Source organism: Dokdonella sp., from assembly GCF_044227025.1.
Classification (GTDB): domain Bacteria; phylum Pseudomonadota; class Gammaproteobacteria; order Xanthomonadales; family Rhodanobacteraceae; genus Dokdonella_A.
The window spans coordinates 114,009-169,515 of record NZ_JBGAFX010000004.1; the positions used below are offsets into that span (position 1 = coordinate 114,009).

The 55,507-nt window shown below is 68.5% G+C and carries 55 protein-coding genes (1 of these 55 running past the window's edge); 32 read left to right on the forward strand and 23 right to left on the reverse strand.

Annotated features, from left to right (window positions below; translation table 11 throughout):
- Positions 1-44 precede the first annotated feature (44 nt).
- Positions 45-983 carry a helix-turn-helix domain-containing protein gene (locus ACILRJ_RS10860; protein ID WP_395683205.1) on the reverse strand — a complete coding sequence of 313 codons (939 nt, stop codon included), beginning with the start codon at positions 981-983 and terminating at the stop codon, positions 45-47.
- A gap of 85 nt (positions 984-1,068) precedes the next feature.
- Complete coding sequence (locus tag ACILRJ_RS10865; RefSeq protein ID WP_395683206.1) at positions 1,069-1,926, reverse strand: carbon-nitrogen hydrolase family protein; 858 nt, start codon at positions 1,924-1,926, stop codon at positions 1,069-1,071.
- 62 nt (positions 1,927-1,988) lie between these two features.
- On the opposite strand from ACILRJ_RS10865, the gene ACILRJ_RS10870 reads away from it, so the two are divergent.
- Positions 1,989-3,191 (forward strand): GlxA family transcriptional regulator, encoded by a 1,203-nt coding sequence (locus ACILRJ_RS10870; protein WP_395683207.1) that lies wholly within the window; start codon positions 1,989-1,991, stop codon positions 3,189-3,191.
- A 72-nt stretch (positions 3,192-3,263) separates the two neighbouring features.
- Here the strand turns inward: ACILRJ_RS10870 and ACILRJ_RS10875 are convergent, their stop codons facing one another.
- From ACILRJ_RS10875 to nudE, 4 genes are all read right to left on the reverse strand, one after another.
- Positions 3,264-3,794 (reverse strand): hypothetical protein, encoded by a 531-nt coding sequence (locus ACILRJ_RS10875; RefSeq protein ID WP_395683208.1) that lies wholly within the window; start codon positions 3,792-3,794, stop codon positions 3,264-3,266.
- 211 nt (positions 3,795-4,005) lie between these two features.
- Positions 4,006-4,806 carry a nucleoside triphosphate pyrophosphohydrolase gene (gene mazG, locus ACILRJ_RS10880; RefSeq protein ID WP_395683209.1) on the reverse strand — a complete coding sequence of 267 codons (801 nt, stop codon included), beginning with the start codon at positions 4,804-4,806 and terminating at the stop codon, positions 4,006-4,008.
- 517 nt (positions 4,807-5,323) lie between these two features.
- Positions 5,324-6,127: a 3'(2'),5'-bisphosphate nucleotidase CysQ gene (cysQ, locus tag ACILRJ_RS10885; RefSeq protein WP_395683210.1), complete on the reverse strand. Its 804-nt coding sequence runs from the start codon at positions 6,125-6,127 to the stop codon at positions 5,324-5,326.
- Entirely contained in the window at positions 6,124-6,684 is a 561-nt protein-coding gene (gene nudE, locus ACILRJ_RS10890; protein ID WP_395683211.1) for an ADP compounds hydrolase NudE, read from the reverse strand. Before nudE ends, cysQ begins: the two co-directional genes overlap by 4 nt.
- Before the next feature lie 166 nt (positions 6,685-6,850).
- Between nudE and ACILRJ_RS10895 the strand changes: the two genes are divergently transcribed.
- The 3 genes from ACILRJ_RS10895 to ACILRJ_RS10905 all read left to right on the forward strand — a co-directional run bounded on the left by ACILRJ_RS10895 (position 6,851) and on the right by ACILRJ_RS10905 (position 10,531).
- Positions 6,851-7,810: an acetyl-CoA carboxylase carboxyltransferase subunit alpha gene (locus ACILRJ_RS10895; protein ID WP_395683212.1), complete on the forward strand. Its 960-nt coding sequence runs from the start codon at positions 6,851-6,853 to the stop codon at positions 7,808-7,810.
- A 17-nt stretch (positions 7,811-7,827) separates the two neighbouring features.
- Positions 7,828-9,027, forward strand: a complete 1,200-nt coding sequence (locus tag ACILRJ_RS10900) for an acyltransferase family protein (RefSeq protein WP_395683213.1) — start codon at positions 7,828-7,830, stop codon at positions 9,025-9,027.
- Between the two features lie 73 nt (positions 9,028-9,100).
- A complete protein-coding gene (locus tag ACILRJ_RS10905) occupies positions 9,101-10,531 on the forward strand; it encodes a hypothetical protein (RefSeq protein WP_395683214.1) in 1,431 nt (476 codons plus the stop codon).
- A 54-nt stretch (positions 10,532-10,585) separates the two neighbouring features.
- Here the strand turns inward: ACILRJ_RS10905 and ACILRJ_RS10910 are convergent, their stop codons facing one another.
- Positions 10,586-10,888, reverse strand: a complete 303-nt coding sequence (locus ACILRJ_RS10910) for a hypothetical protein (RefSeq protein ID WP_395683215.1) — start codon at positions 10,886-10,888, stop codon at positions 10,586-10,588.
- Between the two features lie 186 nt (positions 10,889-11,074).
- On the opposite strand from ACILRJ_RS10910, the gene kbl reads away from it, so the two are divergent.
- Together kbl and ACILRJ_RS10920 are read left to right on the forward strand one after the other, a co-directional pair.
- On the forward strand, positions 11,075-12,271 hold the full coding sequence (kbl, locus tag ACILRJ_RS10915; RefSeq protein ID WP_395683216.1) for a glycine C-acetyltransferase: 1,197 nt from the start codon (positions 11,075-11,077) through the stop codon (positions 12,269-12,271).
- A 124-nt stretch (positions 12,272-12,395) separates the two neighbouring features.
- Positions 12,396-12,866 carry a hypothetical protein gene (locus ACILRJ_RS10920; protein WP_395683217.1) on the forward strand — a complete coding sequence of 157 codons (471 nt, stop codon included), beginning with the start codon at positions 12,396-12,398 and terminating at the stop codon, positions 12,864-12,866.
- 97 nt (positions 12,867-12,963) lie between these two features.
- Here the strand turns inward: ACILRJ_RS10920 and ACILRJ_RS10925 are convergent, their stop codons facing one another.
- Genes ACILRJ_RS10925 through ACILRJ_RS10940 form a run of 4 tightly spaced genes read right to left on the reverse strand, consistent with a single transcriptional unit; the run spans position 12,964 to position 15,800 of the window.
- Entirely contained in the window at positions 12,964-13,746 is a 783-nt protein-coding gene (locus tag ACILRJ_RS10925) for a pseudouridine synthase (RefSeq protein ID WP_395683218.1), read from the reverse strand.
- Positions 13,746-14,012, reverse strand: a complete 267-nt coding sequence (locus tag ACILRJ_RS10930; RefSeq protein ID WP_395683219.1) for an acylphosphatase — start codon at positions 14,010-14,012, stop codon at positions 13,746-13,748. Before ACILRJ_RS10930 ends, ACILRJ_RS10925 begins: the two co-directional genes overlap by 1 nt.
- Positions 14,013-14,016: 4 nt before the next feature.
- A complete protein-coding gene (locus tag ACILRJ_RS10935; protein WP_395683220.1) occupies positions 14,017-14,493 on the reverse strand; it encodes a TlpA family protein disulfide reductase in 477 nt (158 codons plus the stop codon).
- Positions 14,490-15,800, reverse strand: coding sequence for a virulence factor BrkB family protein (locus tag ACILRJ_RS10940; RefSeq protein ID WP_395683221.1), 1,311 nt, complete (start codon positions 15,798-15,800; stop codon positions 14,490-14,492). Before ACILRJ_RS10940 ends, ACILRJ_RS10935 begins: the two co-directional genes overlap by 4 nt.
- Positions 15,801-15,933: 133 nt before the next feature.
- Between ACILRJ_RS10940 and wrbA the strand changes: the two genes are divergently transcribed.
- On the forward strand, positions 15,934-16,533 hold the full coding sequence (wrbA, locus tag ACILRJ_RS10945) for an NAD(P)H:quinone oxidoreductase (RefSeq protein WP_395683222.1): 600 nt from the start codon (positions 15,934-15,936) through the stop codon (positions 16,531-16,533).
- Positions 16,530-16,910, forward strand: coding sequence for a DUF2069 domain-containing protein (locus tag ACILRJ_RS10950; protein WP_395683223.1), 381 nt, complete (start codon positions 16,530-16,532; stop codon positions 16,908-16,910). Before wrbA ends, ACILRJ_RS10950 begins: the two co-directional genes overlap by 4 nt.
- Positions 16,911-17,003: 93 nt before the next feature.
- Here the strand turns inward: ACILRJ_RS10950 and ACILRJ_RS10955 are convergent, their stop codons facing one another.
- Positions 17,004-17,963, reverse strand: a complete 960-nt coding sequence (locus ACILRJ_RS10955; protein WP_395683224.1) for a LysR substrate-binding domain-containing protein — start codon at positions 17,961-17,963, stop codon at positions 17,004-17,006.
- Positions 17,964-18,079: 116 nt separating this feature from the next.
- On the opposite strand from ACILRJ_RS10955, the gene ACILRJ_RS10960 reads away from it, so the two are divergent.
- The 7 genes from ACILRJ_RS10960 to ACILRJ_RS10990 all read left to right on the forward strand — a co-directional run bounded on the left by ACILRJ_RS10960 (position 18,080) and on the right by ACILRJ_RS10990 (position 28,012).
- Positions 18,080-18,661, forward strand: a complete 582-nt coding sequence (locus ACILRJ_RS10960) for an FMN-dependent NADH-azoreductase (protein WP_395683225.1) — start codon at positions 18,080-18,082, stop codon at positions 18,659-18,661.
- Between the two features lie 62 nt (positions 18,662-18,723).
- The gene (hemN, locus tag ACILRJ_RS10965) at positions 18,724-20,118 is read left to right on the forward strand and encodes an oxygen-independent coproporphyrinogen III oxidase (protein WP_395683226.1); all 1,395 of its coding nucleotides are present in this window, start codon (positions 18,724-18,726) and stop codon (positions 20,116-20,118) included.
- Between the two features lie 27 nt (positions 20,119-20,145).
- Positions 20,146-20,907 (forward strand): helix-turn-helix domain-containing protein, encoded by a 762-nt coding sequence (locus ACILRJ_RS10970; RefSeq protein WP_395683227.1) that lies wholly within the window; start codon positions 20,146-20,148, stop codon positions 20,905-20,907.
- Between the two features lie 193 nt (positions 20,908-21,100).
- A complete protein-coding gene (locus ACILRJ_RS10975) occupies positions 21,101-23,374 on the forward strand; it encodes a nitric-oxide reductase large subunit (protein WP_395683228.1) in 2,274 nt (757 codons plus the stop codon).
- A gap of 143 nt (positions 23,375-23,517) precedes the next feature.
- Entirely contained in the window at positions 23,518-25,446 is a 1,929-nt protein-coding gene (locus ACILRJ_RS10980) for a pyridoxal phosphate-dependent decarboxylase family protein (RefSeq protein WP_395683229.1), read from the forward strand.
- Positions 25,443-26,522, forward strand: coding sequence for a PLP-dependent cysteine synthase family protein (locus ACILRJ_RS10985; protein WP_395683230.1), 1,080 nt, complete (start codon positions 25,443-25,445; stop codon positions 26,520-26,522). The genes ACILRJ_RS10980 and ACILRJ_RS10985 overlap by 4 nt, the downstream gene beginning before the upstream one ends.
- Positions 26,519-28,012 (forward strand): UbiD family decarboxylase, encoded by a 1,494-nt coding sequence (locus ACILRJ_RS10990; RefSeq protein WP_395683231.1) that lies wholly within the window; start codon positions 26,519-26,521, stop codon positions 28,010-28,012. Before ACILRJ_RS10985 ends, ACILRJ_RS10990 begins: the two co-directional genes overlap by 4 nt.
- Positions 28,013-28,025: 13 nt before the next feature.
- Here the strand turns inward: ACILRJ_RS10990 and ACILRJ_RS10995 are convergent, their stop codons facing one another.
- The 3 genes from ACILRJ_RS10995 to ACILRJ_RS11005 form a co-directional block, all read right to left on the reverse strand.
- A complete protein-coding gene (locus ACILRJ_RS10995) occupies positions 28,026-28,313 on the reverse strand; it encodes a hypothetical protein (RefSeq protein WP_395683232.1) in 288 nt (95 codons plus the stop codon).
- 22 nt (positions 28,314-28,335) lie between these two features.
- Positions 28,336-28,818 (reverse strand): DnrO protein, encoded by a 483-nt coding sequence (locus ACILRJ_RS11000; protein WP_395683233.1) that lies wholly within the window; start codon positions 28,816-28,818, stop codon positions 28,336-28,338.
- 80 nt (positions 28,819-28,898) lie between these two features.
- Positions 28,899-29,336, reverse strand: coding sequence for a universal stress protein (locus tag ACILRJ_RS11005; RefSeq protein WP_395683234.1), 438 nt, complete (start codon positions 29,334-29,336; stop codon positions 28,899-28,901).
- 111 nt (positions 29,337-29,447) lie between these two features.
- Between ACILRJ_RS11005 and ACILRJ_RS11010 the strand changes: the two genes are divergently transcribed.
- Genes ACILRJ_RS11010 through ACILRJ_RS11020 form a run of 3 tightly spaced genes read left to right on the forward strand, consistent with a single transcriptional unit; the run spans position 29,448 to position 33,941 of the window.
- Positions 29,448-30,518, forward strand: coding sequence for a peptidase U32 family protein (locus tag ACILRJ_RS11010; protein WP_395683235.1), 1,071 nt, complete (start codon positions 29,448-29,450; stop codon positions 30,516-30,518).
- A 5-nt stretch (positions 30,519-30,523) separates the two neighbouring features.
- Complete coding sequence (locus ACILRJ_RS11015) at positions 30,524-31,396, forward strand: U32 family peptidase (RefSeq protein WP_395683236.1); 873 nt, start codon at positions 30,524-30,526, stop codon at positions 31,394-31,396.
- 34 nt (positions 31,397-31,430) lie between these two features.
- The gene (locus ACILRJ_RS11020; protein WP_395683237.1) at positions 31,431-33,941 is read left to right on the forward strand and encodes a cation-translocating P-type ATPase; all 2,511 of its coding nucleotides are present in this window, start codon (positions 31,431-31,433) and stop codon (positions 33,939-33,941) included.
- A gap of 93 nt (positions 33,942-34,034) precedes the next feature.
- On the opposite strand, the gene ACILRJ_RS11025 is transcribed toward ACILRJ_RS11020, so the two are convergent.
- From ACILRJ_RS11025 to ACILRJ_RS11050, 6 genes are all read right to left on the reverse strand, one after another.
- Entirely contained in the window at positions 34,035-34,580 is a 546-nt protein-coding gene (locus tag ACILRJ_RS11025; protein WP_395683238.1) for a cytochrome b, read from the reverse strand.
- Between the two features lie 42 nt (positions 34,581-34,622).
- Complete coding sequence (locus tag ACILRJ_RS11030) at positions 34,623-35,831, reverse strand: beta-ketoacyl synthase N-terminal-like domain-containing protein (protein ID WP_395683239.1); 1,209 nt, start codon at positions 35,829-35,831, stop codon at positions 34,623-34,625.
- Complete coding sequence (gene fabA / locus ACILRJ_RS11035; protein WP_395683240.1) at positions 35,831-36,346, reverse strand: 3-hydroxyacyl-[acyl-carrier-protein] dehydratase FabA; 516 nt, start codon at positions 36,344-36,346, stop codon at positions 35,831-35,833. Before fabA ends, ACILRJ_RS11030 begins: the two co-directional genes overlap by 1 nt.
- A 123-nt stretch (positions 36,347-36,469) precedes the next feature.
- Positions 36,470-37,372 (reverse strand): SCP2 sterol-binding domain-containing protein, encoded by a 903-nt coding sequence (locus ACILRJ_RS11040; protein WP_395683241.1) that lies wholly within the window; start codon positions 37,370-37,372, stop codon positions 36,470-36,472.
- Positions 37,369-38,619: a hypothetical protein gene (locus ACILRJ_RS11045; protein WP_395683242.1), complete on the reverse strand. Its 1,251-nt coding sequence runs from the start codon at positions 38,617-38,619 to the stop codon at positions 37,369-37,371. Before ACILRJ_RS11045 ends, ACILRJ_RS11040 begins: the two co-directional genes overlap by 4 nt.
- The gene (locus ACILRJ_RS11050; RefSeq protein WP_395683243.1) at positions 38,616-38,858 is read right to left on the reverse strand and encodes a DUF2249 domain-containing protein; all 243 of its coding nucleotides are present in this window, start codon (positions 38,856-38,858) and stop codon (positions 38,616-38,618) included. Before ACILRJ_RS11050 ends, ACILRJ_RS11045 begins: the two co-directional genes overlap by 4 nt.
- Between ACILRJ_RS11050 and ACILRJ_RS11055 the strand changes: the two genes are divergently transcribed.
- The 14 genes from ACILRJ_RS11055 to ACILRJ_RS11120 all read left to right on the forward strand — a co-directional run bounded on the left by ACILRJ_RS11055 (position 38,857) and on the right by ACILRJ_RS11120 (position 52,276).
- Complete coding sequence (locus tag ACILRJ_RS11055) at positions 38,857-40,251, forward strand: NnrS family protein (RefSeq protein WP_395683244.1); 1,395 nt, start codon at positions 38,857-38,859, stop codon at positions 40,249-40,251. The genes ACILRJ_RS11050 and ACILRJ_RS11055 overlap by 2 nt on opposite strands.
- Positions 40,252-40,380: 129 nt before the next feature.
- Positions 40,381-40,782, forward strand: coding sequence for a SirB2 family protein (locus ACILRJ_RS11060; protein WP_395683245.1), 402 nt, complete (start codon positions 40,381-40,383; stop codon positions 40,780-40,782).
- A gap of 9 nt (positions 40,783-40,791) precedes the next feature.
- Complete coding sequence (locus ACILRJ_RS11065; protein WP_395683246.1) at positions 40,792-42,033, forward strand: MgtC/SapB family protein; 1,242 nt, start codon at positions 40,792-40,794, stop codon at positions 42,031-42,033.
- Between the two features lie 243 nt (positions 42,034-42,276).
- Positions 42,277-43,794, forward strand: coding sequence for a copper-containing nitrite reductase (gene nirK / locus ACILRJ_RS11070; protein WP_395683247.1), 1,518 nt, complete (start codon positions 42,277-42,279; stop codon positions 43,792-43,794).
- A 17-nt stretch (positions 43,795-43,811) separates the two neighbouring features.
- Positions 43,812-44,600, forward strand: coding sequence for a formylglycine-generating enzyme family protein (locus ACILRJ_RS11075; protein ID WP_395683248.1), 789 nt, complete (start codon positions 43,812-43,814; stop codon positions 44,598-44,600).
- Positions 44,597-45,289 carry an SCO family protein gene (locus tag ACILRJ_RS11080; RefSeq protein WP_395683249.1) on the forward strand — a complete coding sequence of 231 codons (693 nt, stop codon included), beginning with the start codon at positions 44,597-44,599 and terminating at the stop codon, positions 45,287-45,289. Before ACILRJ_RS11075 ends, ACILRJ_RS11080 begins: the two co-directional genes overlap by 4 nt.
- Positions 45,290-45,397: 108 nt before the next feature.
- Positions 45,398-46,864 (forward strand): cytochrome-c oxidase, cbb3-type subunit I, encoded by a 1,467-nt coding sequence (gene ccoN, locus ACILRJ_RS11085; RefSeq protein ID WP_395683250.1) that lies wholly within the window; start codon positions 45,398-45,400, stop codon positions 46,862-46,864.
- A gap of 10 nt (positions 46,865-46,874) precedes the next feature.
- Positions 46,875-47,537 (forward strand): cytochrome-c oxidase, cbb3-type subunit II, encoded by a 663-nt coding sequence (gene ccoO / locus ACILRJ_RS11090; protein ID WP_395683251.1) that lies wholly within the window; start codon positions 46,875-46,877, stop codon positions 47,535-47,537.
- Complete coding sequence (locus ACILRJ_RS11095; RefSeq protein ID WP_395683252.1) at positions 47,534-47,692, forward strand: cbb3-type cytochrome oxidase subunit 3; 159 nt, start codon at positions 47,534-47,536, stop codon at positions 47,690-47,692. Before ccoO ends, ACILRJ_RS11095 begins: the two co-directional genes overlap by 4 nt.
- Positions 47,689-48,594 (forward strand): cytochrome-c oxidase, cbb3-type subunit III, encoded by a 906-nt coding sequence (ccoP, locus tag ACILRJ_RS11100; RefSeq protein WP_395683253.1) that lies wholly within the window; start codon positions 47,689-47,691, stop codon positions 48,592-48,594. The genes ACILRJ_RS11095 and ccoP overlap by 4 nt, the downstream gene beginning before the upstream one ends.
- Positions 48,563-48,796, forward strand: a complete 234-nt coding sequence (locus ACILRJ_RS11105; RefSeq protein WP_395683254.1) for a hypothetical protein — start codon at positions 48,563-48,565, stop codon at positions 48,794-48,796. Before ccoP ends, ACILRJ_RS11105 begins: the two co-directional genes overlap by 32 nt.
- Entirely contained in the window at positions 48,793-51,279 is a 2,487-nt protein-coding gene (locus tag ACILRJ_RS11110) for a heavy metal translocating P-type ATPase (protein ID WP_395683255.1), read from the forward strand. Before ACILRJ_RS11105 ends, ACILRJ_RS11110 begins: the two co-directional genes overlap by 4 nt.
- Entirely contained in the window at positions 51,276-51,551 is a 276-nt protein-coding gene (ccoS, locus tag ACILRJ_RS11115) for a cbb3-type cytochrome oxidase assembly protein CcoS (protein WP_395683256.1), read from the forward strand. Before ACILRJ_RS11110 ends, ccoS begins: the two co-directional genes overlap by 4 nt.
- On the forward strand, positions 51,548-52,276 hold the full coding sequence (locus ACILRJ_RS11120; protein ID WP_395683257.1) for a sulfite exporter TauE/SafE family protein: 729 nt from the start codon (positions 51,548-51,550) through the stop codon (positions 52,274-52,276). The genes ccoS and ACILRJ_RS11120 overlap by 4 nt, the downstream gene beginning before the upstream one ends.
- A gap of 77 nt (positions 52,277-52,353) precedes the next feature.
- On the opposite strand, the gene ACILRJ_RS11125 is transcribed toward ACILRJ_RS11120, so the two are convergent.
- Positions 52,354-55,032, reverse strand: a complete 2,679-nt coding sequence (locus tag ACILRJ_RS11125; protein WP_395683258.1) for a M1 family metallopeptidase — start codon at positions 55,030-55,032, stop codon at positions 52,354-52,356.
- Positions 55,033-55,216: 184 nt separating this feature from the next.
- Positions 55,217-55,507, reverse strand: the 3' portion of a protein-coding gene (locus ACILRJ_RS11130) for a carboxymuconolactone decarboxylase family protein (RefSeq protein ID WP_395683259.1). 270 nt of this gene lie beyond the right edge of the window; 291 of the gene's 561 nt are visible here — the last part of the coding sequence; its start codon lies beyond the right edge, outside the window; it ends in the stop codon at positions 55,217-55,219.

The following is a 55,507-nucleotide window of genomic DNA, read 5'->3' on the forward strand; positions in this document are numbered from 1 at the left end:
CCTAAGCAAAAGCACGCCGGCGGCGTGAAAAATTTGCGCGTTCGCTAGCCCGCCAGCGCATCGACCGGCTCGCCACGTCGCCGAGCGCTTCCCGGCGTCATGCCGAAGCGCTGCCGGAACGAGCGAGAAAATGCACTCGCGGTCTCGAAGCCGCTTTCCGCGGCGACCTCGTTGATGGCCAGCATGCCGACGCGCAACAGGCGGGTGGCCCGCGCGAGTCGCTGTCGCACCAGGAACGCGTGCGGCGTTTCGCCATAGACGGCACCAAACGCACGGATGAAATGGCAGGGCGAGTAGTTCGCCAGGCGCGCGAGCTCGTCGTTGTCGATCTCCAGGTGGCAGTTCGCGGTCAGGTAATTGCGCACGCGCTGCAGGCGCACGAAGACCTGGCGCCGCTGCGCATACGTTCGGCCCGCGCAACGCCCGATCGCGTCGGCGAAGCCGGCTTGCAAGGTGAGCAGGCGCTCGACCACATTGTCGGCCGCCATGTCGATGCCTTCCCCGCTGGCGATCGCACGCGCCAGGCCCAGCGTCCGGCGCCTGAGATCGATGTCGATTGCATGTCGCGCCGGAATCAGCGAGGCATCCATGAGCGGGATGCCGAACTGCCCCTGCATGACGTGGCGCCAGGCGGATGGTCGGCCGAGCAGCACGACCCACAGCGAATTGCCGCGTCCGATCGCATGCGCACCCGCGTCGGCTTCGGTGACGCGCGCTTCCCCCACGTGCAGCAGGCTGTCGCCGTCGCTGCCGATCTGGACGCGACCGCGCAACGGAATCCAGATCGCGCACACGCTCGCGTCGGTACGCAGCTGGCAGCCGCGGCCGCCACCGAGGATCGCCATGAGGCCCTTGTGCGCTATCGGCGATGCACCGCGCGTGGAGAGATCGAGGCTGGCACCATGCGCAATCCATTGGCTGGTGACGGGATAGCAGGCTTCTCCGAGCCTGCTTCGCTTGGGTATCCGCGTGGCCAAGGTCATGCTCCCCGCTGCGAATGAGCGACGCGAGGCGACTGCCGCCACGCTTCGGTGACGATCGTCGCGACGCACTTGCGATGCATCCTGGTCATTCCAAGTCTCCGATTGGTGAAGGGAGCCGCGCGTGCCCGCTCTTGCGCTTGTCGGCGATGAACGGCATGCCGATCTCGCGCACGTTGCACGGGTATCTGCGCTGCGCATTCGCGACCAGCGAAAGGTTGATGCCCATGGTGAGCAGAGGCCGGTCGGCGGAAGTCATGCCGAGAAGGTTTCCGGTCGGCGAGTAGATGAATCCCTTGCCACCGAAATGCGGGACGCGGCCGCCCGCAGGCGAAGCGCGATTGGAGCTCAGGACGTAGCAACCGGAGACGATGGCAGCCATGCGGGCGGAGGCGTGCCAATGACGCATGGACGCACCGCTTGCGCGCGGCGCGACGATGAGCTGAGCGCCCTCGCGACGGTAATGCCGCGCCCACTCGGTGAACATGAGCTCCGTGCAGAGCAGCACCCCGATGCGCATGCCGCGGTGTTCGATGACGTCGAAGCCGGGTTTCGCGGCTGCGAACCACGTGTCCTCGAAGAATCCCGCTTCCTGGGGAAAGTACTGCTTGTGATGGATGGCGGCGTAGCGCCCGTCTCCGAGCAGGAAGGCTTCGTTGGCAAGCTTGTCGGCCGCGCGGATCGGCCGCGAGCCGATCACTGCGGCCGGCAGGCGTTCGATCGCCCGCAGTGCCGTTTCGTGCAGGTCCAGGCTCGCTGTCGCCGATTCGTCGCAGAACGAATCATCGCGGGCCAGCCAGGGTCCGAACGGCAATTCGTTGAGCAGGAGGATGTCCGGTCGTTCGGCCTCGACGCGCCGAACCAGGTCCAGCCAGGCCGGGTGTTCCGGCAGCAGGCCATCCGGCAACTGGCAGACGCCGACATTCATGAGGCCGTCACGCGGCATGGCCGTGCTCCCGCGGGATGCGGCGCGTGCAGGCAATGCGGGCTTGGAACCTGAACATGGAAATGGACGTCGACGGGCGTTGCGAAAATGCTAGCCAGTCCAACGCGTCGCCACGCGACGGACGACGACCGATAAGGAGCAGATTCCGACCCGCGCGCAATAATCGGCTATTCAACGCTTCGAGTTGGGATAGGCTGCAATCCCGCATCTGGATGTCGTGTGCGCAAATGAAGGCACATTCCATGGTGGACTTGCTGTTCGTCATCGTGCCGCATTCGCTGCTGCTCGATATCGCCGGCCCGGCGGAGGCCTTTCGTCTCGCGAACCTGCACCTGGGCGCGCGCGGCATGCCGCCTCGCTTCAACCTGCGCTTCAGCGCCGACACGCCGGCGCTTTCCACTTCGGTAGGTTTGTGCGTCGCCGATCTCGAGCCGTTGCCGGAGATGCTGCGTGCGCCCACCTGGATCGTGCTGGTCGGCCAGCCGAGCGCGTTCGCGCGCAAGAGCTCGCCCGAAATCGAAGCGACCGCGCAATGGCTGCGCCGCACGATGCGCGCTCCGCTGGACGCACGCGACTCGCCGCATCGACTCGTCGCGATCTGCTCGGGCGCACTGCTCGCCGCCCGCGCGGGGCTGATCGGCGAGCGCCAATGCACCACTCATCACGAACTGCTCGGAGTCCTGCGTACGCTGGCACCCAAGGCGCAGGTCGTGGACAACCGCGTTTTCCTCGTCGATGGCCCGGTGGCCTCCAGTGCAGGCGTGACCGCGGGCATCGACCTCGCCTTGCACCTCATTGCAGAGGCTTGCGGCGAGGCCGTGGCGGCCGCCGTCGCGGAGGACATGGTCGTGTACCTGCGGCGCTCGGAGCTCGATCCCGGACTGTCACCCTTCCTCGCCCACCGCCGTCACATGCATGCGGCGGTGCATCGAGTACAGGACGCGGTCAGCGCCGCACCCGAGCGCGAGTGGACCCTCGCTTCGATGGCCGCTCTGGCGCATGTCACCGAGCGTCACCTGCTTCGGCTGTTCCTGCGCCACGCCGGCGTCTCGCCGCTGCACTACCTGCAAGCGATGCGACTGGAGCGAGCGCGCCAATCGCTTGAACACGGCGCGAGCGTGACGATCGCGGCAGAAGTGGCCGGCTTCCGCTCGGGGCTGCATCTGCGCCGCGCCTGGCATCGCAAGTGGGGTGGCTCGCCTCGCGACGCCCTTAGACCCGCGGCGATCCGACCGGCCTTCGAAGCTGCCGCCCACGCGGAATGAGAGCGCGCTGCACCGATCCGCCGACCACCCGCGCGCGAGAGGCGTGCGCGGCTTCGTCAGTGCGATTGTTCGTCAGCCGCCATCCACATGCTTCACGAACAGCACGTCGAACGCCTGTACCCAGGTCTTGCCGCCGTCTTTGGACAGGACCGCGGATTCACGCACACCCTTCGGGTGGGGTTTCCAGGTGATGCGCTGCATGACCGACTTGCCATCCTTGAGATGCGCTTCGCCTTCGAGGATCAGCGCACCATCCCTGACGTTGCCGACGATCACCATGATCGAACCGCGATTGGTGACCCAGGTCTGCTGCCACTGTTTGCGCACCGGGTCGTAGCTGAGGATGCTGTCGCCGATGAGTCCATCGGCCTGCTCGTAGAGTTCGTGGATGGCACAGCCCTGGGCAATCGGTTCGACCCGGGCGCGCGCCACGGATGCACCGTCCGGCGCGTCCGTCTCGAACGTGTCCCAATCGCCTATCCAGTAATCCAGTTGATGATATTCCGCGGCGCCGCAGTGGGGCGACACCGCTGTTGCAGACGCAGGACGCTCTGCGCTGGCTGAGGTGACGAGCAGGGCGAGGACAAGAAACTCCATCCGCATGAGCGATTCCTTTTGGCATTCCGTACGTCGCACGACGCGACGCAGGATTGTCACAGGAGCCGTCAGGATCGGAGCAGCCGAATCCTTCCGCATGATTGGCGGAAATTGTCGAAATCAGTGCGAAGACGCCAGTGCCACGGTCGCTGCCGCGTTGCAGATCCGTTGAACCCGCGCCAAGGCACCCATGAAGGTGCCCGATAGTCGGCGAACCTCATTCGGAGCCGCGCTCTTCCGCCTTGGCGCGATTCCAGAGGGCATCCTGCGCCGCGAGTGGACGCTCCGCAAGCGCACCGCCTTCGGCCGCCGCGAACGCTTCCATGCGGCGGAAACGCTTCTCGAACTTCGCGTTCGCGTGACGCAAGGCCTGCGAGACATCGACCTTCGCGTGACGTGCAAGATTGACGCAGACGAACAGCACGTCGCCGATCTCGTCGGTCAGGCGCGCCGCATCTGCACCTGCAGCGAACTCGGCGCGCACCTCGTCGATCTCTTCGTGCAGCTTGTCGAACACCGGATTCACGTCCGGCCAGTCGAAGCCGACGCGCGCGGCCTTCTGCTGCAACTTCAGCGCGCGCTGCCACTCGGGCATGCCGCGCGAGACGCCCGCCAGCGCGCTGCTGTCCGCGTCGCCCTGCGCGGCGCGCTCGCCGGCCTTCAGTTCCTCCCAGTTGGCGAGCTGCGCGACCGCCGACGGGGCGGCCTCGGCCTCGCCGAACACATGCGGATGACGCCGCACCATCTTGTCGCAGATCGCCGCGACCACGTCGGCGAACGCGAAGTGTCCATCCTCCTCGGCCATCCGCGCATGGAACACGACCTGCAGCAGCAGGTCGCCGAGTTCGTCGCGCAGGTGCGCGTAGTCCTTGCGGTCGATCGCGTCGGCGACCTCGTAGGCCTCCTCGATCGTGTACGGCGCGATCGTCTCGAACGTCTGCTCGACGTCCCACGGACAGCCGTTCTCGCGATTGCGCAGGCGCGCCATGATGGCGAGGAGGTCGTCGATTGAATTCATCCGGGATCCTGTTGATGGTGGAGCGGCGGGAGCCGCGATGCTTTGCTTGTCTGAGGACTGGGGGCGGCGGCACGCGCTGTGCGCGTATCGCCCTACTGGCTGAAGGGCATCGCGGCTGAAGCAATTCCTGCGGCAGCATGGCGCCTGTCGCTTTGCTTCTGCGCGCAGGAGCGCGCCGCTTCTACCGGGGTCCCCTTCGGCAACGGTGAATGGCGGACGACAAAGCCCGCAGGGGCGCGCGCACGATGCGCGCGCGTTCGCCGTCAGCGCACGGATGCGCTGTCGGCGAACCTCGGCCGACGTTCACGCACCCGCTGGGCAGGATGCCCGGCGGGCGTTGCCGTAGGGGTGCCCTTCTCTTTGGTGACTTTCTCTTGGGCAGGCAAGAGAAAGTCACCGGCCCGCAGGGATGCGGGACGAACATGCACGGACGCGGGTCGGTCATCGCGAAAATGTATCCCCGAAAAACAAACCGGCAGCGCAACGAAACAACACCATGCCATCCCACAAAAACCCTTCAGGGTTTGGCGAGAAGCGAGGACCAGTCCGCGTCGCGATCGCCGACCGCGAAGAAGTCCGGATTCAGCAGCGACTCGCGCGTGTTGTAGCGGAACGGATGGCCGTCAAAATCGAGCACCGCGCCGCCGGCTTGTTCGAGTACGCATTGCCCGGCGGCGGTGTCCCATTCCGAGGTCGGGCCGAGGCGCAGGTACAGGTCGGCTTCGGCGGCGGCGATGCGCACGAACTTCAGCGACGAGCCCAGCGGCAGCTTCGCGCACGCTCCGAGACGCGCAAGCAGCGCGGCTTCGTGTTCGGAGCCGTGCGAGCGGCTGCCGGCGACGACCAGCGGCGACGCACGCCGACGCGTGCCGATGCGCTGCGCCTTTTCGCCACGCTGCGACAACCACGCGCCGCCGCCTTCCCAGGCGCAGGCGAGCTCGCCGCTGACCGGCGTCTGCACGACGCCGAGCACCGGTCGATGATCGGCGATCAACGCGATGTTCACGGTGAACTCGCCGTTGCGCTTGACGAACTCGCGCGTGCCGTCGAGCGGGTCGACCAGCCAGTAGTGCGTCCAGCGCGCTCGCTCGACCCACGCGATGTCGGCCGATTCCTCCGACAGCACCGGCAGCTGCGGCGCCAGTGCATGCAGGCCATCGACGATCACGCGATGCGAAGCGAGGTCGGCCGCGGTCAGCGGCGAACGGTCGTCCTTGTGCTCGACCGCGAAGTCCGAACCGTACACCTCGAGGATCGCCGCCGCCGCGCGTTCGGCGAGGACGCCGGCATGGCGGGCGAGATATTCGAGATCGAGGTTCATGGCTGCGGCCGATAGCGGCCGGCAAGGAATTCGCGCGCCATGAACAGCGCGGCGATCGAGCGGCTGTCGCTGACTTCCGGGTGCTCGAGCAGCGCGTGCAGCCCGGACAGTTTCCACGGCACCACCTCGAGCGGCTCCGGCTCGTCGCCGGCAAGGCGTTCCTCGTGCAGTTCGCGCGCGATCACGACATTCGTCATCGCGGTCATGTACGCGGGCGACACCGACAGCGTGCCGAGGATGTGCAGCTCGCGTGCGCCGAAACCGATTTCTTCCTTCAGCTCGCGGTTCGCGCCCTGCTCGGCCGTCTCGTCGCGATCGAGCCGCCCCTTGGGAAGCCCGAGCTCGTAGCGGTCGACGCCGACCGCGTATTCGCGCACCAGCAGCACGGTGTCCGCGTCCTGCATCGGCACGATGATGACTGCGCCGAGGCCGGAGCTCTGCAGGCGCTCGAACGTGCGCCGCTCGCCGTTGGAGAACTCGAGGTCGACCTGCTCGGCGCGCAGGAAGTGGCTGGACGATACGGATCGTGTCGCAAGGATGGTCGGTCGTTTGTGCATGCGGCAATTGTACGAGGGCCGGGAAGCTCGATGTGGCCTGCGCCGGCCCGGCACTGGCGCAGGCCGGGGTGCCGGCTCCTTGCGGGCGGGCCGCATCCCTCGCGCGTGCGCACAAGTCGCTATACTCGCGTCTTTGCGCCGCCCCGACTGGCGCGAACAGCTGCGAATGAACCCGAACTTCCTCGATTTCGAACAACCGATCGCCGAACTGGATGCAAAGATCCAGGAGCTTCGCCATGCCAGCCGCGGCCAGTCGTTCAACATCGAGGATGAGATCGGCACGCTCCAAGGCAAGCTGAAGACGAAGACCGCGGAAATCTTCCGCAACCTCACCTCGTGGCAGATTGCCCAGCTTTCGCGCCACCCGGCGCGCCCGTACACGCTCGACTACATCGGCGTGATGTGCGAGGAATTCCACGAACTCGCCGGCGACCGCGCCTACGCCGACGACGCCGCGATCGTCGGCGGCATCGGCCGCATCAACGGCCGCGGTGTGATGATCATCGGCCACCAGAAGGGCCGCGACACCAAGAGCAAGATCCGGCGCAACTTCGGCATGCCGCGCCCGGAAGGCTATCGCAAGGCACTGCGCCTGATGCAGATGGCCGAACGCTTCGGCCTGCCGATCCTCACCTTCATCGACACGCCGGGCGCCTATCCCGGCGTCGGCGCCGAAGAGCGCGGCCAGAGCGAAGCGATCGCGCGCAACCTGCTCGAGATGGCGCGCCTGCGCGTGCCGATCGTGTGCACCGTGGTCGGCGAAGGCGGCTCCGGCGGCGCGCTCGCGATCGGCGTCGGCGATCGCACCAACATGCTCGAATACAGCACCTATTCGGTGATCACGCCGGAAGGCTGCGCCTCGATCCTGTGGAAGACCGCCGAGAAGGCGAAGGACGCGGCCGAGGCACTCGGCATGACCGCGCCGCGCCTGCTCGAACTCGGCCTGGTCGACAAGGTGATCCGCGAACCGCTGGGCGGCGCCCATCGCAATCCGAAAGCGATGGCCGTACGCCTGAAGGCGGTGCTGCTGAACCAGCTCGACGAACTCGCGCCCCTCGACAGCGGCGCCCTGCTTGACCGGCGCTACCAACGCCTGCGCGGCTACGGCGCGTTCACCGGCGGTTGAGCGCGCAGCGCCCACTCGTGTCCGACGCGCGCCTCGCGACCGCGGCCGAGTTGCCGACGCTGACCGGGCTGCGTGGTTTCGCCGCGCTGTGGGTGCTGGTCTACCACCTGTGGGCCGACGCCGGCCCGCGCCTGATGACGCTCGAAGTCGGCACCCACGTGCTCGACCTTACACCGCTGTTCTCGTGCGGCTGGGCTGGTGTCGACATCTTCTTCACGCTGTCCGCGTTCCTGCTCAGCCTGCCGTTCGCGAGCTGGCAGCTCGGTGGAGCGCCGCGGCCGTCGCTGCGCGTGTTCTGGCTGCGCCGCGTGCTGCGCATCGTGCCCGCGTACTACGCCCAGCTCGGGGTGCTGCTGGTGCTCGCCGGCGCGTTCGGCATCGGCACCTGGCCGGGCATCGGGCAACTGCTCGGCAATCTCGCGCTGTGGACGAATTTCGGTCCGTACGGTGCGGCTCCGATGAACCCGGTGACCTATACGCTGCCGATCGAGTTCTGCTTCTACCTGCTGCTGCCGCTGCTGGCCCTGCTGTTGCGGCCGCGCGCGTGGCCACTGCTGGCGCTGCTCGCGCTGGTCACGACGCAGGTCTATCGCCACCTGATGTTCGCGCCGATCGCGCACGCCGAGGTGCCGCTGCGCGTGATCGCGATGGAGCAACTGCCCGGGCGGCTCGACCAGTTCGTCGCCGGCATGCTCGCGGCCTACGCCTATACCCGCGCGGCAATCGCGCGCCGCCTGCCCGGCGCGCGCGCGAATGATGCGCTGTTCCTGTTTGGAGCCGGCGTGTTCGCCGCGATGCTATGGCTGATCCACTACAACAGCAGCGACTACTGGGACGGCAATCCGCTGCTGTTCACCTGGCACGGCATCGTCGGCGTTGCGGTCGCACTGATGCTGTTCGCCGCCGCGGCCGGCAGCCGCGTCGCCAGCGTGCTGTTCGGCAACGCACTCCTGCGCTACCTCGGCGTGATCAGCTTCGGCGTTTACTTGTGGCACTTCCCGCTGATCCACTGGCTGGATGCGGCGAACGCGTTCGCGCGCATCGACGGCTATCGCCTGCCGTGGTCCCTGCCGGTGGTGCTGCTGCTGAGTTGCGCGCTGGCCGACCTCTCGTACCGGCTGGTCGAGCGCCCGGCGCTGCGACTGGGGCGCCGCAGCCGCCATCCCGGACTCGCTACCGAGCTGGTGCCACCGCCCAACGCATCCGCTCCGGGGTGAGATGCATTCATGCGCTATTGTCGCGGCGCGCGGCATCGTGGCCGACCGTCCATCGCTACCGGCCCGCGCTCCGTTGATTACGTCGCCTCCCCAGCACCTGCGACGCATCCTCCGCGGCGCGCGCAGCCCCTGTCTGACCCTGCTGCTCGCACTCGCCACCGCGCACGCGGCGGATGAAGGCGGTGTCGCCACCGAGGAAGAACCGCTCATCGATGCCGCCTCGCTGGTGCAGCCGGCCCTGTTGTCCGGCCCCGGCTACAGCGTCGATTCGCGCGTCGAGTTGCGCGGCTACATGGCGCGCTTCCTGATCGACACGCCGCTTGGGCCGTTGCAGGCGGACAGCGTCGAGATCCTCGCGGAACGCGAAGCGGAACTGCCGGCAATCGAGGCGCTCGATCGGGTCACCCGTTCGGACGCGTTCCTGCGCGCGGCCGGCAATCGCATCGGTGCGACCGCCAAGTCGCTTGCGCAGATCGTGCTGCATCCGGTCGACAGCGTGCTCGGCATTCCGGCCGGTGTCGCGCGCTACTTCGGCCAGCGCCTCGAGCGGATCGGCAACCAGGCGCAGGCGCTGTCCGATCGCGCCGCGAAGACGCTCGGCAACAACGGCAATCCGTATCCGGCCGACGCCGGTCCGATGACCGACGCACGCGAGGAGGAAAAGTCGGAGGCGAAGCCGCGCAAGCACTGGTACTCGACGATCACGCGCGAGGCGGAGCGCGAATTCAAGCGCCAGGTGAAGTACAACCAGGTCAAGCGCGAGCTCGCCGAGCGTCTCGGCATCGATCCCTACACCGGCAACCCGTACGCACAGGAGCGCCTGTCCGCGCTGGCGTGGGTTGGCAGCGCCGGCGACTTCGGTGCCGGCAGCGCGCTCGGCACGATCGGCGGCGTCGGCGCAAACGCGCTCGCGCAGGGCGGCCGCATCAACGACCTCGTATGGAAGCTCGCACCCGATGATCTGCGCGCGCGCAATCGCGAGCGCCTGCAGGTGCATTGTCGCGACGAACTGCTGGTCCGCCAGTTCCTGCGCCGCGGCGCGTTCTCGCCGACCTTGCAGACCGCGTTCGCCGATGCGCTCGATGCACTGCAACCGGCGGATGGCTGCGACGCCCTGCTCGAACTCGGCATGACCGCAAGCTCGGACCTCGAAGCGCGCTTCATGGTCAACGCCTTGCGCCTGACCGTCGCGCACCTCGGCGCGCGCGCGCACGAGGGCAGCCTGCGTCGCATCGGTGCGGGCCTCGCCTATGTGGCGAAAGACGGGGAGTTCGTGCTGCCGCTGCCGGTCGACCGCCTCAGCTGGACCGACGAGGTGCGCAACTTTCTCGATCGCGGGGAATTGCGCGTGCACAACAGGACCGTGCTGATCGGCGGCGACGCCAGCCTCGCCGCGCGCCGCGGTCTGACCGAGCGCGGCTGGAACATACTCGTGCACGCGCAGCGCGCGGGCGCGCCTGCGTATGCGCGTGGCGGCGAACCCGCGGCCGTCGATATCGACTGAAGAGCGCTCGCGCGCGGAGCGGTGACCCGCTCCGCGCACGAACCGGGTCCGGCCTTACTCGACTTCGAGTTCCAGCCCGCCGACCCAGCCGGCAACGAGGTTGTAGATCGCCGCGCCGATGACTCCCGCGATGAAACCCATGATGCCGTACATGATCGGCATGAAGATCACCATGCCGATGCCGCCAAGGAATCCGATGCCGGCGGCGGAGCCGGAGTTTTGCGACATCGCCCCCATGAGCCCGCCGAGCATGGTGCCGAACAGCAGGAAGCACAGGCCGATGATCAGCCCGAACAGGCCCATGATGCAGGCCTGAAGAACACCCGCCTTGAGTACGCCGATACGCTTGATGACCATTGATTCCCTCCCGGAGATGAGTGCCGGCAATCGAACTGCCCCACGGCGGCGCCGACGAACCGCGGGGACACTCTTGCATAAACGTAGAAGAAGGGCATTCCCGAACGCGCCGGGTGCGATCGCTCCACGACCGCGGCCGGGACGGACCATGCGATACCATACGCTCCCCATTCCGGATGCAATGCCATGGACCACGCCGCGCAGCGCCGCCTCGCCGCCGAACTCGAATCGATCCGCGACCAGGGCCTGTACAAGAGCGAGCGCGTGATCACCACGCCGCAGTCGGCCACGATCCGCACCGACGATGGCCGCGAAGTGCTGAACTTCTGCGCCAACAACTACCTCGGCCTCGCCGACCATCCCGACATCATCGCCGCGGCCAAGCACGCGCTCGACACGCACGGTTTCGGACTCGCCAGCGTGCGTTTCATCTGCGGCACGCAGGATCTGCACAAGCAGCTCGAAGCGACGATCTCGACGTTTTTCGGCACCGACGACACGATCCTCTACACCAGTTGCTTCGACGCCAATGGCGGCTTGTTCGAAACGATCCTGTCGGACGAGGACGTGGTCATCTCCGACGCGCTCAACCACGCCTCGATCATCGATGGCATCCGCCTGTGCAAGGCCGAGCGCCGTCGCTACGCGAACAGCGACATGGCCGAACTCGAAAAGCACCTCGCCGATACGCAGGGCAAGCGCACGCGCCTGATCGCGACCGACGGCGTATTCTCGATGGACGGCTACATCGCCATGCTCGACCAGATCGTCGCGCTGAAGAAGAAGTACAACGCGCTGCTGATGGTCGACGATTCGCACGCGACCGGCTTCGTCGGCCCGACCGGGCGCGGCTCGGCCGAGTTGCACGGCGTGATGGCCGAGGTCGACGTGTTCACCTCGACGCTCGGCAAGGCGCTCGGCGGCGGCTCCGGAGGATTCACCACGGGCCGGCAGGAAATCATCGACCTGTTGCGCCAGCGCTCACGCCCGTACCTGTTCTCCAACACGTTGCCGCCACCGCTGGTCGCCGCCTCGATCAAGGTGTTCGAGATGCTTTCCTCGAGCACGAGCCTGCGCGACAAGGTCAGCGAGAACGCGCTGTATTTCAGGAAGCGAATGACCGACGCGGGCTTCGACATCCGCCCCGGCACGCATCCGATCGCTCCGGTCATGCTCGGCGACGCCAAGCTTGCGCAGGCCTTCGCGCAGGAACTGCTCGCCGAAGGCATCTACGTGATCGGTTTCTTCTACCCGGTCGTGCCGCAGGGACAGGCGCGCATCCGCACCCAGATGAGCGCGGCGCACACGCACGCGCAGATCGACCGCGCCGTGGAGGCGTTCGTGAAGATCGGGCGCAAGCTCGGGGTGCTGCCGGCCGCGTAGGACGTGTCTCGAACCGTTCGTGCCACGCAGCAAGCGCAGCGGTACGAAGTTCTTGCGAAGTCGAAACACCGCGGCGCGGTTTGCTACAGTAGCCTCGCCCAACGGCTCGTCGAGGTGATGCGACATGGCCAACGCACGTACCCAATTCGATGCCCTCGCTTCGGCGCTGCAGCAGCACAGCGAAGCGACCCAGGGCCTGCTCGCCGGACGCGCCTGCCTTTCCTTCGAAGGTGAAGCGTTCTTGGTGCTGTATCGGGAGAACGTCGCGTTCCGGCTCGCCGGCAGCGCCCTCACCCAAGCGCTCGCCCTCGCGGGTGCCAGCAGCTTCGATCCGATGAAGCCGGACGACCGCAACGCGATCGCGCCCGGATGGGTGCTGGTGCCGGTCGCGCACTGGCCGAGCTGGGAGCACTACGCGCAGGAAGCGATGCGCTGCGTGCGACTTGCACATACGCAGAACCTCTCGTGGCAGGTTCCTCCGCCCCCGCCGGACCCGGTCGACGCGGTGCCGCCTTCCAGCGCGCAGTCGCTTTCCGACCGCGCTGCAGCGGCCATGAAGTCCGGGTTCGGATTCGATCTCAAGCAGGACGTTTGAGCGCCGGGCTGGAGCCTGCGCTCCGGTCAACCCGGACCCGTTCGTGCCGAGCGAAGCTCCGCGAAACACTCGCCTTGATCCGGACCTGCGCTCAGGGTCAACAGGGATTCTCCAGCGACGCGACTTCCGCTTCGTCGAGCCCCCTCCACGCACCCTTCGCCAGCTCCCCGAGGAAGAGCGGTCCGATCGCGACACGCACGAGGCGCAGCACGCCGATGTCGAATGCGGCGAGGACGCGGCGGATCTGCCGGTTGCGGCCTTCATCGAGCACGACTTCGAGCCACGCGTTCCGGTCGCCGCGCCGCAGTTCGCGTACCGCCTTGAGCGCGAGGTGTTCGCCGCGATCGTCGATGCCGGCGTGCAGTGCCGCGAGCAGCGCGGCGTCGGGCAGGCGGTCGATCTGCACGTGGTAGGTCTTGTCCAATTGCGAGTCGGGCGCGGTGATGCGCGCAGCCCAGGCACTGTCATTGGTGAACAACAACAATCCCTCGCTCGCCTTGTCGAGCCGCCCTACCGGCGCCAGCCACGGCAGGCCAGCGCCTTCGAGCAGGCGGTACACGGTGTCGCGTCCCTGTTCGTCCGCGGCGCTCGTGACCACACCGCGCGGCTTGTTGAGCATGAGGTAGACACGCTGCTGCGCGCCGACGTGTGAACCATCGAGCGTGATGCGCTCCGCGGCCGCGTCGGTCGGGCGTTCCGGATCGCGCACGATGCGACCGTCGACGCCCACGCGCCCCTCGACGATCCAGCGCGCGGCCTGCGTGCGCGAAGCGATCCCGAACTTGGAAATCACGCGCGCCAGGCCATGGCGCGGCGCCGCCGACACGTTGCGTTCGCGCGACGGCACGCGCCGCGGCGGCGGAAGCGGGCGGCGCGCCATCAGCGTGTGCTGAAGCCGCGGTGCGCCTGTTCGGCGATGGCTTCGCGTTCGACGCCGCCGACGCGCGCGGACGGCGGCCCGTGTTGCAGCCACTGCGCGAGTTGCGCGAGTGCATCATCGCTACCGCTCGCGACGACTTCGACGCGGCCATCGGCAAGGTTCTTCGCGTAGCCGTGCAGGCCGAGTTCCTGCGCGCGGGTGCGCGTCGACGCGCGGAAGAACACGCCCTGCACGAGCCCGGAGACTAGAAAGCGCGCGCTTGGCACGCCGTCACTTCGCCTGCGAGCCGGTCCAGCGCTCGAGGTCGTCGCCGGTGATCGGACCGGTGAACTTCTTCCTGACCGTGCCGTCGGGGGCGATCACGTAGGTGATCGGCAGGCCGCGCGGGACCTCGAAATCCTTCGGCGGATGGTCGAGATCGCCCTGCGCGAGCGGATAGGAGACAGGATGGGCCTTCACGAACGCATCGATCTCGGCGCGCTCGGTGTCTTCCCAAGCGATGCCGATCGCGGCGACGTCCTTGTGCGCGGCGACGAACGCGGAGATGTCCGGCATTTCCTTGATGCACGGTGAGCACCAGGTCGCCCAGAAATTCACGATCACCCAATGGCCGCGATGCGCGGCAAGATCGAATGTCTTGCCGTCGAGCGTGGCGATGCTCAAGGTCGGCTTCGCCACCGTGTCCGCCAGCGCGGCAGTACCGGAGAACGCGAGCGCCAGCGCGAAGATCCAGGTCGGGTGTTTCATGCGTGCTCCGATGAAGGCGAGGGCGCCGCAGCGGCGCTCGACGCGGAACGTGATGGTACATCTGTCGGAAACAAGGCCGCCAACGGCAACCCGAGCGCTTCGCGCACATGCTCGCCGAGACGGTCGAGCTGCGCCGCCGCCGCTGGCGCGAGACCCGCGTGCGCGCCGAACTTTTCGAGCGGCAGGCGGTAGCTGCCTTCCTCGACCAGCTCGACCAGGCGCACCGTGGCGAGGTCGCGCACGACCACCCACTCGCCGGTTTCACCACGGCGGATCAGATCGATGCGATGCAGGTCGCCGAGGTAGCGTTGCAGCAGGTCGTCGGTCAGGAACGGCTCGGCCGCGCACAGGTCGGCGCTGTGCAGGCCGCGGCCCTCGCGATGCGCGTGGACGAAGCGCCCAAGCACGCGCAGCAGGCCGACCAGTTCGTGGCCGCGCCGCAGGCGCTGCGACGCAGGGCGATAGTCGAACGCGTTGAGGGACGCGGTGATCGACGCACCGAACAGCACGATCGCCCACGACAGGTAGATCCAGAAGATGAAGATCGGCACCATCGCGAGCGCGCCATAGACCTGCTGGTAGCTCGCATAGCTGGTCGCGTACAGCGCGAAGCCGCGCTTGGCGAGTTCGAACAACACCGCGGCGATCAGCGCACCGAGCAGCGCGTGGCGAAGGCGCACGCGGCGGTTCGGAATGACCGCGTAGGCGGCGATCAGGGCGCTCCAGACCAGCAGGAATGGCAGGATCGACAGCACGCGCGCCTTGATCGAGAACTGCGCCTCGGCCGCGCCGATGAACGGCAACGCGAATGCGTACGAGCTGATCGCGAGCGCGGCGACCAGCAACAGCGGCCCGAGCGTCAACGCGGTCCAGTAGACGATGAAGCGCGCGCCCGCGCGCCGCGCGACCTGCACGCGCCAGATGCGGTTGAACGCATCCTCGATGCTCATCATCAGCGACACCGCGCTGAACAACAGCACGAGCACGCCGACCGCGGTCGCCTGGCTGGCGTTGTCGGCGAACTGCGTGAGGTACCCTTGCACGGTATCGCCGGCGGCCGGCACGAAGTTCTGGAAAACCCAGTGCGCGAGTTGCTCGCGCCAGCCGGCGAACCCCGGAAACGCGGCGAGCACGCCGAGTACCGCCGCGGTCAACGGCACCAGCGCGAACACGGTGGTGAACGACAGCGCGCCGGCGGTTTGCAGGCAGCGGTCCTCCACGAATCGCTGCCAGGTGAACTCGAGGAACGCGACGATGCGTTCGCGATCGTGGTGCGGGCGGAGAAACCGGAGCAGTCGGTCGAGCATGCGGCAAAGACTAGCTTATGTGGGGACCGAGGGCGGCACGAAGCGAGTCGAGCGAGCCCGGCTCCGGCACGCACCGTGATGCCCGTGGCCCTCGACAGCTTATTATCGGCGCCCTGCACCCACGAGCCCGCCGATGAACGAAATCCTCGTCCTCTACTACAGCCGCACCGGCAAGGTCGCGCAGCTCGCGCGGCTGGTCGCGCGCGGGGTCGAGGAAATCGACGGCATGCGCGCACGCCTGCGCAGCGTGCCGCCGGTCGCGCCGGTGACGGAAACCGCCGCACCACCCGAGCCCGACGAGGGTGCGCCGTACGCAACGCGCGCGGACCTGCGCGAATGCGTCGGCCTCGCGCTCGGCAGCCCGACGCGCTTCGGCAACATGGCGGCGCCGCTGAAGCATTTCCTGGACACCACGTCGGCGGAATGGGCGTCGGGCTCGCTGGTCGGCAAACCGGCCGGCGTGTTCACTTCGACCAGCACCATGCACGGCGGCCAGGAAACGACCCTGCTCTCGATGATGCTGCCGCTGCTGCATCAGGGCATGCTGATCGTCGGCATTCCGTACACCGAAATCGCGTTGAACCGCACGCGCGGCGGCGGCTCGCCCTACGGCGCCAGCCATGTAGCGGGCACGTCCGGCGAAAATCCGATCGACGACGACGAACGCCTGCTCGCGCGCGCTCTCGGCCGGCGCATCGCCGAGATCGCGCGCCGGCTCGGAGCCGGCGCATGAACGCACGCTCGATCTCGTTCGCGACCTGGGCTGCGCTCGTGCTGCTGCAGCCGGCGTGGTATTTGCTGCTCGCGCCGCCGGCAGGCGGCAGCCCGTGGCTCGCGCTCGCTCTGACCGTCCCGCCGCTGCTGCTGCCGTTGACCGCACTGCGCAGTGGCCCGCGCCGCGCGCTGCTGTGGATCGGCATCGTCGCGCTGTTCTACTTCTGCCACGGCATCGTTGCCGCATGGGTCGTGCCGTCCGCGCGCCTGCCTGCGCTGATCGAAACCGCGCTGTGCGTGGTCCTGATCGCCGCGTTCGGCTACGACACGCAACTGCTCAAGCGCAAGGCAACGGCAAGCCGCTCGGAAAACGCAGCACGCCAGGCACGCCAATAAGTCGTCATCCCGGCTAAACCCGGGATCCAGTTCCCGCCTTCAATTGCACAGACCTTCCCAAGCTGTTCATGGGCATGCGCGCTCGCGCGCGCTTCACGGCGCGACGCCGCGCCTGCACTGCTGGTGCTTGTACTCGACCGCGCCGGGCAGCTTGTCGGCGAGGAAGTCGACCAGCGCACGCACGCTCGGCAGTTGCCCACGCCGGCTCGGGTAGACGAAGTGCATCACGCCCTGCGGGATGCTCCAGTCGGGCAGCGCAACCTCGAGCTCGCCGCGCGCGATCGCCGGCGCACACACGAATTCCGGCAGGCTCGCCACGCCCTGCCCGCGTCGCGCTGCCTCCAGCAGCAACGCGAAATCCCCGCACACGACGCGCGCCTGCATCTCCACGGTCGCCTTGGCGCCGGCGGTGCCGTTGAGCTCCAGCATCTGCGCGCCGTCATGCTCGAATCGCGACAACAGCGGCAGGCGCTCTAGGTCGTCCGGCTCGCGCGGCCGCCCGTGCGCATCGAGGAACGCCGGCGACGCCACCAGCAGCTCGCGCGAATGGCCGAACGTGCGCAGGATCAGCGACGAGTCGGTGTCGAGCTTCTCGCGCACGCGGATCGCGAGATCGAAACCCTCGCCGATGACGTCGACGCGCCGATTGCTCGACAACACGCGCACCTGCACCTTCGGATACGCGGCGAGAAAATCCGGCAGCACGTGCGCGACGATCGTCTGCACCAGCGATACCGGGCAGCTCACGCGCACGATCCCGCGCGGCTCCGCGCGCAGTTCGTCGACGACGTCCTGCGCCGCCTGCGCTTCTTCGAGCGCGGCGCGGCAATGCGCGTAGAAGCGCTCGCCGATTTCGGTCACCGCGAAGCGCCGCGTGGTCCGCTGCAGCAGGCGCACGCCGAGGCGTTCCTCGAGCTGCGCGATGCGCTTGCTGAGGCGCGACTTCGGCGTGCCGAGCGCGCGTCCCGCCGCCGAAAAACCCCGATGGTCGACCACGGCCACGAAGAAGCGCAGGTCGTTGAGATCGTGCAAGGCGCCGTCATTGCTGGCCATCATCGTTTCCACAGGAGAACGAACAGTCGCATATTGCCGTACTTATCAAGAGATTGTCCACCGCGTATCGTTACTGGCGTCCGGAGATCCCTTTTCCGCCGTTTCAGGAGCCTGTCATGAACATCCTGCATGTCGATTCCAGCGCACTTGGTGGCCATTCGGTCTCGCGCGAACTCAGCCACGCCGTCATGGCGACGCTGACGCGCAACCATCCTGCCGCCCTCGTCACGTATCGCGACCTCGCCGCGAATCCGCTGCCGCACTGGGCGCCCGCCGCCGACGCCAGCGATCCCGCCGTGCGTACCGGCAGCGAGGCACTCGACGAATTTCTCGCCGCCGACATCGTCGTGATCGGCGCACCGATGTACAACTTCTCGATCCCCAGCACGCTGAAGGCCTGGATCGACCGCATCGCCGTCGCCGGCAGGACGTTCCGCTACGGCGCGAGCGGGCCCGAAGGACTCGCCGGCGGCAAGCGCGTGGTGATCGTCTCCTCGCGCGGCGGCATCTACAGCGAAGGCGCGATGCAGGCACTCGACTTCCAGGAAGCCTACCTGCGCAAGCTGTTCGGCTTCCTCGGCGTCACCGACATCGAGGTCGTGCGCGCGGAAGGCGTGAACTTCTCACCCGAGAGCAAGCAGCGCGCAATCGCCTCGGCGCATGCAACGATCGATGCCGGCGAACGCATCGCGGCGTGAGGCACGCTCACGCTTGACGCCGATCAAGGCAGGCGGATGGCACCTCGCGCAGCATGCATGCCATGAACGCACCATTTGCCGCCACCGCCTTCGACCGCGAGCTCGTCGCCCGTTACGACGTCGACGCGCCGCGCTACACCTCGTATCCAACCGCGCCGCACTTCCGCGACAGCTTCGGCGAAGCGGACCTGCTGCGCGCGATCCGCGCCTCCAACGGCGATCCCATCCCGCGCGACCTTTCGGTCTACGTGCACGTTCCGTTCTGCCTGTCGCCGTGCTTCTACTGCGGCTGTGCGCGCATCATCACGCATGACAAATCCAAGGCAGCGAGCTACCTGACGCGCCTGTACCGCGAGATCGAACGGATCGCCCCGACGTTCGATCGCGACCGGCCGCTCGCGCAACTGCATTTCGGCGGCGGCACGCCGAACTTCCTCGACGTCGAGCAGATGCTGGAGCTGATCGAGTCGATAGGCCGCCACTTCTCCTTCAGCCGCGACGCGGGGCGCGAGTTCGGCATCGAGATCGACCCGCGTTTCTGCAGCGAGGACTACGCGCGACAGGTCGCGGCGGCGGGCATCAACCGCGTCTCGCTCGGCGTGCAGGACTTCGACCCGGCGGTGCAGCGCGCGATCAACCGCGTACAGAGCGTCGAAGAGACCGCCGCAGTCATGGCCGGCGCGCGTGCCGGCGGCGTGCGCTCGGTCAACATCGATCTCATCTACGGCCTGCCGTTGCAGACGCCGGCGTCGTTCGCGGCGACGCTGGAGCAGGTGATTGCGCTGCGGCCGGAGCGCGTCGCCGCGTACGGTTACGCCCACCTGCCCGAGCGTTTCGCGGCGCAGAAGCAGATTGCCAAGCACGACCTGCCGGATGCGGCGACACGCCTGACCCTGCTGCAGCAGACGGTCGAGATGCTGACCGCGGCCGGTTACGTGCACATCGGCGTCGATCATTTCGCGCTGCCCGGCGACGACCTCGCCCGGGCATTCGCGGACGGCACGCTGCACCGCAATTTCCAGGGCTATTCGACCCATGCAACCTGCGACCTGATCGGTTTCGGCATGAGCGCGATCAGCCATGTCGGCGACACCTTCAGCCAGAACGCGAAGGATCTGGTCGGCTACTATGCCGCGCTCGACAACGGCCGCCTGCCGGTCGCGCGCGGCCTGCGCCTCGACGACGACGACGGCATTCGCGCGGACCTGATCCAGCAGCTGATGTGCGCGGGCGAAATCGACGTCGCCGCGTTCGAGGCGCGCCACATGGTCGACTTCCCGCGCTACTTCCACGGCGCACTGGGGCAGCTCGGCGCACTGGAACAGGACGGCCTCGTCACGCGCACCGCAGGCCGCATCATGGTCACGCCGCGCGGCCGCTACCTCCTGCGTGTCATCGCCCGTTGCTTCGACGCCTATGCCGACCACCCGAGAATCCGGTACTCTCGCGCGATGTGACGGCACGCGCCGGAGGCGGCGTCGACGATGGGGCACGACGAAACGATCACGGGCCGCATCGCGGCACCGAATCCGATTGCGAACGACGGCAGCGAGGAGCGCTTCTGCTCGACGTGCGCGTTCGGCTCGGTCTGCATCGGGCGAGGCGTCGACAAAATCGCCCTGCACGAACTGCACTGCCTGGTCGAACACGTCGGCCCCTACCAGGCCGGCGACGTGGTGTTCCGCCACGGCGAGCGTTTCGACGCGATCTACGCGGTGCGCGCCGGCACCGTCAAGACACGCCTGCTCGATCTGGAAGGCCGCGAGCTCGTGCTGGGTTTCCACCTGCCGGGCGAACTGATCGGGCTCGACGCGATCCACGCGGAGGAGTATCCGTGCGATGCGGTCGCGCTCGACACGGTCGAGGTCTGCCGCTTCTCGTTCCCGGCGCTGTCCACCCTCGCGACGCGCCTGCCCGGCGTGCAGCAGGAGCTGTTCCGGCGCATGAGCAAGGACATCGGCGGCAACGTGCTGCTGGTCGGCGACTACTCCGCCGACGAACGGCTCGCCGCATTCCTCGTGACGCTCGGCCAGCGCTATGCGGACCGCGGCTTCCCGGTCGGCTTGCTGCATCTGGCGATGTCGCGCGGCGACATCGCCAACTATCTGCGTCTCGCCGCCGAAACCGTCAGCCGCGTGCTGCGCCGGTTCCAGGACCAGGGCCTGATCCGCGTCGAGGGACGCGACCTCACGATCGCGAAACCGGCCGAACTGTTCGCGCTGGCGCGGCCGATCCTCAAGCGCTGAATCCCGCGCGGAGCACACCGCGTGCGCGTCGCGCATCGGCGCCACGTTCCTGCGGAACCGGTCGTCCACGGGCGGGCTCCCGCCCCCGGGGCGAAACATCACGAGGTGTCGGTGCGCGACGCTTGACCTGCGTCAGTGCGAGCAATGCCGCGTCGCGGCACGCTGCCGCGGACAAAATAGAAGGAGCGCCGCGATGTCCACGACCACCCGTCTCTGGATCGCCCTCGGCACACTGCTCGGCGTCACGTTCGCCGTGCTGTTGTGGATGGGGCGCGAGATCTACCACCAGGCACCGCCCGTGCCCGAACGCGTCGCGACGCCGAGCGGGCAGGTGCTCTATACGCGCGCCGACATCGAGTCGGGCCGACAGGTCTGGCAGAGCATCGGCGGCCAGCAGCTCGGATCCATCTGGGGCCACGGCGCGCTGATCGCGCCGGACTGGAGCGCGGACTGGTTGCATCGCGAAGCGGACGAACTGCTTGGCGTGTGGGCGCGTCGCGACGAGGGCGCTGCGTGGGCGACGCTCGATGAAGGCCGCCAGGAAGCGCTGAAGGCGCGCCTGCGCAAGGAATTGCGCACGAACGGCTACGACGCCGGCAGCGGCACCATCACGGTCTCCGACGAACGTGCGATCGCGATCTCGAACGTGGCGGCGCACTACGAGAGCGTGTTCAGCAACGATCCGGCGTCGGACAAGCTGCGTGCGACCTACGCGATGCGCGACGGCACCGTCGACACGCCCGAACATCGGCGCGAGCTGACTGCGTTCTTCTTCTGGAGCGCATGGGCGACGGTCACCACGCGCCCCGGCGCGGCAATGAGCTACACAAGCAACTGGCCGTACGATCCCGTGGTCGGCAACACGCCGACCTCGAGCGCGTTCCTGTGGACGGTGTTCAGCGTGCTGTTCATGATCGCCGGCATCGGCCTGCTCGCCTGGCACTACGCGGTCTGGCACCGCAACGAGCCGCACCTCGTCCCGCCCGCGCAGGATCCGCTCGCGGGCCTGAAGATCACGCCTTCGATGCGTGCGACCGCAAAGTACTTCTGGGTCGTGATCGCGCTGTTCCTGACCCAGATCCTGCTCGGCGCGATCACCGCGCACTACCAGGTCGAGAAGGACTTCTACGGCGTCGCGATCTCCGAAGCGCTGCCGTACTCGCTGTCGCGATCGTGGCACACCGAACTCGCGGTGCTGTGGATCGCGACCGCGTGGCTCGGCACCGGCCTGTACATCGCACCGGCCGTGTCCGGGCATGAACCGAAGTTCCAGCGCCTCGGCGTCAATTTCCTGTGGACCTGCCTGCTCGTGATCGTGGTCGGTGCGTTCGCCGGCCAGTGGTTCGCGGTGATGCAGAAGCTCGGCCTCGCCAACAACTTCTGGTTCGGCCACCAGGGCTGGGAATACGTCGATCTCGGCCGCTTCTGGCAGATCTTCCTGTTCGTCGGGCTCGTGCTCTGGCTCGTGCTCATGGGCCGCGCGCTGTGGCCGGCGCTGCGGCGCAAGGACGACCTCGCCTCGATCGTCGGCCTGCTGTTCCTGTCGACGGTCGCCATCGCGGCGTTCTATGCCGCAGGCCTCATGTGGGGCGAGCACACCCACATCTCGGTGGTCGAGTACTGGCGCTGGTGGGTGGTGCACCTGTGGGTCGAAGGCTTCTTCGAGGTGTTCGCGGTCGCGGTGATGTCGTTCCTGTTCGTCAAGCTCGGCCTCGTGCGTGCACGCACGGCGACCGTCAACGTGCTGTTCGCGACGATCGTGTTCATGGCCGGCGGCGTGCTCGGCACGTTCCACCACTTGTACTTCGCCGGCACCACCACCGCGGTGATCGCGCTCGGCGCGTCGTTCTCCGCGCTCGAAGTCGTGCCGCTCGCGCTGATCGGCATGGAAGCGTACGAGACCTGGTCGCACGGGCGCGCGACGCCGTGGATGGCGCGCTACCGCTGGCCGATCCTGTTCTTCCTCGCGGTGTCGTTCTGGAACCTGGTCGGCGCCGGCCTGTTCGGCTTCCTCATCAACACGCCGCTCGCGCTGTACTACATGCAGGACCTCAACCTCACGCCGCTGCATGGCCACACGGCGCTGTTCGGCGTGTACGGCATGCTCGGCCTCGGCCTGATGCTGTTCTGCCTGCGCGGCCTCAAGCCCGACGTGCAGTGGCATGACGGCCGCCTGCGCGGCGCGTTCTGGTCACTCAACATCGGCCTCGTGCTGATGGCGCTGCTGACCCTGCTGCCGCTCGGCGTGCTGCAGCTCTCGGCCGCGCTCGACCACGGCTACTGGTACGCGCGCTCCGAGCACTTCATGGACCAGGCGATCGTGCACCTGCTGATCTGGATGCGCATGCCCGGCGACACGATCTTCGCGGTCGGCGCACTGCTGTTCGCCTGGTTCGTGCTGCGCCTGTGGATCGCGCCGCGCAAGGCGGCGGCGCGCATCGGCGAGGCGGCAGAACAGCACGGCTGATGCCTGTGCACGGCGGCAGCGCGGCACGCCCGCGCTGCCGCCGTGCTTTTTCCCCCTGCGGCACGCTTGACGCCGGTCAACGCGCCGCGCGCGGCGGCCGCGCATGCTCGCGGCAATTCCTGCGAGCGACGATCATGATATCCGTGCGCAATCGCGCCACACCCGCACATGACTACGCGCTGGACGCGTGTTTCCTCGGACCGTACGGCGAGAACGACACGCTGCTCGAAAAGCTGCTGGTCGAGTTCCTGCGCGACCATGTCTACTGGCGTCGCAACTTCCATCCGGAGGACCCGCCGGCGATCGGCACCGAGTCGGCCCGGCATCCGGACTACCTCGCGTTCGAGGCGCGCACGCGCCGCGAGCTGCACCAGCTTTCCGCGGCGCTGAAGCGCTCGGTACCGTTCCACAGTCCGCGCTACATCGGCCACATGGCGTCGGACCTGCTGCTGCCGGGCCTCGCCGCGCACATGCTCGCTCTGCCCTACAACCCGAACAATGTCAGCGAGGATTCCGCTCCGGTCACGATCGACATGGAAGTCCAGGTCGGCCTGCAGCTCGCGCGCATGCTCGGCTACGTGCACGACACGACGCGGCCGGACTGCGCGTTTGGCCACCTCGCCTCGGGCGGCACCACGGCGAACTACCAGGCGCTGCGCCTCGCGCTGGCGATGAAGGCGTTTCCTCTCGCGCTGCGCGCGGCGCGCGTGCCGGACCTCGACGTGCCCGAAGACGACTGGCACGCGTTCAATCTTCCCGGCGACGCGGTCATCGCGCTGTTGCAGGCGTGGCAGCGCTGGCTTGCCGCGCAGCCGATGGCCGAGAGCACGCGCTGGCGCGAACGCGTCGACGCCGCGCGCATCGAGCGGCTTGGCCTTGCCGGGTTCTTCGCGAAACATCCCGCGCTGCGCGTGCCGCGCGTACTCGCGCCGATCACGGCGCACTACTCGTGGAGCAAGGGCGTGAAGCTGCTCGGCCTCGGCAGTGCGCAACTTGACCTGCTGCCGACGCGCGGCATGCGCCTCGATCTCGACGCACTGGAGGAGCAGCTCGACCGATGCGCGCGCGAGCGCCAACCGGTACTGATGGCGGTCGCCGTGCTCGGCAGCACCGAGTACGGCACGATCGATCCGGTCGACGGCGTGCTCGCCGCGCGTGCACGAAGCCGCGCGCGCGGGCTCGACTTCGCCGTGCACGTCGACGCCGCCTGGGGCGGCTACCTCGCCACCCTGTTCCGCAACGAGGACGGTTCGTTGCGCTCGCGCGCGGAAGTCGCCGACGAATTCACCTACTTTCCCTCGCCCGCCCTGCATGCCGCATTCGGCGCGCTCGGCGACACTGATTCGATCACCGTCGATCCGCACAAGCTCGGCTACCTGCCGTTCGGCAGCGGTGCGTTCGTGTGCCGCGACCATCGCGCGATGGATCTGCTTGCCGAACGCGCCGACTACGTGTTCCATGGTGACGCGGCGACCGACTACGCGACGCATGCACGCAACCTCGGCCGCTTCGTCGTCGAGGGCTCGAAATCGGGTGCTGCCGCCGCCGGTGTCTACGTCGCGCACAAGGTTCTGCCGCTCGACCATCGCCACTTCGGGCGCCTGCCGCGCGCGACCGTGCGGGCTGCCGAGGCATTCCATGACCGCGCGCTGCGCTTCGCCGACGAGGTCGCGCCGCACCTGCATGCGCGCATCCCGTTCGAGCCGGACAGCAATCTCGTCTGCCTCGCGCTGAATCCTCGCGGCAACACCTCGCTGGCCGGCGCGAACGCGTTCATGCAGCGCCTGTGCGTGATGCTGCGCGCCGATCCGCGCCAGCCGTTGCAGGTCAAGGAGTTCTTCGGATCCACTACCACGCTGCGGCCGGACCTGCTCGGCAATCTCGAAGCCGCGCGCATCTTCCGCTCGCTCGGCCTCGACGCCGAATCCAGCGAGCCGCTGCTGATCCTGCGCCACACGCTGATGAATCCGTACCTGATCGATGGCGAGAACGGCATCAGCTACGTCGACCTGTATTTCGATTTCCTGACCCGCTGCACGGCGGCGCTGATGAACGGCGAGCGTGCGGCGTGACGCGCGGCACCGACGCGCGCGCCTGGGTACACGCGGCGATCGACGCGCTCGAGCGCGAAGCCGCGCGCTCGGCCGATACGCATCTGCTCAAGATCGACCTGCCCGGCTTTCCCGGCATCGACTTCTACTTCAAGGACGAAGCCGCGCATCCGACCGGCAGCCTCAAGCACCGCCTGGCGCGCTCGCTCTACCTGTACGCGTTGTGCAACGGCCGCCTGCACGAGGGTCAGCGCGTGGTCGATGCCTCCTCCGGCAGCACCGCGATCGCCGAGGCCTGGTTCGCGCGCCTGCTCGGACTGGAGTTCACCGCCGTGATGCCCGCCTGCACCGCGCCGGCGAAGATCCGAGCGGTCGAGGCGCTCGGGGCACGTTGCGATCTCGTCGATGATCCGGCCAGCGTGCACGATCGCGCGCGCGAACATGCCGCGCGCGGCGCCTGCCATCTGGACCAGTTCGGCCTCGCCGAGCGCGCGACCGACTGGCGCGGCAACAACAACATCGCCGAATCGATCCTCGGCCAGCTCGCACGCGAGCCGCATTCGCGACCGGCCTGGATCGTCTGCGGCGCGGGCACCGGTGGCACCTCGGCGACGATCGGACGCTACCTGCGCTACCGGCGGCTGCCGACCCGGTTGTGCATCGCCGAACCGAGCGGCAGCGCCTATGCGCGCGGCTGGCGTACACGCGATGCCGAGGCGCGCGCGAGCGCGCCGACCGTGATCGAAGGCATCGGCCGGCCGCGGGTCGAGCCCGGCTTCCTGTTCGAGATCGCCGATGCGGTCGCGGAGATCGACGACGAAGCCTCGATCGCCGCGACCGGACTGCTCGAGGAACTGCTTGGACGGCGCTACGGTGGCTCGTCAGGCACCAACCTCGTCGCCTGCCTGCAACTCGCCTGCGACATGCGCGAGCGCGACGAACGCGGCAGCATCGTCAGCCTGCTGTGCGATCGCGGCGAGCGCTACGCGGAAACGCTGTTCGATCCGGACTGGCTCGGCGCGCGCGATCTCGATCCGTCGCACTGGATGGCCGCGCTGCGTCGTTGCGTCGACACCGGGCACTGGCACGACGCATGAGCTTCCACGATCTGCGCAGCTTCCTCGCGAGTCTCGAGCGCGAGCGCGATCTGGTGCGAGTCGGCGTCCCGGTCGACCCGCACCTCGAATCGACCGCACTGTGCCTGCGCGCGCTGCGCGAGGACGGCCCCGCCTTGCTGATGGAACGGCCGCACGGCTCACGACACGCACTGCTCGGCAACCTGTTCGGCCACCGCCGGCGCATCGAACGCGCGCTCGGCGGTCGTCCGCTCGCCTCGCTGCGCGAGCTCGGTCGACTGCTCGCCGCGGTGAAGGAGCCACGCTGGCCGTCGAGCCTGCGCGACGCGCTCGCGCAGTGGCCGGAGCTCGCGCAGCTCGCGCACGTCGCGCCGCAGACCGTGCATGAAGCAGCCTTCCTCGATGAGACGCTCGAACGCGACGACATCGATCTTGCGCGCCTGCCGGTCCAGCACTGCTGGCCGGGCGACGCAGGCAAGCTCGTCACGCTCGGCCTCGTCGTCACGCGCGGCACGCGCCAGCGCCGCCAGAACGTTGCGATCTATCGCCAGCAGGTGATCGGGCCGAATCGCCTGATCATGCGCTGGCTGCCGCATCGCGGCGGTGCGCTCGACCATGCCGACTGGTGCGCCATGCATCCGGAGCAGCCGTTTCCGCTGCTGGTCGCGCTGGGTGTCGATCCTGCCACCTTGCTCGCTGCGGCCGCACCGGTGCCCGACAGCTTGTCCGAATACGAGTTCGCCGGCCTGTTGCGCGGCCGGCGCACGCGCGTCTGGCACAGCGAGCTCACCGGCCTCGACGCGCCGGCGGGCGCCGAGATCGTGCTCGAAGGGTTCGTTCATCCCGGCGACCGCGCGCTGGAAGGGCCATTCGGCGACCACACCGGGTACTACAACACGCAGGACCGGTTTCCGGTATTCACGATCGAGCGCATGCGCCTGCGCCGCGATGCGATCTACCACGGCAGCTACATGGGACGCGCGCCGCACGACGAACCGTCGGTGCTCGCGCTGGCGCTCAACGACGTGTTCGTGCCGATCCTGCAGAAGGTGTTCCCGGAAATCGTCGATTTCCACCTGCCGCCGGAAGCCTGTTCCTACCGCATCGCGGTGGTCGCGATCCGCAAGCAGTACGCCGGTCATGCGCGGCGCATGATGATGGGCGTGTGGTCGTACCTGCGCCAGTTCACCTACACCAAGTTCGTGATCGTGGTCGACGCCGACATCGACGCGCGCGACTGGTCACAGGTGATCTGGGCGATCGCCACCCGCGTCGATCCCGCGCGCGATGCGATGCTGGTCGAGAACACGCCGATCGACTACCTCGACTTCGCAAGTCCCGTCGCCGGCCTAGGATCGAAACTCGGCCTCGATGCGACGAACAAGTGGCCGGGCGAAACGACGCGCGAATGGGGCCGGCCGATCGTGCCGGACGCGGCAGTCGAACGGCGCGTCGACGCGCTGTGGTCGATGCTGCGCGCGGATGCGGGCGCCGCGCGGGCGACGCGCTGAAGCACGCAAGGGCTCAGTCGGGTGCGGCCAAGGCCGCGCGCACTTCGCGCACCTGATCCTGCAGCGCGCGATAGGAATGTTCCCACTGGCCCGCACGCGGCACCGCTCGCTCGAAGCGCAGCAGCCGATCGGCGGCATCGGCCAGCTGCGCGCGCAGGCGCTCGATTTCGGCGAGGGCCGCCTCGTGCTCGTCCTTGCCGATGAAGGACACCTTGCGGTCGCGGCAGACGCCGATGCAGACCTGCGGCGCCTCGATCTTGCCGCAACCGATGCATTGCCAGGCCTGGATGTAGTCGGTCATGGCCGTTGACCCCGCTGCGCGCTCAACGCGTGTGGGCGCCGCCTTTCGGCTGCGCCTGCCAGTGCGGATCGTCGAAGTGGCGCGGATAGTCCGCGACCGCATCGCGCATCGCCTGAATCGCGGCCTTGTCGGCCGGATCGCCGTGCAGGCGCTGCGCGCCCGCAAGCAACGGCACGAGGATGCCGTGCAAGGCGGCATCCGCGTCCGGCGCGAGCTTGCAGTTGGCGAAGATCGACGAAACCGCGCCTTCGATCGCGCCCGCCTGCTCGCGTGCCTGGTCCGCCGACATGTGTCCCATCTCGTGATGGCGCAGTTCGGCCAGCGCGTCCTGCACGCGCCGCATGCCGTCGCTCAGCGGCGCATCCGGCGCCCAGCGCGCCTGCGACGCCGTAGCCGGTGCCGTCGCGACGGCATGCGCGGCGTGATCGTGCGTGGACGGCACGTCCGCCGCGAGAACGGCGCATGGCGCGCCAAGAATGGAAAGGAAGATGGGGAGCAGTCGCATGGCAAGCCTCCGTCTGGATGCCCCATCCTGCGCGCGCGGATGCATCGGCGCCTTGACCCGGATCAGTCCGGGCGGCCGCTTCAGCGATACACCAGCACCGGCAGCGTACTGCGCACGAGCACCTTCTGCGTCTCGCTGCCGAGCAGGAGCGCGCTTGCGCCGCGACGCCCATGCGAGGCCATCAGGATGAGATCGCAACCGTTCGCCTGCGCGGCCGCGATGATCGCGCCGGCCGGGTCATCGCTCGTCGCGTGACAGGTATCGCACGCGACGCCGAGCGCGCGCGCCGATTCCTGCACGAAGCGCAGGCGTTCGCGCGCATAGGCGCGCGCGGCCCTGGAATAGTCGCCGTGGCTGGTGCCAAGCAGGCTCATCATCACGTCGCTCGCCTGGAACCTTGCGATCGCGTGGAACGCGGTCACGCGCGCGCCGATCTCGCGCGCGAAGCGGATGCCCTTGCGCGCGACCTTCTCCGACAACTTCGAGCCGTCGGTCGGGATCAGGATGTGCTGGAACATGGCGACGCCTCCGCTCGATGAAACGGGAATCCACCGCATCGAGCCTACACCGTCGCGCGGCGATCTTCTTGACGCGCGTCAAGCGCGCGACCGATCGATGCCGGATGCGCCTTGATCGCGGTCAATGACGCCCTCGGCACCACTGCGCACGATGCGCAGGACATCCACCGCCGCGAGCCGGAAATGCAACTCGTATGCCCCGCCGGCAACCTGCCGGCCCTGCAGGCGGCGATCGACGCCGGCGCCGACGCGGTCTACGCGGGCTTCCGCGACCAGACCAACGCGCGTGCATTCCCCGGACTCAACTTCAGCGACGACGAACTGCGCGCGGGCATCTGCTACGCGCACGCACGCGGCCGAAAGGTTTACCTCGCCCTCAACACCTACCCCGAAAGCACGCGCCTCGCGCACTGGTACGCCACGGTCGACCGCGCCGCCGCGCTCGGCTGCGACGCGATCATCGTCGCCGAGCTCGCCGTGCTCGACTATGCGGCACGCACGCACCCGGCGTTGCCGCGGCATCTGTCGGTGCAGGGCTCGGCGACCAGCGCGCCGGCGCTGCGCTACCTGCACGAGCGTTTCGGCATCGCGCGTGCGGTGCTGCCGCGCGTTCTGTCGATCCAGCAGGTCGAGCGCCTGTGTGAAACGAGCCCGGTTCCGCTCGAAGTATTCGCGTTCGGCAGCCTGTGCATCATGGTCGAGGGCCGCTGCCAGTTGTCGAGCTACGTCACTGGCGCCTCGCCGAACCGCCATGGTGTTTGCTCGCCCGCAAGTTTCGTGCGCTGGGACGAACATGCCGACGGCAGCCGCAGCGTGCGCCTGAACGAGGTGCTGATCGACCGCTTCGAACCGGCCGAACCGGCCGGATATCCGACCGTGTGCAAGGGTCGTTTCGAAGTCGGCGGCGAGGTGTTCCATGCGCTGGAGGAACCCACCAGCCTCAACACGCTGGAGCTGCTGCCGCGCCTCGCCAGCGCAGGCGTCGCCGCACTCAAGATCGAGGGCCGCCAGCGCGGCGTCGCCTACGTCGCGTCGGTCGCGCGCACCTGGCGCGAGGCGCTTGACCGCCACGCATCCCTGCCGCAGGCATGGCGCGCGCGCGACGACTGGCAGCGCGAGCTCGCCCGCCACGCCGAAGGCCACCAGACCACGCTCGGCCCCTACCACCGCCACTGGCATTGACGCGCATGAAGCTCAGTCTTGGACCGCTGCAATACTTCTGGCCGCGCGAGCGCACGCTGGCGTTCTACCGCGCCGCGGCGGATGGGCCGGTCGACATCGTCTACCTCGGCGAAACCGTATGCAGCAAGCGGCGCGAACTCGCCACGCGAGACTGGATCGCGCTCGCGCACGAACTGGCCGGCAGCGGCAAGGAGATCGTGCTGTCGTCGCTTGCGCTGATCGAGGCTGAATCGGAACTTGGCGTGCTCAAGCGTCTCGTCGACGACGGCGATTGCATGATCGAGGCGAACGACCTCGCCGCCGTGCAACTTTGCCGCGAGCGCGGCATGCCGTTCGTCGCCGGCCCTTCGCTCAACATCTACAACCATCGCGCGCTTGCGCTGCTGGTCCAGGACGGGCTGCGGCGCTGGGTGCCCGGCGTCGAACACGGGCACGCGTTGCTGCGCGCACTGCTCGATGCCGCGCACGCCGACGGCGATACGCTGCCGGAGATGGAGTTGATCGCGTTCGGCCGCCTGCCGCTGGCCTACTCGGCGCGCTGCTTCACCGCACGCGCGTTCGACCTGCCGAAGGACCAGTGCGGGTTCCGCTGCATCGACCATCCCGACGGCCTGCCGCTCGTGACACGCGAAGGCGCACCGTTCCTGCGGCTCAATGGCATCCAGGTACAGGGCGAGGAGATCACCGACCTCGGCCCCGAACTGCCGGCCCTGCGCGAACTCGGCGTCGAGGTGCTGCGCCTGTATCCACACATCGACGGCATGGCCGAGGTCATCGCACACTACGACCATGCGCGCCACGCGCTGCAACCGCCGCCGCCGATCGGCGCCCGCAACGGCTACTGGCACGGCGAGGCGGGCATGCGGCGCGACGACTGAGGCGCCGGCGCAATATCCAGCACGAGGAAACCGGATGTCCGCCACTACTCGACTTGCGGCCGCGGCACGTGGCCTGGACAGCGCAGAGGCGGCCCGCCGGCTCGCCGCGCACGGCGCGAACGCGCTGCCCGGCTCGTCACCGCGCTCGCTGCTGGCGATCGCCGCCAGCGTGCTGTTCGAGCCGATGTTCCTGATGTTGCTCGGTGCCGGCGCGCTTTACCTCGCACTCGGCGATCGCGCCGAGGCGATGTTCCTGCTCTCGTTCGTGTTCGTCGTCATCGGCATCACGCTGGTGCAGGAACGCCGCACCCAGCGCGCGCTCGAATCACTGCGCGACCTGTCGGCGCCGCGGGCGCTGGTCATCCGCGACGGTCGCGAGATGCGCATTCCCGGTCGCGAGGTCGTGGTCGGCGACCTGCTGGTGCTGCACGAGGGCGACCGCATCGCGGCCGACGGGATGCTGCTGGATGGCTGCGTCGACGTCGACGAGTCGCTGTTGACCGGCGAGTCCGTCGCGGTGACGCGATTGCCCGGCACGCCATCGGCGCGACTGTGCGCGAGCACCGTCGTCACCAAGGGCGTCGGCATGGCCGAGGTCGACGCCATCGGCGCCGACACCGCGGTCGGCCGCATCGGCCAGGCTCTCGCATCGACGGTCGAAGTGCCGTCCGGGCTGCAGCGCGCTTCGCGCCGCCTGATCCGCAATCTCAGCATCGGCGGCCTGCTGCTGGCGGCCACGTATTGCCTGCTGAACTGGTTGTGGGACGGACGCACCCTGCTCGAAAGCCTGCTCGCCGGCATCGCGCTGACGATGGCGATCATGCCGGAGGAAATCCCGGTGATCCTGACCGTGTTCCTCGCCCTTGGCGCCTGGCGCATCTCGCAACGCAAGGTGCTGACGCGGCGCGTGCCGGCGGTCGAGGCGCTCGGCGCGATCTCGGTGCTGGCGGTCGACAAGACCGGCACGCTGACCCGCAACCGCATGCAGGTGGCGGAGCTCGCGATCGCCGACGGCGAATTCCGCGACGAAGGCGCGACGGAACTCGCCGAACCATTCCACGCACTGGTCGAGTTCGCGATGCTGGCGACGCCAGCCGATCCGTTCGATCCGATGGAAAAGGCGATCCAGTCGTTCGGCGTGCGCTGGCTCGAAGGCACCGAGCACGTGCACGCGCAGTGGTCGCCGGAATTCGAGTATGCGCTGTCGCCGGACATCCTCGCGATGACCCTGGCCTATCGCGGCGACACGCAACGCCGCTACGTGCTGGCGACCAAGGGCGCGCCGGAAGCGGTGATCGACCTGTGCCACCTGCCGGCGCAGGAGCACGCGCGCATCCTCGCGCAGGTGGAGCGCATGGCAGAACGCGGCCTGCGCGTGCTCGGCGTCGCGCGCGGCGATTGGCAGGGCACGCAGCCGCCGCGCAGCCAGCACGATTTCGACTTCAGCTTCCTCGGCCTGATCGGCTTCGTCGATCCGCCGCGGCCGGAGGTGCCGGCGGCGATCGCCGAATGCCGCGCCGCCGGCATTCGCGTCATCATGATGACCGGCGACCACCCGGCCACCGCGCGCGCGATCGCGCGCATGGTCGGCCTGAGTGAGCGCGCCGAAGTCGTCACCGGCGCCGACATCGACGCGCTCGACGACGCGCAGCTGCGCGAACGCCTGCGCCACGCCGACCTGTGCGCGCGCCTGCAACCGGCGCAGAAGCTGCGCCTGGTGCAGGTTCTGCGCGCCGCCGGCGAGGTGGTCGCGATGACCGGCGACGGCGTCAATGACGCGCCTGCGCTGAAAGCCGCCGACGTCGGCATCGCGATGGGCGAGCGCGGCACCGACGTCGCGCGCGAAGCCGCCGCGCTGGTGCTGCTCGACGACAGCTTTGCCAGCATCGTCGCGGCGATCCGCCAGGGCCGGCGCATCTACGACAACATCGGCAACGCGACGCGCTTCGTGTTCGCGGTGCACATGCCGATCATCGCCCTGACGCTGGTCCCGACCCTGTTGCACTGGCCCGCGTTGCTGATGCCGGTGCACATCGTCCTGCTGGAACTGCTGATCGATCCCGCCTGTTCGATCGTGTTCGAGGCCGAACCCGAAGCGGAGGACATCATGCGCCGACCGCCGCGCACGACGAGCGCCACGCCGTTCGCTGGCCCCGTCCTTGTCGAGTCCGTGGTGCAGGGACTGGGCATCGCGATGATGCTGCTGCTCGGCCACGGGCTGTTGGCGGGCGTGGGCTTCGACGCAACGCAGGGTCGAACGGCGGTATTCATCGCACTCGTCGCAGGCGTGATGTTGCTGATTCTCGCCAATCGCGGCCGGACTCGTTGGCGCCGGCTGGGGGACGCACCCGCCAATCCATGGCTGCCGCGCATGGCCATCGGCATGATGCTGGTCCTCGCGCTGGTGGTGGGCGTGCCGTTCCTGCGCGAGGTGATGCGACTGGCAGTGCCGCACGCGACCACCGCGGCAGCGGCGTTGGCGATCGCGTGCGCGATGGTCGCCTGGCTCGCACTGCTGCGCGGGCTCGCAACGCGGCGCGCTTGACGAAGTCGCCGGGCCCGACTTTCGCGGGGACGACGAATCCGGCTCCGCAGCACCGCCTTGCCCCGCGGCGCGCGGAGTCCGCGCGGACCTTCTTCAGCCCCGACGCCGCGGCAGCATGCGCAGCATGGTGTCGTCACGCAGGACGTAATGGTGGAACAGCGCCGCCGCGGCGTGCAGGCCGATCAGGTAGTAGCCGATTGTGCCGATCGTCTCGTGGATTTCCTCGACCGAGTGCGCGAAGTCCTTGTCCGGTCCGGTCAGCGCCGGCAGGTCCAGTCCGAAGAACGGAATCGGCTTGCCCGCGGCGCTCAGCGCCAACCAGCCGAGCAGCGGCATCGCGATCATGAACAGGTACAGCAGGCCATGCCCCAGCTGCGCGAGCAGGCGTTGCCACGCAGCGCCATGCGGGGCTGGCGAGGGCGCGGTCCAGCGCAGCGCGAGGCGCATGAACACCAGCACGAACACGCCGAGTCCGAGCATGAAATGCCAGGTCTTGAGTCCCTCGCGCACGTCGCTGCCACGCGGCCAGTATCCGCGCAGCTCGATGCACGCGTATACCGCCGCCAGCAGCAGCAGCATCAGCCAGTGCATCGCGATCGTCGCGCCGTTGTAGCGTTCGGGACGGTTGTTCGTGTTCATCGCAGCCTCCGGTGTCGGAACGGGTGCCGCCGCGGCGTCCATTCACGCGCGGGAAAATACCAGACTCGCATTGGTGCCGCCGAAGCCGAAGCTGTTCGACATCACCGTGCGCAGCGGCGCCTCGCGCGATTCACGCAGGATCGGCAACCCCTGCGCGCGCGCATCGATCGAATCGATGTTGGCCGAGCCGGCCATGAATCCGTCCCGGAGCATGAGGAGGCTGTAGATGGCCTCGTGCACGCTGGCGGCGCCAAGCGCATGACCGGTCAACGCCTTGGTCGACGAAAGCGGCGGCACCTCGGCGCCGAACACGTCGCGCACCGCGTCGAGTTCGACCAGATCGCCGAGCGGCGTCGCGGTACCGTGCGTGTTGAGGTAGTCGACCGGCGCGCGCGTGCCGGCGAGCGCCATGCGCATGCAGCGCACCGCGCCCTCGCCGGATGGAGCCACCATGTCGGCGCCGTCCGAGGTCACGCCGTAGCCGACCAGTTCGGCATGGATGCGCGCACCGCGTGCGCGCGCGTGCTCGTACTCCTCCAGCACGAGCATTCCGCCACCGCCGGCGATCACGAAGCCGTCGCGACCGCTGTCGTACGGGCGCGATGCCGCTTCCGGCGTCGCGTTCCACGCGCTCGACAGCGCGCCCATCGCATCGAACTGCGCGGTCATGCCCCAGTGCAGTTCCTCGCCGCCGCCCGCGAACACGATGTCCTGGGCACCGTGGCGGATCAGGTCCGCTGCGGCGCCGATGCAATGCGCCGACGTCGCGCACGCGGCCGCGATCGAATAGCTGACGCCAAGGATGCCGAATGCGGTCGCCAGCGTCGCCGATACCGTCGAGCACATCGTGCGCGGCACCATGTACGGGCCGACGCGGCGCACGCCCTTCGCACGCAGCAGGTCGCCGGCTTCGATCTGCCACTCGGCCGAGCCGCCGCCGGAGCCGGCAATGACGCCGATGCGCGGATCGCGGATGCGCTCGAGCGCGAGACCGGCATCGGCGACGGCGTCGCTCATCGCGACCCACGAATAGGCAGCCGCGTCGCCCATGAAACGGCGTGGCTTGCGCTCGATCGCCGCGTCGAGATCGATCACCGGCGCGCCGGCGACCTGGCTGCGCAGGCCGAGCGCGGCATAGTCCGGCATCGCACGGATGCCGCTGATGCCGTCGCGCAGCGCGCGCGCAACGTCGGTTGCGGCGCGACCAAGGCACGACACGATGCCCATGCCGGTGACGACGACCCGGCGCATCAGAATCCCTCCGTCGACTGGAACAGGCCCACGCGCAGGTCCTTCGCGACGTAGATGAGGCGATCGTCGACGAAGGTGCGGCCATCGGCGACGACCATGCGCAAGCGTCCGCGGATCACGCGCGTGACGTCGATGACATACCGCACTAGGCGCGATTCGCGCAGCACCTGGCCGGTGAACTTGACCTCGCCGACGCCCAGCGCGCGACCGCGACCGGGTTCACCGAGCCAGGGCAGGAAGAAGCCGGCAAGCTGCCACATCGCATCGAGACCCAGGCAACCGGGCATCACCGGATCGCCGTCGAAGTGGCAACCGAAGAACCACAGGTCGGGACGGATGTCGAGCTCGGCTTCGAGGCAACCCTTGCCGTGCACGCCACCATGCTCGGAGATGCCGGTGACGCGGTCGAACATCAGCATCGGTGGCGACGGCAGACGCGCGTTGGCGGCACCGAACATGTCGCCGCGTGCGCAGGAAAGAAGTTGCTCGTGATCCAGCGAGGATTGTCGTGACATTGCGAGGCGCGCCGGTGAGGGGGAACCGGGCAAGTCTCCCGGCCCGCGCGCATCGTCACCTTGATGCAGGTCAAGCCACCGCATCCGTACGACAACGCACGGCGAGCGGGCTGTGCGCACCCATCACCGGGGGGCTTCACCCCGAGCCGCGATCGCCGCGGCGACAGGAATGCGCAGGCCGCCGCGATGCGCCTCGCGTGCGGCACGCGCGAGGCGTGCGCCACGATCGAGCGCGATGCGCAGGCCTAGCGGTACGCTTTCCCACGGCAGCCGATCGAGCAGGTTGCGCGCGGTCAGGCCGAGCTCGGTGTCGCCGGTAACGGACAGGCGACGCTGGAAGAACAGCGTGTCGGCGTCCTCCAGCCGGCTTGCCAACAGCAGCAGGTCGGTCGCGCTGCCGCGCACGCTCGCTTCTGCCGGCTCGCCGGTCGTGCGCAGGCGACCCTCGCACAGTTCGATCACCCACTCAAGCCCGAGGTCGGACACCTCGATGCCAAGACGACGACCACGCATGAAATCGAAGGCGCCTTCGCGCAGCGGTGCGTCCAGTACACGCGCCATCGCGACTTCGAGCGCTCGTCGCGACCACTGCCGCGGCAACAGGCGCAGCAACGGAGCGATGCGCGACGGCGGTGGCAGCATGCGCAACAGGCGCGCGGTGCGCGCGATCGAAACGGTAGCGTAGTCCATGGGAGGCATCATCGTCGGCCGCGTGGGCCGTTCGCCTTGATCCAGGTCAGGCGCGAGGCCCTGCGCGCAGCGCGCGTCGCTGATCGCGAGATCGAGCACACCCTGCGCCGTCGCCGCCGGAACCGCGAGACGCATGGCGAGCGCCTGCGCGCGTGCACGCACTTGCGTCTCGCGTGCGGCATCGGACGCGTCGCGTCCGCTGAGTCGCTTCAGCCACGCGACCGTGCGCACCAGCCGCGCGCGCGCGGCAAACAGGACGATCATGCCGTCGTCGACGAGATCGATCGCGCGACGCACGCCGCCGATGGCGAGCGCGGGCGGATGCGGCGGCTTCATGCCACTTCCTCGGCCAGGAAGCGCGTCGCGCGGTGGCGGACACCGCGCAGTGTCCGCCACAGCATCACGCGCGAGCCGATCAGGGCAAGCGCGGCCGCCGCCGCCAGCCACGAAGACGGCCACTGCACCGCGGCCGGCAACAGCAGCGCGACGGCGAGGAAGCATGCCAACACACGCCAGCGTTCCCGGTTCGGCAACAGACGCTGCACGGACGGCAGGCGGGTGCCGCGTCCGCAACGGCGATGCAGGTCGATCCAGCCGAGGAACGCCACGATCTCCAGTTGCATGCCACAGGTCAGCAGCGGCAGCGCGACGCCAATGGCAAGAACCCCGGCAAGCAAGCCGTCGCCGACCGGCAATGCGATCGTTGCGGCGAGGAGTGCGAGTGTGCCGGCGCGCCAGAATGCCCGCAGCGGCGGGTTGCGCCGGTGCGTCGAGCGCGCCTGCAGCCAGAGTACGCCGAATGCGAATGCGACGGTTGCGGCGACCACGACGAGATACGGCGTCGCGCGATCCGCGCGCACGAGACGGGTGATCGACGCGAGCGGAAGTGCCGTTGCGACGCCAGCGAGCCACGCCGCCGCCGCCGCTGCCGGCAGCGTCGCTGCACCCTGGAACATGGGCATCACCATCCGCCCGACCACCACCAGGATCACCAGCACCCAGCCGAGCAGGCCCAACAGCGCATGCACGTCGACCAGCGCAGGCATCGGCCACGGCAACCCGATCCATCCGGCCAGCGTGAGCGCGAAGCCGGCACCGAGCGCCGCTGTGGCGAGCGCAGCGGCGATGCCAAGGCCAAGGCCGGCGCGCAGCAGGCGCTGGCCATGCGCCGCGAGCAGTCCCGGCACGGTCATGCCCGCGAACAACCCGAACGCGGCGAACAGCAGCACCGACGCCGGCGCAAACAGCGCGCGCAGCGAGCCGTACAGTGCAATGACCAGCAGGAGCGTGCCGAGATTGAGCAGCGCATGCAGCAGCCGCGCCGCGCGGCGACCACCGCGCACGCGCGCGCCGGCGACCGCCGGAAGAAACTGCAACAGGCTGCCGAACAGCAGGTTGCCGAACACGCCGAGCGTGAACGCATGCGTTGCGGCGAGTGTCGCCGGATGCCAGCGCGTACGCAGCGCGGCGCTCCCTGCCGCCAACAACAGCACGCCGGCGAGCGCACCCCAGATCGGTGCCGTTTCCAGGAAGCGACGCGGCACCGCGGTCTCCGGCGCCGCGTCGAGCGCGAGCCGGGTCATGCCGGTGGACGCTCGATGCGCACGCGCGCGCTGCCATCCGCAAGGTTCTCGGCCCGGAAACCGAGGCCGCGCTCGGCCAGTGCGGCAAGCAGCGGGTGCGGCAACATCGGGGTGAGCACGCACACGACGTCGCCCGGCGCGAGGGCATCGGCTGCATCGAGCGCGCGCAGGAACGGCTCCGGCGCGGCAAGGTCGCGCAGGTCGAGTTCGGCAACGCGCGCGATGGTCGTGATCGTCATGGGCGCATCACACAGCGCCGGCAACGACGATGCGCTGACCTGGATCAAGGCGCGCGAGACGAGAATGCTTCACAGTCGCGGCATGAACGACAAAGCAGGCACGACCTTGCGCGACATCCAGCTGCGCGTCGAAGCGGCGGCCTCCGCGAATGACGATGCACGGGATCGGGGATTGCGCGAGGGACTCGCGGCGCTGCCCGCCCTGCTCGCGAGCGCGCCGCATCGGCTGATGTTCTTCGCCGGCGCCAGTGCGGTGATCGTGTCGATGCTGTGGTGGGCATGTTTCCTCGGCGCAGGGTATTTCGGACACGCGTTCCCGGTCGCACCGGTGCCACCCGGCTGGGCGCATGCGGTGTTCACGCAGTACGGCATGTTGCCGCCCTTCATGTTCGGATTCCTGCTGACCGTATTTCCGCGCTGGATGGCGCAACCGGCGCTGACGCGGCGTCACTACGTGCCGGTGTTCGCGGGCGTGTTCGGCGGCTACCTGCTCGCGCACATCGGCCTGCTCGGCTCGAGCGCGCTGCTCGCCGCCGGCATTGCCCTCCAGCTCCTCGGCTGGATCGCCGGACTCGTCGCGCTTGGCGGCGTGCTCCTGCGCAACGGCGCGAAGGACCGGCATGCGCTGTCGTGCTACCTCGCGCTCGTGCTAGGCGCCTGCGGCCTTGCCGCGTTCGGCGCGTTCGTGCTCGGCGCGCCGTGGCAGTTCGCCTACGTGTCGATCCGCCTCGGCACGTTCGCACTGCTGCTGCCGGTGTACTTCACGGTCTGCCACCGCATGATCCCGTTCTTCAGCGGCAGCGTCGTCGGCGCGCGCTACCGGATGTTCAAGCCGGCGTGGAGCCTGCCGCTGCTGTGGGCATTGCTGCTCGTGCATCTCGTGCTCGACGTAAGCCATCACCAGGACTGGCTCTGGCTCGCCGACCTGCCGCTGGCGGCGTTCTTCCTCGCGCACTGGCTCGGCTGGCAACCGTGGAAGTGCCTGCGGCCCGGCCTGCTTGCGGTGCTGCATCTTGCGGGCGCTTGGTTGTGGATCGCATTCGCGTTGTATGCGGCACAGAGTCTGCTCGCGTTCGCCGACCACGGCTTCCTGTTCGCGCGCGCACCGGCGCATGCGTTGACCGTCGGCTTCTTCGGCTCGATGCTGGTCGCGATGGTCACGCGCGTGACGCAGGGCCATTCGGGCCGGCCGCTGGAGATGGGCCGTATTCCCTGGCTGACGTTCTGCCTGCTGCAGGTCGTGGTGATCGTGCGCCTGTACGCGGAGTTCTCCGCCGACATGCCGCGCTGGCTGGTGGTCGCGGCGTTCGGCTGGCTGCTCGCGTTCCTGCCGTGGGTGCTGCGGTCGCTGTGGATCTTCGTGACGCCGCGCGTGGACGGTAGGCCCGGTTGACGCTGCGCGCGTGCCATGATGGCGGCATGCGCGATGCGCGTACCGCCCTGCGTGGCTCGAATGTAGCGGTCGCGCCGCAGCGCGGATCGAGCGCACAGTGCGGGTCCCACAATGCAAGCCCTCGAACCCATGATCGAATTTTATCCGCAAATCAAGGCCGTCCACATCGCCGCCGTGATTCTCTCCGGCAGCCTGTTCATGCTGCGCGGGCTGCTGATGCTCGCACGCTCGCGCTGGACCAACCATGCCGCGTTGCGCTGGCTCTCGTACGCGATCGACACGACATTGCTTACCGCGGCGTTGATGCTGGTGACCATCCTGCACCAGTATCCGTTCGTGCAGGCCTGGCTCACCGCCAAGGTGCTGCTGCTCGTCGTCTACATCGTGCTCGGCACGTTCGCGCTCAAGCGCGGCCGCACGCGCCGCGTGCAGGTCGGATGCTATTTCACCGCGCTGTTCGTGTTCGCCTTCATCGTGACGATCGCGCGCGCGCACGATGCGTGGGGCATACTGGGCCGATTCATCCACTGAACATTGGCCATGCCGGAATCCACGCTGCTGTACGGATTTCTCGCGGCGCTTGGCGGCGGCCTGATCGTCGGCATCGAACGCGAGCGCAGCAAGGGCAGCGGCCCGGATCGCGGCGCAATCGGCGCACGCACCTGCATGCTCGCCGCGCTCGCCGGGATGGTGTGCGCGCTGCTCGGCCAAGTCGCGCTCGCACTCGGCGGCGCCGCGACCGTCGTGCTGGCAGCCCTCGCCTACCGGCATTCGCGCTCGCGCGATCCCGGATTGACCAGCGAAGTCGCGTTTGTCCTCGTCTACCTGCTCGGCGCGCTAGCGGCGAACCAGGCGCAGCTTGCCGCTGGCCTGTACGTGCTCACCGCGATCGTGCTCGCCAGCAAGCCCTGGCTGCATCGCTTCACGTTGCAATCGCTGAGCGAGGTCGAACTCGACGACCTGCTGTTGCTCGCCGCCTCGGCCCTGATCGTCTTGCCGCTGTTGCCCGACCGCGCGATCGACCCGTTCGGCGTGCTCAATCCGCGCAAGCTGTGGCTGCTGGTCGTGCTCGTGATGGCGATCAATGCCGCCGGTTACGTCGCGCTGCGCGCGCTCGGCGCACGCCGCGGCCTGTTGCTCGCCGGCTTCCTCGGCGGCTTCGTGTCGAGCACTGCGACGATCGCGAGCATGGGTCAGCGCGCGGCGGCGATGCCGCAGGCGCGCGGCTCGGCGGTTGCGGCGGCGCTGTTGTCGAATATCCCGACGGTGCTGCAGATCGGCGTGATCCTCGCGGCGCTGTCGCCGCCGCTGCTCGCCGCGCTCGTGCCTGCGCTGGTCGCCGCCGGCCTGGTGGCCGCCGCGCTCGCCGCGGTGTACGTCGTGCGCGCACGCGGAGCCGAACACGAGGCGCCGGCCGCCGCCTCGTCGAGGCCGTTCGACCTGCGCCACGCATTGCTGTTCGCCGCGATCATCGCCGCCGCTCTGCTGCTGTCGGCGGCACTGCACGCATGGGTCGGCGATCGCGGCGCACTGCTCGCCGCAATCGCTGCAGCCCTTGCGGACGTGCATGCCGCGGCGGTGTCGCTCGGCCAGCTCGCCGCGACGGCGACCCTGCCGCTGTCGCAGGCGGCCCTCGGCGTCACGCTGGCATTCGTCGCCAACTCGTTCGTCAAATGCGTCGCCGCGTTCGCCGCGGGTGGCGCGGCGTTCGCCCGGCCGCTCGCCATCGGCGTGCTTGCGATCGACGCCGCCTTGCTGCTCGCATTTGCATTGTTTCGCTAGTCCTATCATCCCCGGATTGCGGGCGGAGCGAACGACGTAGCCGGCCGGGGGCGAGCGCGAAGTGCCAGTCAAGCGACGATCCCGTGGCCAAGCCCGTACCGAAGCGCTCGCGGACTGCGACGTTCGGCCGCAGGTGCAGTACGCTTGAAGCGCGCCCAGGCTTGATCCGGATCAAGGTGCGCAAGATCCGGGCGGGAGAAGCTTGTTGCGCCGAATTTCCGTCATCCGAACGAGGGGTCTCCGATGAAACGCTTGCTGCTCGCCGTCGCCATCAGCGCCGTTGCGCTGGCCGGTTGTACCGGTCGCTCGACCGGTACCAATGAAGCGGTCGCCGCGAACGCTCCTGCAACGCTTACCACCGGCGGCTCCGCCAAGGGCGATTTCGGCCCGCCGCAGGGAGAGCCGATCCACGCCGTGCTGACCAGCCCGCCGCAGGTTCCGCCGGCGGTGAACCGCAACTATCCGGCGAAGGTGATCGTCGAACTGGAAGTGGTCGAGAAGGAGATGCCGATCTCCGAAGGTGTCAACTACACGTTCTGGACCTTCGGTGGCACCGTGCCCGGCAGCTTCATCCGCGTGCGCCAGGGCGACACGGTGGAATTCCACTTGAAGAATTCCCCCGACAGCAAGATGCCGCACAACATCGACCTGCATGGCGTGACGGGTCCGGGCGGCGGTGCTGCTTCGAGCTTCACGGCACCCGGCCATGAGTCGCAGTTCACGTTCAAGGCGCTCAATCAGGGCATCTACGTCTACCACTGCGCGACCGCGCCTGTCGGCATGCATGTTGCGAACGGCATGTACGGCCTGATCCTGATCGAGCCACCCGAGGGTCTGTCGAAGGTCGATCACGAGTACTACGTGATGCAGGGCGACTTCTACACCACCGGCAAGTATCGCGAGAAGGGCCACCAGCCGTTCGACATGGAGAAGGCGATCGACGAGTCGCCGACCTACGTGCTGTTCAATGGCCACGAAGGCGCGCTCACCGGCGACAAGGCGCTCACCGCGAAGACCAACGAGAGCGTGCGCCTGTTCGTCGGCAACGGCGGGCCGAACCTCGTGTCGAGCTTCCATGTGATCGGCGAGATCTTCGACCGCGTGCAGCCGGAAGGCGGTACCCATCCGCAGGAAAACGTGCAGACCACGCTGATCCCGGCCGGCGGTGCCGCAATTGTCGAATTCCACACCGAAGTGCCGGGCAGCTACGTGATGGTCGACCACTCGATCTTCCGCGCATTCAACAAGGGCGCACTGGCGATCCTCAAGGTCGACGGTCCGGAGAACAAGTCGATCTACTCGGGCAAGGAAGTCGACTCGGTCTATCTCGGCGACCGCTCGGAGCCGAACCTGACCGCGGTAAGTACGGCGGCCAAGGCGCACGCCGCCGGGACACTGACCAAGGAGGAGCAGATCGCCGCCGGCCAGGTCCTGTTCACCGGTACCTGTTCGGTCTGCCACCAGGCGAATGGCCAGGGCCTGGCCAACGTGTTCCCGCCGCTGGCGAAGTCGAGCTTCATCGCCGCGGAACCGAAGCGCATCGTCGAGATCATGCTGCACGGCCTCACCGGCAAGGTGACGGTGAATGGCACCGAGTACAACTCGGTGATGCCGCCGATGACCCAGCTCACCGACGATGAAGTCGCCAACATCGCGACCTACGTGCTCAACAGCTGGGGCAATCCGGGCGGCCAGGTCAGCAAGGAAGATGCCGCGAAGGCGCGTGCCGCCGCTCCGGCCGCGGCGCCGGCGGCGCACTGAGGCATCCGCCGATGCGCATGCGCCGGTTCGCATTCGCCCTGCTCGTGCTCGCCGGCAGCGCATCCGCGCAGCCGGCGCAGCGCCCGGCCTATGTGTCGATCCCGGCGGGCCCGTTCCTGAGCGTCATCGAAACCGACGCAAAGGCGAAGCCGGTACAAGTGCCGGCGTTCGCCCTGCGCACGGAGCCGGTCACGAACGCTGAATTCCTTGCGTTCGTGACCGCGCATCCGGAGTGGCGGCGCGATCGCGTGCCGTCGGTATTCGCCGATGCGCGCTACCTGCTGCACTGGTCGGCGGCCGACACGCTCGGCGACAAGGCGTTGCCGGCGCAGCCGGTAACGCAAGTGAGCTGGTTCGCCGCGCAGGCGTATTGCGAGTCCGAACAGGCACGCCTGCCACAGTGGATCGAATGGGAACGCGCGGCAGCGGCAAGCACGCTCGTCCCCGATGCGCGCAGCGATCCGGCCTGGCGCAAACAACTGCTCGACTGGTACGCGAGGCCGTCGAATGCACCGCTGGCGGCAGTCGGCGGCACGCCAAACCTGTACGGTGCGCGCGACCTGCATGGCCTGGTGTGGGAATGGGTCGACGACTACGCGGCCATGATGGTCACCTCGGACAGCCGCGATCAGAACGATCCGGACCGCTTGAAATTCTGTGGCTCGGCCGCGCTCAGCCTGCGCGACCGCGACAACTACGCGTTGCTGATGCGCATCGCGCTGCTGTCGTCGCTGCAGGCCGTCGACACGACCGCAAACCTCGGCTTCCGCTGTGCGAGACCTTCCGATGCCACGGTGACACCATGAACACGCTGCATGAATCCGCGACGGCCACTGAACGCGACGCCCTGCCCTGCCTGTGCTGCGGCCATGCCATCGCCCATTGCGACACGCAACGGGTACCGCGATCGCGCCTGCTGCGCCGGATCGGCATGGTCCTGTTCGCCGTGCTGCTCGTTGGCGGATCATTGCTGACGCGCGCGCAGGCCGGCGAGTTGCCCCGCGATTCGACCTACCACCTCGCATTGCCGCTGGTCGACCAGGATGGCAAGGCGTTCGCCTATGCCGACGGACGCGGCCGCGTGCGCATCGTCAGCATGTTCTACACCTCCTGCAAGTACGTCTGCCCGCTCATCATCGACACGTTGCTGAAGACCGAACGCGAACTCGCGCCGGAGCAGAAAGCCGCGCTCGACGTGTGGCTGGTCAGCCTCGACCCCGACAACGACACGCCCGACGCGCTCAAGCGCGTCGCCGACAAGCGCCACCTGGACACCTCGCGCTGGCGCCTCGCGCGCACGGAAAAGCCCGGCGTGCGCCGTCTCGCGGCCGTGCTCGGCATCCAGTACAAGCAGATCGAGAACAAGGAATTCAGTCATTCGAGCGCGCTCGTGCTGCTCGATGCGGACGGCCGCATCGTCGCGCGCAGCGACCAGCTCGGCGCCGCCGACCCGGAATTCGTCGCAGCGCTGAGACGCGCGCTCGCCCCGCGCTGAAACGGCTGCGACCGATTGCCGCACGAATGCGGCGCGGCGTCTTGACGCATGTCAGTCCGCAGATCCAGATTGTCGTCGACAATCACCTTTTTGGGAGGCTGAGCGCACATGCCCCGGACTGAAACCTACAACGATCAGGTCGTGCGGCTGTTCCTGCTCGCCGCCGCCGTCTGGGGCATCGTCGGAATGTCGGTCGGCGTTTGGATCGCGGCCGAACTCGCGTGGCCATTCTGGAACTTCGACGTTCCGTTCCTGACCTTCAGCCGGCTGCGGCCCGACCATACCTTCGGCGTGATCTTCGCGTTCGGCGGCTCGGCGCTGATGGGGACCTGCTACTACGTCGTGCAACGCACCGGCCACACGCGCCTCGCGCTCGGCAAGCTCGCCAATTTCACGTTCTGGGGCTGGCAGCTGATCTGCGTGCTGGCGATGGTGACGATGCCGCTCGGCATCACCCAGAGCAAGGAGTACGCCGAGCCGGAATGGTTCATCGACATCCTGATCGCGGTCGTCTGGGTCTCGTTCGGGGTGGTATTCTTCGCTACGCTCGCGCGCCGGCGCATCCGCCACATCTACGTCGCGAACTGGTACTACGGCGCCTTCATCATCGCGGTCGGCCTGCTGCACATCGTCAACAACATCGCGCTGCCGGTATCGATGTGGAAGTCGTATCCGGTCTACTCCGGCGTCGTCGATGCGATGGTGCAGTGGTGGTACGGCCACAACGCCGTCGCGTTCTTCCTGACCGCCGGCTTCCTCGGCATGATGTACTACTTCGTGCCGCGCCAGGCGCAGCAGCCGCTGTGGAGCTATCGCTTCTCGATCGTCAATTTCTGGGCGCTGATCTCGGTCTACATGTGGGCCGGCTCGCACCACCTCATATACACCGCGCTGCCGGACTGGGTGCAGTCGGTCGGCATGGCGTTCTCGCTGATCCTGCTGATGCCGAGCTGGGGTTCGGCCGCAAACGGCCTGCTCACGTTCAACGGCTCGTGGCACAGGCTGAAGACCGACCCGGCTGCCAAGTTCATGGTGCTCGCGCTGGTGTTCTACGCCGCCTCGACGTTCGAGGGCTCGATGATGGCGATCAAGACCGTCAACTCGCTCTCGCACTACACCGACTGGACCGTCGCACATGTGCATTCCGGCTCGATCGGCTGGGTCGCGATGATCACGATCGGCTCGCTCTATGCAATGGCGCCGCGCGCGCTCGACCGTCCGCAGATGCATTCCGTGCCGGCGATGGAGCTGCACTTCTGGCTGCACACGATCGGCTTGCTGCTCTACATCATCGCGATGTGGGCCGCTGGCGTGACCGAAGGCCTGATGTGGCGCGCGACCAATGCGGACGGCTCGCTCACCTACGCCTTCATCGACAGCCTGATCGCGATCAAGCCGTTCTACGCGGTGCGCTGGCTCGGCGGCATGTTCGTGCTCAGCGGCATGGTCGTGATGGCCTGGAATCTCTGGCACACCGCGGCGAATGCGCGCGCGCACCTGATCACGCCGATCCCGGTGCCGATCCCGGAGCCGGAACCACGGCAAGTGCCCGAGCCCCTGCCGGCGATGGGTTGAGGAGAAGACAATGGCCGGAGGTTACAAATACTTTGAGGCGGTCGAGAAGCATGCCGGCTTGCTCGGCATTCTGACCGCGATCATGGTCTCGATCGGCGGGCTCGCCGAGATCACGCCGCTGTTCATGGCCGCGCACACGGTAAAGCCCGCCGAAGGCGTCAAGCCGTACGGTGCGCTGCGCCTGGCCGGCAAGGACATCTACGTGCGCGAAGGCTGCTACCTGTGCCATTCGCAGCAGATCCGTGCGCTGCGCGCCGAGACCGAACGCTACGGGCCGTATTCGGTCGCCGAGGACTCGGTCTACGATCGCCCGTTCCAGTGGGGCTCCAAGCGCACCGGTCCCGATCTCGCACGCGTCGGCGGCAAGTACTCCGACGAATGGCAGCGCCTGCACCTGCGCGATCCGCGCTCGCTGGTGCCGGAGTCGAACATGCCCGCCTATGCATGGCTGTCGCAGGCGATGCTCGATCCTGCCGACATCGAGGCGCGCATGCGCACCCTGCGCACGCTCGGCGACCCGTACACCGACGCCGACATCGCGGGTGCGCAGGCAGCGGTCAGCGGGCACACCGAAATGGAAGCGCTGATCGCCTACCTGCAGGGCCTCGGCGTCGCCAACATGCCGAAGACCGCCGCTGCGGGCACACATGCAACGCCGGAGGCCGCGCCATGACGATCGCGCCGTTCTGGGGACACCTCGCGGGCGTCGTCACGCTGGCGACGATGCTGAGCTTCATCGGCATCTGGATCTGGGTCTGGCAGGCACGCCACAAACCGAAGTACGACGAGCTTGCGCGCCTGCCGATGAATGACGAGGAATCGCCATGAGTTCGTTCTGGTCGGGCTGGATCATGTTCCTCGTGGTGCTGAACCTCGGCATCACGCTGTTCCTGTTCCTGTGGGGACAGCGCGTGAAGATTCCGGTGCAGCCTGACGGCACCAGCGGCCATGTGTGGGCGCACGGCGTATTGCGCGAAGGCGTGCGCAGGTTGCCGCTGTGGTGGGTGCTGTTGTCGGCCGCGATGTTCGCGGTCGGCTTCTCCTACCTAGTGCTCTATCCCGGCTTCGGCTCGTGGAAGGGCACGCTCGGCTGGACCGCGCACGGCGAACTCGCCGCGGACGTCGCCGCCAACCGCGCCAAGCTCGATCCGCTGCTGCAGCGCTCCGCCGGGCAGCCGGTCGAGAAGATCGCGGGCGATGCCGAAGCGACGCGCATGGGCCAGCGCCTGTTCATCGACAACTGCGCCGCTTGCCACGGTCGCGACGGACAAGGCAACCATCTGATCGGCGCGCCGAACCTGGTCGACCGCGACTGGCTCTACGCTGGCGACGGCAATGGGATCCTCGCCAGCATCCAGGACGGTCGCCACGGCGTCATGCCGCCGTTCGGCGGCTCGTTCGACGCGGCCACGACCGAGAACCTGGCCAACTACGTGCGCAGCCTGTCGGGCGCCGACCATTCGCCGGCGAAGGCCGCGGCGGGCCAGGCCGCGTTCGCGGTGTGTTCCGCCTGCCATGGCCCGACCGGCAAGGGCAACCAGGCTCTCGGCGCACCGAACCTCACCGACGAAGTGTGGCTGTACGACGGCGATCTCGCGACGATCGAAAAAACCATCCGGGACGGTCGCGGTGGCGTCATGCCGGCTTGGCGCACGCGCCTCGACGACACCGAAACACGCCTCATCGCGGCGTGGGTGTATGCAACCTCGCACGCTGCCACCGCACGCTGACGCCTCCCGCTCGGCGTGGTATCGCCAGCCGGTGCTCTGGCTGGGCGCGCTGCTGTTCACCGCCTCGCTCGCCGGCTGCGTGCTGATGATCGTGCTCGGCTCGCGCCATGCGGACGTACCGCTGCCGACCGCCGGCGGCGAGATCATGAAGATGCCGCTGGCGCGGCCACCACCGCACGCGCCGGTGCAGGCGGTGCCGTGAACGCGGCCTGCTGGCATTGCGGCGAAGCGCTGCCGGCCGGCGTGACGTTGCAGGCGACCGCTGCCGGCGCCATCCATCCCGTCTGCTGCCAAGGCTGCCGCGCCGCGGTCGAATGGATCGACCAGCTCGGCCTAGCCGACTACTACCGCTTGCGCAGCGAGCCCGCGCAGCGCCCGCAAGGCGTGGCAGGCGACGGGACCGCATGGCGACGCGCGGATCTCGCGCGCCACGTCGTGCGCGATGCCGGCGATGGTCGCCGTGAGGCGATCGTGCTCGTCGAAGGCGTACGCTGCGCCGCCTGCGTATGGCTGATCGAACGCATGCTCGACGCCCTGCCCGGCGTCGAACGCGTGCAGGTCAACGCCGCCGCGCGACGCGCGCGCATCGTCTGGGACGAAGCGCAATGCGACATCGCGCGCATCGTCGAAGCATTCGAGCGCGCCGGCTACCGCGCGCTGCCGCTCGACGCCGCCGCGCTCGACGACAGCCGCCGCAGCGAATCGCGCGCCGCACTGAAGCGTCTCGCCGTCGCCGGCTTTGGCGCGATGCAGGCGATGATGTACGCGAGCGCGCTCTACCTCGGCGCGTTCGACGGCTCCGACACGAGCACGCGCGACCTGTTCCGCTGGCTCGGCCTGCTGGTCGCCTCGCCGGTCGTGCTGTACGCGGCACGTCCGTTCTTTGCCGGCGCGCTGCGCGCGCTGCGTGCGCGCCGCCTCGCGATGGACGTGCCGGTGGCGCTGGCGATCGCACTGATCTACGCGGCGAGCGTGTTCGAAGCAGTCCGCGGCGGAAGCGAGGTCTACTTCGACTCGGTCAGCATGTTCGTGTTCCTGCTCCTGCTCGGCCGCCAGCTCGAGATGCGCGCCCGTCATCGCGCCGGCGACCTCGGCGACGCGCTCGCGCGCCTGACCCCGGCATTCGCCGAACGCATCCGCGAGGATGGTTCGATCGAACGCGTCGGCGCGCTGGAACTCGTCGCCGGCGATCGCGTCTCGGTCGCAACCGGCGCGTCGGTGCCGGCCGATGGCCGCTTCGACGGCGAACACTGCCGCGTCGACGAGGCACTGTTGTCCGGCGAATCCGCGCCCGTGACCAAACGCCACGGCGACGCGCTCGTTGCGGGCAGCCTGGTCGTGGATGGTCCGGCGACGCTGCGGGTCGAACGCGTCGGCGCCGACACCGCGCTTGCCGGCATCGTCGCGCTGGTCTCGCGCGCGCAGGCGGAGCGCCCGCGCCTCGCGCAAGCCGGCGAACGCGCCGCCGCGCGCTTCGTCGCGCGCGTGCTCGCGCTCGCCGCCCTGACCGCAATCGGCTGGAGCCTGGTCGATCCGTCGCGCGCGTTCGGGGCGACGCTCGCCGTACTCGTCGTGTCCTGCCCGTGCGCGTTCGCGCTCGCGGTGCCGGCGGCGCTGACGCGCGCGCTAGCGCTGCTCGCCCGACGCGGCGTGCTGGTCGTGCACGCCGATGCGATCGAGACGCTCGCGGGCGCGACCCATGTCGTGTTCGACAAGACCGGAACATTGACCGAACCGCAGTCCGGCATCGAGCGCATCGACTGCCTGCGTGGCGAGACGCGCGACGCGCTCGCGCTCGCTGCCGCGCTCGCGCGCGGCAGCCGCCATCCGCTCTCGCGTGCGATCGCCAACGCGGACACCAGCGTCGTGCCGCCCGTCGCCGAACAGGTCGAGGAAATCGCGGGCCACGGCCTGCGCGGACGCATCGGCGGTCGCACGCTGCGCCTCGGCCAACCCGCGTTCGTGTGGAAGGACGCGCATGCGTCAACCGGAAATTCACTGCTGCAAACGCCGGGATCCAGCGCTCTTTGCGGAGAATCCGACACGACGCTCGACGACGCCGTCGTGCTCGCCGACGACGACGGCCTGATCGCCGCGTTCCACATCGGCGAACAGGTGCGTGCGGGGGCGCGCGGCGCGCTCGATGCGCTTGCCGATCACGGCCTCGCAGTCGAAGTCGTCAGCGGCGACGCCGGCGCCAAAGTCGCAGCGCTTGCGCAACGCCTCGGCGTCACGCAGTGGCGCGCGCGCCAGACTCCTTCGGACAAGCTCGCGCGCCTCGATGCGCTGCGCACCGGCGGCGCCCGCGTGATCGCGGTGGGCGACGGCGTCAACGATGCACCCGTGCTCGCCAGCGCCGATGTCGCGGTCGCGATCGGCGGCGGCAGCGATCTCGCGCAGGCGTCGAGCGACGTCGTGCTTGCGCGTGCCGAACTCGGCGCGTTGCCGCAGGCGATCGCACTCGCGCGCGAAACGATGGCCGTTCTGCGCCAGAACCATCGTTGGGCACTCGCCTACAACCTCGTCGCGGTACCGTTCGGCGCACTCGGCTTCGTGCCGCCGTGGCTCGCCGCGCTCGGCATGTCGGCGAGCTCGCTCGTGGTCGTGCTGAACGCGATGCGCATCGGTCGCCGCCGCGCACCGGCGCCGGCATCCGCACCCCCGGCGGGAGTGGCGATCGCATGAACATCCTGCTCGTGCTGATCCCGCTGTCGGTACTGCTCGCCCTTGGCGCCGTGATCGCGTTCTTCTGGGCGGTCGACCACGACCAGTTCGACGATATGGATACGCCGAAGCTGCTGCCGCTGCTCGACGATCCGCGCCCCAACAGGCAGGACGACGCCAGCAACGGCGACGATGAGGTTCGCGATACCACGACGGCAACGAACGACGACGCCCGTCAGGCCGACGCCGATTCGAAGCGCCCCACGGATTCCGAACGGAAGCGGCGCCGGTGATCTCGAACGTGCCGACCCTGTTCGCCGCGCTGCTCCTCGGCCTCGCCGCAAGCGGCCATTGCCTGGTCATGTGCGGCGGCATTTCCGCCGCGCTCGGAATGGCAACCGCGAAGCGCCCCGACGGTCGCGCGCGAGCGGACCTGCTGGTCGCCTACCAGTGCGGCCGCATCGCATCGTACGTGCTCGCAGGACTGCTGCTCGGTGGCGCGCTCGGCGGCCTGATCGCGCTGCTGGACATCGAATCCGTGCGCCGCGCGTTGCGCGCCTTGAGCGCCGCGGCCTTGCTGCTCGGCGCACTCGTCGCATCGGGCCGCCTGCGCGACCCCGGCTTCGGCATCGGTCGGCGCGTATGGCCGCATCTCGCGCCGCTTGGCCGGCGCCTGCTGCCGGTCTCGAGCGTGCCGCGTGCGTTCGCGTTCGGCATGGTGTGGGGCTGGATGCCGTGCGGTTTCGTCTACACGGTGCTGCTGATCGCGGCGCTGCAACTGGACGCCATACACGGTGCGGCGACGATGGCGATGTTCGGACTCGGCACCGCACCTGCGCTGCTTGCGGCTGCATTCGGCGCTGAGCGCTTCGCGCGTTTCGGCGCACGGACCGGCAACCGCCGCATCGCCGCCGGCGCCCTGCTCGCCAGCGCGGTGCTCACGCTCGCCGGTCCGTGGCTCGGCATGCACGCGCCCTGGCTGCACGGGCTGCTGCCGTTCGATTGCGCGGCCCAGTAGAAAGCGCGCCCTTGCACAACCGAGCGTGCCCGGTTCGGATCACGCCGAGCGCGAGAGCGGCGGCGCAAGTTCCGCCCTTACAGAGAGTGTGCGGCACTCCACTCGGCGAGCGCCTTGCGATCGACGTGCCCGCGCAGCGCGCCGCACTGGCGGATGCCTTCGAGCGTCTGGCCGAGGCCGCGTTCACCGCCAATCAAATCCTTCACGCGCGGGGCGAGGAACCCAGACATCTCGTCCGCAGCGGCGCTGCCGCAGCGACCGTAGTCGAACGTCTTCGGCAAGTACGCCTGCGCGAAGGCGGGCAGGCGCACGCGGTAGGCGTCGAAGTTCTTCATCAGCCACTGCCACATCGCCGCTCGGTTCTCCGGCTCCGCGATCTGCGCTTCATACAGCCGTGACATCTCGCCGATCTGCACCGACGCACCGAGCCCATAGTCGCGCGCGCGTTCAGCGAGCGCGGCATCGCGCGTCGCACCGAGGCCCGCGAGCAGGGCGTAACGCTGCGTGGTGTCGCGGTTCGCCTCGAACGCGCGCTGCGCGGCGTCGAAGGTGTCCTTGCCGCCGTCCTGCACCGCGACCTTGAGCGCGGTCACGAGCAGGTCCGCATCCGCGCGCGTGAGATCCGGCTTGCCGGCTCCGTCGAGGCCGAGCGCGGCGCGTCCTTGTTTTGCGAGTTCCGCGCGCGTGGCCGGATCGCGCACGACCATCGCGAGGAATTCGGCGATGCGCGTGCGCAGCGCAGTGTCGGTGCCCGGCTCCTTGTCGCGCCGGTGGAACCCGAGTTGCTGCAGGCGCGGCGCGTACAGGCGCGTGACCCACGCATCGAGCACGGGCTGCGTCGCGGCATCGGCAAGATGCTCGCGAATCCACTGGTAGCGGTCGAGCAAGGCGGTCGCGACCTGCGGCATCGGCGCCGAGGCAAGCGCGGGCATTGCGTCGAGCACGGCGGAAGCGGGCAGCGTGCCGCGGCGGAACGCGCTGTCGATGGCATCGGCATACACCACCTGTTCGGGCGACGACAGCCTGGCGGCGGCGGCACCGAGCTTCGCGAGGTCGGCTGCAGCGAGGTCGAAACGGTAGTAGCCACGCGCATCCGCGTTCGGCAGGTACCAGTCAGGGCATGCGCCTGCGACGTCGAACGACTGCTTCCGGCCTTCGAGCAGGAAGCATTCGCTGTCCGACGCGCCGCCGCGACCGAAGCGTGTGCACACCGGCACGCCCCAGCGCGGCTCGTCCTTGGCGAGCACGCCGTACGGCAGGTAGCGCGACTGCTCCAGCGTCAGCGTCGCCTTGCCGCTTTCGCAGGCGAGTTCGCTGTGCACGAGCGGCACGCCGGGCTGGTCGAGAAAGCTGCGCATGCCTTTCGCGAACGCCTCGCCCTTGCCGCTCGCCTTCGTCAGCGATGCGATAAGGTCGTTCGAACTGCCACTGCCGAACGCGTGGCTCGCGAGGTATTCGCGCATGCCCTTGCGGAACGCGTCCTCGCCAACCCAGCGTTCGAACATCGCGAGGACGGCAGCCCCCTTCTGGTAGGTGATGCCGTCGAACGCGGTCTCGATATCGCCGCGGCCTTCGATCGGCTGGCGCACCTTGCGCGTGCTGAGCAGGCTGTCGCTGGCCATCGCGTACAGGCGCCGCTCGAGTGCTTCAAGGTCGGCGTGGTATTCCGGACGCAACGCGGCGGTGCCTTTCGCCTGGCCCCAGGTCGCGTACGACTCGTTGAGCCAGATGTCGTCCCACCACGGCACGGTGACGAGGTCGCCGTACCACTGGTGCGCGATCTCGTGCGCCTCGATGTTGAACACGCTGCGATAGTGGTCGGCGGCCGAATGCGCGTCGGTCAGCAGGTACGCGTCGCGATAGATGATCAGCCCCGCGTTCTCCATCGCGCCGGCGGCGAAATCGGGCGCGCCGAGCAGGTCGAGCTTGTCGAACGGATACGGCTGCGCGGTGTAGTCCTCGTAGAACTTGACGATCGGCGGCGCGACTTCGAGCGCCCATGCGAGCTTGGCCTTGCTGCCGCGCGGCCCGAACGCGCGCAGCGGCAGCGCCGTCTTGCGCACCTCGTTGGCGGGAATCGGCGCCGCCTCGGCGACATCCCACGGACCGACCGCGAATGCGACGAGATAGGTCGGCAGCGGCCTGGTGGTCGCGAACGTCAGCGTTTTCCATTGCGCGTCCGCCGATGGTTCCTCGCGCAGCTGCCTCGTGTTCGCGACCGCGACGTCCTCCTTCGGCACGGTCAGCTTCAGGTCGAACGGAACCTTGAAACGAGGTTCGTCGAAGCCGGGAAACGCGAAGCGCGCGCTGACCGGCTCCATCTGCGTGACCGCGTAAGCGTCGTCGCCGACCTTGACCTTGTACACGCCTTCGAGCTGGCGGTTGAACGGCGCATCGTAGACGAACGACAGTTCGACCTGTTGCGGCGCGAGTACATGCGCGAAGCGCACTTCGAGCACGCCGCTGTCGCCGTGCGTGATCGCCTGCGCATCGACGGGCTTGCCGTCGGCGCCGGTCACGCGGGTCGTCGCAATGGCGATCTGCTGCGCGTGCAGCCAGACGCGGTCGGTCTTCTGCGCGAGCTTGACCTGGATCTTCGCTTCGCCGTCGAAGCGGTCGCGGCGCGGGTCGATGGTCAGGTGCAGGGCATAGTGCTGCGGCGTGACGTCGTCCGGCAGTTTGCCGGCCGGAACGACGGCGGGCGCAGCCTGGGCACAGGTCGCGATGAGGAGCGAAAGCAGGGCGATGCGACGCATGTGCAAACCGTGGCCATGTCGGAATCGCCAAAAAGACCACGGCCAACCGGTCGCCGCATGGGCTGGAGGTCATGCCACGTCGGCGATTCCGACGTGACCCCCGGGCCCGCGAAGCGCAGCTTGCCTGCTGCGCTTGCGCGTCATGAGCCGAGCAAGCCCGGCCCTACAGGATCATTCCGTCCGATCAAGCCGCCGCAGCGAGCGCTGGCGCAGCCGCGACCGCCTGTTCCGCCGTCACCGCGACCGCGTGCAACACCGCCGCGATACGCACTGCGCTCTGGATCGCCGGCGCGGTGATGCCGTGCTTCTGCAGGGTCTTCTCATGCGACTCCATGCACATGCCGCAACCGTTCACCGCCGATACCGCGAGCGAGGCGAGTTCGAAATCGATCTTGTCGCAACCCGGGTTCGCCATCACGTTCATTCGCAGGCCGGCGCGCAGCTTGGCGTATTCCTCGTTGCCGACGAGATGGGT

What these genes read in the sequence shown, in the direction of transcription:
- ACILRJ_RS10860 (WP_395683205.1), bottom strand. Translation starts at nt 983, where the DNA reads ATGACCTTGGCCACGCGGATACCCAAGCGAAGCAGGCTCGGAGAAGCC.
- ACILRJ_RS10865 (WP_395683206.1), bottom strand. Translation starts at nt 1,926, where the DNA reads ATGCCGCGTGACGGCCTCATGAATGTCGGCGTCTGCCAGTTGCCGGAT.
- ACILRJ_RS10870 (WP_395683207.1), top strand. Translation starts at nt 1,989, where the DNA reads ATGGACGTCGACGGGCGTTGCGAAAATGCTAGCCAGTCCAACGCGTCG.
- ACILRJ_RS10875 (WP_395683208.1), bottom strand. Translation starts at nt 3,794, where the DNA reads ATGCGGATGGAGTTTCTTGTCCTCGCCCTGCTCGTCACCTCAGCCAGC.
- mazG (WP_395683209.1), bottom strand. Translation starts at nt 4,806, where the DNA reads ATGAATTCAATCGACGACCTCCTCGCCATCATGGCGCGCCTGCGCAAT.
- cysQ (WP_395683210.1), bottom strand. Translation starts at nt 6,127, where the DNA reads ATGAACCTCGATCTCGAATATCTCGCCCGCCATGCCGGCGTCCTCGCC.
- nudE (WP_395683211.1), bottom strand. Translation starts at nt 6,684, where the DNA reads ATGCACAAACGACCGACCATCCTTGCGACACGATCCGTATCGTCCAGC.
- ACILRJ_RS10895 (WP_395683212.1), top strand. Translation starts at nt 6,851, where the DNA reads ATGAACCCGAACTTCCTCGATTTCGAACAACCGATCGCCGAACTGGAT.
- ACILRJ_RS10910 (WP_395683215.1), bottom strand. Translation starts at nt 10,888, where the DNA reads ATGGTCATCAAGCGTATCGGCGTACTCAAGGCGGGTGTTCTTCAGGCC.
- kbl (WP_395683216.1), top strand. Translation starts at nt 11,075, where the DNA reads ATGGACCACGCCGCGCAGCGCCGCCTCGCCGCCGAACTCGAATCGATC.
- ACILRJ_RS10920 (WP_395683217.1), top strand. Translation starts at nt 12,396, where the DNA reads ATGGCCAACGCACGTACCCAATTCGATGCCCTCGCTTCGGCGCTGCAG.
- ACILRJ_RS10925 (WP_395683218.1), bottom strand. Translation starts at nt 13,746, where the DNA reads ATGGCGCGCCGCCCGCTTCCGCCGCCGCGGCGCGTGCCGTCGCGCGAA.
- ACILRJ_RS10935 (WP_395683220.1), bottom strand. Translation starts at nt 14,493, where the DNA reads ATGAAACACCCGACCTGGATCTTCGCGCTGGCGCTCGCGTTCTCCGGT.
- ACILRJ_RS10940 (WP_395683221.1), bottom strand. Translation starts at nt 15,800, where the DNA reads ATGCTCGACCGACTGCTCCGGTTTCTCCGCCCGCACCACGATCGCGAA.
- wrbA (WP_395683222.1), top strand. Translation starts at nt 15,934, where the DNA reads ATGAACGAAATCCTCGTCCTCTACTACAGCCGCACCGGCAAGGTCGCG.
- ACILRJ_RS10950 (WP_395683223.1), top strand. Translation starts at nt 16,530, where the DNA reads ATGAACGCACGCTCGATCTCGTTCGCGACCTGGGCTGCGCTCGTGCTG.
- ACILRJ_RS10955 (WP_395683224.1), bottom strand. Translation starts at nt 17,963, where the DNA reads ATGGCCAGCAATGACGGCGCCTTGCACGATCTCAACGACCTGCGCTTC.
- ACILRJ_RS10960 (WP_395683225.1), top strand. Translation starts at nt 18,080, where the DNA reads ATGAACATCCTGCATGTCGATTCCAGCGCACTTGGTGGCCATTCGGTC.
- hemN (WP_395683226.1), top strand. Translation starts at nt 18,724, where the DNA reads ATGAACGCACCATTTGCCGCCACCGCCTTCGACCGCGAGCTCGTCGCC.
- ACILRJ_RS10970 (WP_395683227.1), top strand. Translation starts at nt 20,146, where the DNA reads ATGGGGCACGACGAAACGATCACGGGCCGCATCGCGGCACCGAATCCG.
- ACILRJ_RS10975 (WP_395683228.1), top strand. Translation starts at nt 21,101, where the DNA reads ATGTCCACGACCACCCGTCTCTGGATCGCCCTCGGCACACTGCTCGGC.
- ACILRJ_RS10990 (WP_395683231.1), top strand. Translation starts at nt 26,519, where the DNA reads ATGAGCTTCCACGATCTGCGCAGCTTCCTCGCGAGTCTCGAGCGCGAG.
- ACILRJ_RS10995 (WP_395683232.1), bottom strand. Translation starts at nt 28,313, where the DNA reads ATGACCGACTACATCCAGGCCTGGCAATGCATCGGTTGCGGCAAGATC.
- ACILRJ_RS11000 (WP_395683233.1), bottom strand. Translation starts at nt 28,818, where the DNA reads ATGCGACTGCTCCCCATCTTCCTTTCCATTCTTGGCGCGCCATGCGCC.
- ACILRJ_RS11005 (WP_395683234.1), bottom strand. Translation starts at nt 29,336, where the DNA reads ATGTTCCAGCACATCCTGATCCCGACCGACGGCTCGAAGTTGTCGGAG.
- ACILRJ_RS11015 (WP_395683236.1), top strand. Translation starts at nt 30,524, where the DNA reads ATGAAGCTCAGTCTTGGACCGCTGCAATACTTCTGGCCGCGCGAGCGC.
- ACILRJ_RS11020 (WP_395683237.1), top strand. Translation starts at nt 31,431, where the DNA reads ATGTCCGCCACTACTCGACTTGCGGCCGCGGCACGTGGCCTGGACAGC.
- ACILRJ_RS11025 (WP_395683238.1), bottom strand. Translation starts at nt 34,580, where the DNA reads ATGAACACGAACAACCGTCCCGAACGCTACAACGGCGCGACGATCGCG.
- ACILRJ_RS11030 (WP_395683239.1), bottom strand. Translation starts at nt 35,831, where the DNA reads ATGCGCCGGGTCGTCGTCACCGGCATGGGCATCGTGTCGTGCCTTGGT.
- fabA (WP_395683240.1), bottom strand. Translation starts at nt 36,346, where the DNA reads ATGTCACGACAATCCTCGCTGGATCACGAGCAACTTCTTTCCTGCGCA.
- ACILRJ_RS11040 (WP_395683241.1), bottom strand. Translation starts at nt 37,372, where the DNA reads ATGAAGCCGCCGCATCCGCCCGCGCTCGCCATCGGCGGCGTGCGTCGC.
- ACILRJ_RS11045 (WP_395683242.1), bottom strand. Translation starts at nt 38,619, where the DNA reads ATGACCCGGCTCGCGCTCGACGCGGCGCCGGAGACCGCGGTGCCGCGT.
- ACILRJ_RS11055 (WP_395683244.1), top strand. Translation starts at nt 38,857, where the DNA reads ATGGGCGCATCACACAGCGCCGGCAACGACGATGCGCTGACCTGGATC.
- ACILRJ_RS11050 (WP_395683243.1), bottom strand. Translation starts at nt 38,858, where the DNA reads ATGACGATCACGACCATCGCGCGCGTTGCCGAACTCGACCTGCGCGAC.
- ACILRJ_RS11060 (WP_395683245.1), top strand. Translation starts at nt 40,381, where the DNA reads ATGATCGAATTTTATCCGCAAATCAAGGCCGTCCACATCGCCGCCGTG.
- ACILRJ_RS11065 (WP_395683246.1), top strand. Translation starts at nt 40,792, where the DNA reads ATGCCGGAATCCACGCTGCTGTACGGATTTCTCGCGGCGCTTGGCGGC.
- nirK (WP_395683247.1), top strand. Translation starts at nt 42,277, where the DNA reads ATGAAACGCTTGCTGCTCGCCGTCGCCATCAGCGCCGTTGCGCTGGCC.
- ACILRJ_RS11075 (WP_395683248.1), top strand. Translation starts at nt 43,812, where the DNA reads ATGCGCCGGTTCGCATTCGCCCTGCTCGTGCTCGCCGGCAGCGCATCC.
- ACILRJ_RS11080 (WP_395683249.1), top strand. Translation starts at nt 44,597, where the DNA reads ATGAACACGCTGCATGAATCCGCGACGGCCACTGAACGCGACGCCCTG.
- ccoN (WP_395683250.1), top strand. Translation starts at nt 45,398, where the DNA reads ATGCCCCGGACTGAAACCTACAACGATCAGGTCGTGCGGCTGTTCCTG.
- ccoO (WP_395683251.1), top strand. Translation starts at nt 46,875, where the DNA reads ATGGCCGGAGGTTACAAATACTTTGAGGCGGTCGAGAAGCATGCCGGC.
- ACILRJ_RS11095 (WP_395683252.1), top strand. Translation starts at nt 47,534, where the DNA reads ATGACGATCGCGCCGTTCTGGGGACACCTCGCGGGCGTCGTCACGCTG.
- ccoP (WP_395683253.1), top strand. Translation starts at nt 47,689, where the DNA reads ATGAGTTCGTTCTGGTCGGGCTGGATCATGTTCCTCGTGGTGCTGAAC.
- ACILRJ_RS11105 (WP_395683254.1), top strand. Translation starts at nt 48,563, where the DNA reads ATGCAACCTCGCACGCTGCCACCGCACGCTGACGCCTCCCGCTCGGCG.
- ccoS (WP_395683256.1), top strand. Translation starts at nt 51,276, where the DNA reads ATGAACATCCTGCTCGTGCTGATCCCGCTGTCGGTACTGCTCGCCCTT.
- ACILRJ_RS11125 (WP_395683258.1), bottom strand. Translation starts at nt 55,032, where the DNA reads ATGCGTCGCATCGCCCTGCTTTCGCTCCTCATCGCGACCTGTGCCCAG.